The sequence below is a fragment of the Curtobacterium sp. PhB146 genome, assembly GCF_004342995.1.
Classification (GTDB): Bacteria; Actinomycetota; Actinomycetes; order Actinomycetales; family Microbacteriaceae; genus Curtobacterium.
This window is the reverse complement of the sequence record NZ_SMBN01000004.1, coordinates 227,672-285,342: the sequence shown is the minus strand read 5'-3', so window position 1 is coordinate 285,342 and position 57,671 is coordinate 227,672. Positions and strand designations below refer to the sequence as shown.

The 57,671-nt window shown below is 71.3% G+C and carries 49 protein-coding genes, 1 tRNA gene and 1 pseudogene (2 of these 51 running past the window's edge); 43 read left to right on the top strand and 8 right to left on the bottom strand.

What is annotated here, in order from left to right; translation table 11 throughout:
• The 8 genes and pseudogenes from EDF33_RS16175 to holA all read left to right on the top strand — a co-directional run.
• Positions 1-1,401 carry the 3' portion of a cytochrome ubiquinol oxidase subunit I gene (locus EDF33_RS16175; protein ID WP_123292497.1) on the top strand. It extends 12 nt beyond the left edge of the window, so only the last 1,401 of its 1,413 coding nucleotides appear in the window; its start codon lies off the left edge, out of view; its stop codon occupies positions 1,399-1,401.
• 1 nt (position 1,402) lies between these two features.
• Positions 1,403-2,407 carry a cytochrome d ubiquinol oxidase subunit II gene (gene cydB, locus EDF33_RS16170; RefSeq protein WP_123340389.1) on the top strand — a complete coding sequence of 335 codons (1,005 nt, stop codon included), beginning with the start codon at positions 1,403-1,405 and terminating at the stop codon, positions 2,405-2,407.
• A gap of 10 nt (positions 2,408-2,417) precedes the next feature.
• Positions 2,418-4,076, top strand: a complete 1,659-nt coding sequence (gene cydD / locus EDF33_RS16165) for a thiol reductant ABC exporter subunit CydD (protein WP_132100570.1) — start codon at positions 2,418-2,420, stop codon at positions 4,074-4,076.
• Positions 4,073-5,761, top strand: coding sequence for a thiol reductant ABC exporter subunit CydC (gene cydC / locus EDF33_RS16160; RefSeq protein WP_132100569.1), 1,689 nt, complete (start codon positions 4,073-4,075; stop codon positions 5,759-5,761). Before cydD ends, cydC begins: the two co-directional genes overlap by 4 nt.
• Positions 5,762-5,811: 50 nt before the next feature.
• Positions 5,812-8,352 (top strand): leucine--tRNA ligase, encoded by a 2,541-nt coding sequence (gene leuS, locus EDF33_RS16155; protein WP_123938283.1) that lies wholly within the window; start codon positions 5,812-5,814, stop codon positions 8,350-8,352.
• A 161-nt stretch (positions 8,353-8,513) separates the two neighbouring features.
• Positions 8,514-9,272: a helix-hairpin-helix domain-containing protein gene (locus tag EDF33_RS16150; protein ID WP_165918843.1), complete on the top strand. Its 759-nt coding sequence runs from the start codon at positions 8,514-8,516 to the stop codon at positions 9,270-9,272.
• A gap of 342 nt (positions 9,273-9,614) precedes the next feature.
• Positions 9,615-11,105 (top strand): annotated as a pseudogene (locus tag EDF33_RS20585) (ComEC/Rec2 family competence protein); the annotation flags it as partial.
• Between the two features lie 622 nt (positions 11,106-11,727).
• Positions 11,728-12,747, top strand: coding sequence for a DNA polymerase III subunit delta (holA, locus tag EDF33_RS20580; RefSeq protein ID WP_123292542.1), 1,020 nt, complete (start codon positions 11,728-11,730; stop codon positions 12,745-12,747).
• Between the two features lie 228 nt (positions 12,748-12,975).
• Here holA and rpsT read toward each other — a convergent pair whose 3' ends face one another.
• Complete coding sequence (gene rpsT, locus EDF33_RS16135; protein ID WP_111085752.1) at positions 12,976-13,236, bottom strand: 30S ribosomal protein S20; 261 nt, start codon at positions 13,234-13,236, stop codon at positions 12,976-12,978.
• 200 nt (positions 13,237-13,436) lie between these two features.
• Here rpsT and EDF33_RS16130 point away from each other — a divergent pair, with 200 nt between their 5' ends.
• Both EDF33_RS16130 and lepA read left to right on the top strand, forming a co-directional pair.
• On the top strand, positions 13,437-14,603 hold the full coding sequence (locus EDF33_RS16130) for an aminotransferase class I/II-fold pyridoxal phosphate-dependent enzyme (protein WP_132100566.1): 1,167 nt from the start codon (positions 13,437-13,439) through the stop codon (positions 14,601-14,603).
• Between the two features lie 267 nt (positions 14,604-14,870).
• Positions 14,871-16,718, top strand: coding sequence for a translation elongation factor 4 (gene lepA, locus EDF33_RS16125; protein ID WP_123292544.1), 1,848 nt, complete (start codon positions 14,871-14,873; stop codon positions 16,716-16,718).
• Between the two features lie 128 nt (positions 16,719-16,846).
• Here lepA and EDF33_RS16120 read toward each other — a convergent pair whose 3' ends face one another.
• Positions 16,847-17,338 carry a hypothetical protein gene (locus tag EDF33_RS16120; protein WP_132100565.1) on the bottom strand — a complete coding sequence of 164 codons (492 nt, stop codon included), beginning with the start codon at positions 17,336-17,338 and terminating at the stop codon, positions 16,847-16,849.
• 140 nt (positions 17,339-17,478) lie between these two features.
• Here EDF33_RS16120 and EDF33_RS16115 point away from each other — a divergent pair, with 140 nt between their 5' ends.
• A complete protein-coding gene (locus EDF33_RS16115; RefSeq protein WP_111085748.1) occupies positions 17,479-18,126 on the top strand; it encodes a DUF1990 domain-containing protein in 648 nt (215 codons plus the stop codon).
• Between the two features lie 85 nt (positions 18,127-18,211).
• Here EDF33_RS16115 and EDF33_RS16110 read toward each other — a convergent pair whose 3' ends face one another.
• Positions 18,212-18,904: an HAD family hydrolase gene (locus tag EDF33_RS16110; protein ID WP_159574057.1), complete on the bottom strand. Its 693-nt coding sequence runs from the start codon at positions 18,902-18,904 to the stop codon at positions 18,212-18,214.
• A 28-nt stretch (positions 18,905-18,932) separates the two neighbouring features.
• Here EDF33_RS16110 and hemW point away from each other — a divergent pair, with 28 nt between their 5' ends.
• Positions 18,933-20,174 (top strand): radical SAM family heme chaperone HemW, encoded by a 1,242-nt coding sequence (gene hemW, locus EDF33_RS16105; RefSeq protein ID WP_132100563.1) that lies wholly within the window; start codon positions 18,933-18,935, stop codon positions 20,172-20,174.
• Between the two features lie 28 nt (positions 20,175-20,202).
• On the opposite strand, the gene EDF33_RS16100 is transcribed toward hemW, so the two are convergent.
• Positions 20,203-20,610 (bottom strand): DUF4870 domain-containing protein, encoded by a 408-nt coding sequence (locus EDF33_RS16100; protein WP_243692472.1) that lies wholly within the window; start codon positions 20,608-20,610, stop codon positions 20,203-20,205.
• 88 nt (positions 20,611-20,698) lie between these two features.
• On the opposite strand from EDF33_RS16100, the gene hrcA reads away from it, so the two are divergent.
• The 15 genes from hrcA (at position 20,699) to EDF33_RS16025 (ending at position 36,293) form a co-directional block, all read left to right on the top strand.
• Entirely contained in the window at positions 20,699-21,721 is a 1,023-nt protein-coding gene (gene hrcA / locus EDF33_RS16095) for a heat-inducible transcriptional repressor HrcA (RefSeq protein ID WP_123340397.1), read from the top strand.
• 49 nt (positions 21,722-21,770) lie between these two features.
• The gene (gene dnaJ / locus EDF33_RS16090) at positions 21,771-22,883 is read left to right on the top strand and encodes a molecular chaperone DnaJ (protein WP_111085744.1); all 1,113 of its coding nucleotides are present in this window, start codon (positions 21,771-21,773) and stop codon (positions 22,881-22,883) included.
• Entirely contained in the window at positions 22,883-23,620 is a 738-nt protein-coding gene (locus EDF33_RS16085) for a 16S rRNA (uracil(1498)-N(3))-methyltransferase (protein WP_132100562.1), read from the top strand. Before dnaJ ends, EDF33_RS16085 begins: the two co-directional genes overlap by 1 nt.
• 40 nt (positions 23,621-23,660) lie before the next feature.
• Positions 23,661-24,014, top strand: coding sequence for a histidine triad nucleotide-binding protein (locus EDF33_RS16080; RefSeq protein ID WP_123292550.1), 354 nt, complete (start codon positions 23,661-23,663; stop codon positions 24,012-24,014).
• Positions 24,015-24,084: 70 nt separating this feature from the next.
• The gene (locus EDF33_RS16075) at positions 24,085-25,146 is read left to right on the top strand and encodes a PhoH family protein (RefSeq protein WP_228510585.1); all 1,062 of its coding nucleotides are present in this window, start codon (positions 24,085-24,087) and stop codon (positions 25,144-25,146) included.
• Positions 25,143-25,604 carry an rRNA maturation RNase YbeY gene (ybeY, locus tag EDF33_RS16070; protein ID WP_111085740.1) on the top strand — a complete coding sequence of 154 codons (462 nt, stop codon included), beginning with the start codon at positions 25,143-25,145 and terminating at the stop codon, positions 25,602-25,604. Before EDF33_RS16075 ends, ybeY begins: the two co-directional genes overlap by 4 nt.
• Before the next feature lie 3 nt (positions 25,605-25,607).
• Complete coding sequence (locus EDF33_RS16065; protein WP_123292553.1) at positions 25,608-26,927, top strand: hemolysin family protein; 1,320 nt, start codon at positions 25,608-25,610, stop codon at positions 26,925-26,927.
• Positions 26,924-27,862, top strand: coding sequence for a GTPase Era (era, locus tag EDF33_RS16060; protein ID WP_123292554.1), 939 nt, complete (start codon positions 26,924-26,926; stop codon positions 27,860-27,862). The genes EDF33_RS16065 and era overlap by 4 nt, the downstream gene beginning before the upstream one ends.
• A gap of 67 nt (positions 27,863-27,929) precedes the next feature.
• Positions 27,930-29,240 carry a histidine kinase gene (locus EDF33_RS16055; RefSeq protein ID WP_243692471.1) on the top strand — a complete coding sequence of 437 codons (1,311 nt, stop codon included), beginning with the start codon at positions 27,930-27,932 and terminating at the stop codon, positions 29,238-29,240.
• Positions 29,237-29,926 (top strand): response regulator transcription factor, encoded by a 690-nt coding sequence (locus EDF33_RS16050; protein WP_111085737.1) that lies wholly within the window; start codon positions 29,237-29,239, stop codon positions 29,924-29,926. Before EDF33_RS16055 ends, EDF33_RS16050 begins: the two co-directional genes overlap by 4 nt.
• A 111-nt stretch (positions 29,927-30,037) precedes the next feature.
• Positions 30,038-30,790, top strand: a complete 753-nt coding sequence (locus EDF33_RS16045; RefSeq protein WP_111085736.1) for an ABC transporter ATP-binding protein — start codon at positions 30,038-30,040, stop codon at positions 30,788-30,790.
• Complete coding sequence (locus EDF33_RS16040; RefSeq protein ID WP_132100561.1) at positions 30,787-32,187, top strand: ABC transporter permease; 1,401 nt, start codon at positions 30,787-30,789, stop codon at positions 32,185-32,187. Before EDF33_RS16045 ends, EDF33_RS16040 begins: the two co-directional genes overlap by 4 nt.
• 384 nt (positions 32,188-32,571) lie before the next feature.
• Positions 32,572-34,347: a 2-isopropylmalate synthase gene (gene leuA, locus EDF33_RS16035; protein WP_123292557.1), complete on the top strand. Its 1,776-nt coding sequence runs from the start codon at positions 32,572-32,574 to the stop codon at positions 34,345-34,347.
• A gap of 285 nt (positions 34,348-34,632) precedes the next feature.
• Complete coding sequence (gene recO, locus EDF33_RS16030; protein WP_131920522.1) at positions 34,633-35,499, top strand: DNA repair protein RecO; 867 nt, start codon at positions 34,633-34,635, stop codon at positions 35,497-35,499.
• The gene (locus tag EDF33_RS16025; RefSeq protein ID WP_123292559.1) at positions 35,496-36,293 is read left to right on the top strand and encodes an isoprenyl transferase; all 798 of its coding nucleotides are present in this window, start codon (positions 35,496-35,498) and stop codon (positions 36,291-36,293) included. Before recO ends, EDF33_RS16025 begins: the two co-directional genes overlap by 4 nt.
• Before the next feature lie 8 nt (positions 36,294-36,301).
• Here the strand turns inward: EDF33_RS16025 and EDF33_RS16020 are convergent, their stop codons facing one another.
• Positions 36,302-37,273 carry a LysR family transcriptional regulator gene (locus EDF33_RS16020; protein WP_132100560.1) on the bottom strand — a complete coding sequence of 324 codons (972 nt, stop codon included), beginning with the start codon at positions 37,271-37,273 and terminating at the stop codon, positions 36,302-36,304.
• A 70-nt stretch (positions 37,274-37,343) separates the two neighbouring features.
• Between EDF33_RS16020 and EDF33_RS16015 the strand changes: the two genes are divergently transcribed.
• The 4 genes from EDF33_RS16015 (at position 37,344) to EDF33_RS16000 (ending at position 40,961) form a co-directional block, all read left to right on the top strand.
• Complete coding sequence (locus EDF33_RS16015) at positions 37,344-38,399, top strand: aminotransferase class V-fold PLP-dependent enzyme (RefSeq protein ID WP_132100559.1); 1,056 nt, start codon at positions 37,344-37,346, stop codon at positions 38,397-38,399.
• A 107-nt stretch (positions 38,400-38,506) separates the two neighbouring features.
• A complete protein-coding gene (locus EDF33_RS16010) occupies positions 38,507-39,892 on the top strand; it encodes a glycine--tRNA ligase (RefSeq protein WP_132100558.1) in 1,386 nt (461 codons plus the stop codon).
• Between the two features lie 128 nt (positions 39,893-40,020).
• Positions 40,021-40,755 carry a DsbA family oxidoreductase gene (locus tag EDF33_RS16005; protein WP_132100557.1) on the top strand — a complete coding sequence of 245 codons (735 nt, stop codon included), beginning with the start codon at positions 40,021-40,023 and terminating at the stop codon, positions 40,753-40,755.
• Positions 40,752-40,961, top strand: coding sequence for a hypothetical protein (locus tag EDF33_RS16000; RefSeq protein ID WP_123340411.1), 210 nt, complete (start codon positions 40,752-40,754; stop codon positions 40,959-40,961). Before EDF33_RS16005 ends, EDF33_RS16000 begins: the two co-directional genes overlap by 4 nt.
• A gap of 161 nt (positions 40,962-41,122) precedes the next feature.
• On the opposite strand, the gene EDF33_RS15995 is transcribed toward EDF33_RS16000, so the two are convergent.
• A complete protein-coding gene (locus tag EDF33_RS15995) occupies positions 41,123-41,608 on the bottom strand; it encodes a YbaK/EbsC family protein (protein ID WP_132100556.1) in 486 nt (161 codons plus the stop codon).
• 47 nt (positions 41,609-41,655) lie between these two features.
• On the opposite strand from EDF33_RS15995, the gene dusB reads away from it, so the two are divergent.
• From dusB to EDF33_RS15945, 10 genes are all read left to right on the top strand, one after another.
• A complete protein-coding gene (gene dusB / locus EDF33_RS15990) occupies positions 41,656-42,810 on the top strand; it encodes a tRNA dihydrouridine synthase DusB (protein ID WP_123292566.1) in 1,155 nt (384 codons plus the stop codon).
• Positions 42,807-44,141 carry a deoxyguanosinetriphosphate triphosphohydrolase gene (locus tag EDF33_RS15985; protein WP_132100555.1) on the top strand — a complete coding sequence of 445 codons (1,335 nt, stop codon included), beginning with the start codon at positions 42,807-42,809 and terminating at the stop codon, positions 44,139-44,141. Before dusB ends, EDF33_RS15985 begins: the two co-directional genes overlap by 4 nt.
• Positions 44,142-44,227: 86 nt before the next feature.
• Positions 44,228-46,141 (top strand): DNA primase, encoded by a 1,914-nt coding sequence (dnaG, locus tag EDF33_RS15980; protein WP_123340415.1) that lies wholly within the window; start codon positions 44,228-44,230, stop codon positions 46,139-46,141.
• A 382-nt stretch (positions 46,142-46,523) separates the two neighbouring features.
• On the top strand, positions 46,524-48,155 hold the full coding sequence (locus tag EDF33_RS15975; protein WP_123292569.1) for an ABC transporter substrate-binding protein: 1,632 nt from the start codon (positions 46,524-46,526) through the stop codon (positions 48,153-48,155).
• A 117-nt stretch (positions 48,156-48,272) separates the two neighbouring features.
• The gene (locus EDF33_RS15970) at positions 48,273-49,349 is read left to right on the top strand and encodes an ABC transporter permease (RefSeq protein WP_123292841.1); all 1,077 of its coding nucleotides are present in this window, start codon (positions 48,273-48,275) and stop codon (positions 49,347-49,349) included.
• A 2-nt stretch (positions 49,350-49,351) separates the two neighbouring features.
• The gene (locus tag EDF33_RS15965) at positions 49,352-50,356 is read left to right on the top strand and encodes an ABC transporter permease (RefSeq protein WP_132100554.1); all 1,005 of its coding nucleotides are present in this window, start codon (positions 49,352-49,354) and stop codon (positions 50,354-50,356) included.
• Entirely contained in the window at positions 50,353-52,029 is a 1,677-nt protein-coding gene (locus EDF33_RS15960) for an ABC transporter ATP-binding protein (protein ID WP_123292571.1), read from the top strand. The genes EDF33_RS15965 and EDF33_RS15960 overlap by 4 nt, the downstream gene beginning before the upstream one ends.
• Before the next feature lie 175 nt (positions 52,030-52,204).
• Positions 52,205-53,134 (top strand): ATP-binding cassette domain-containing protein, encoded by a 930-nt coding sequence (locus tag EDF33_RS15955; RefSeq protein ID WP_123938262.1) that lies wholly within the window; start codon positions 52,205-52,207, stop codon positions 53,132-53,134.
• The gene (locus EDF33_RS15950; RefSeq protein WP_243692470.1) at positions 53,131-54,132 is read left to right on the top strand and encodes a D-isomer specific 2-hydroxyacid dehydrogenase family protein; all 1,002 of its coding nucleotides are present in this window, start codon (positions 53,131-53,133) and stop codon (positions 54,130-54,132) included. The genes EDF33_RS15955 and EDF33_RS15950 overlap by 4 nt, the downstream gene beginning before the upstream one ends.
• 126 nt (positions 54,133-54,258) lie before the next feature.
• Positions 54,259-54,331: transfer RNA gene (locus tag EDF33_RS15945), tRNA-Asn, on the top strand.
• Between the two features lie 158 nt (positions 54,332-54,489).
• Here the strand turns inward: EDF33_RS15945 and EDF33_RS15940 are convergent.
• Positions 54,490-55,908 carry a phospholipid carrier-dependent glycosyltransferase gene (locus tag EDF33_RS15940; protein WP_132100553.1) on the bottom strand — a complete coding sequence of 473 codons (1,419 nt, stop codon included), beginning with the start codon at positions 55,906-55,908 and terminating at the stop codon, positions 54,490-54,492.
• A gap of 141 nt (positions 55,909-56,049) precedes the next feature.
• Between EDF33_RS15940 and EDF33_RS15935 the strand changes: the two genes are divergently transcribed.
• Positions 56,050-56,538, top strand: a complete 489-nt coding sequence (locus EDF33_RS15935) for a hypothetical protein (protein ID WP_132100552.1) — start codon at positions 56,050-56,052, stop codon at positions 56,536-56,538.
• A gap of 59 nt (positions 56,539-56,597) precedes the next feature.
• On the opposite strand, the gene def is transcribed toward EDF33_RS15935, so the two are convergent.
• Positions 56,598-57,170: a peptide deformylase gene (def, locus tag EDF33_RS15930; RefSeq protein ID WP_132100551.1), complete on the bottom strand. Its 573-nt coding sequence runs from the start codon at positions 57,168-57,170 to the stop codon at positions 56,598-56,600.
• Between the two features lie 39 nt (positions 57,171-57,209).
• On the opposite strand from def, the gene EDF33_RS15925 reads away from it, so the two are divergent.
• Positions 57,210-57,671, top strand: partial view of a DMT family transporter gene (locus tag EDF33_RS15925; RefSeq protein WP_181437562.1) — the 5' portion only. The gene runs 450 nt beyond the window's last position; the window shows 462 of its 912 coding nt (coding positions 1-462); the start codon lies at positions 57,210-57,212; its stop codon lies off the right edge, out of view.

The following is a 57,671-nucleotide window of genomic DNA, read 5'->3' as shown; positions in this document are numbered from 1 at the left end:
CTCGACCCGCTCATCCTGTCGCGGTGGCAGTTCGGTCTGACGACCATCTACCACTTCCTCTTCGTCCCGCTGACGATCGGCATGGCCGCCGTGGTGGCCGTGTTCCAGACCGCCTGGTACCGGACCGGTCGCGCGCACTACCTGCAGCTGACCCGGTTCTTCGGACGCATCTTCCTGATCAACTTCGCGATGGGCGTCGTGACGGGCATCGTGCAGGAGTTCCAGTTCGGCATGAACTGGTCGAACTACTCGCGCTTCGTCGGTGACGTCTTCGGCGCCCCGCTCGCGCTCGAGGGGATCCTGGCCTTCTTCTTCGAAGCCGCGTTCATCGGCGTCTGGATCTTCGGCTGGGACCGCTTGCCGAAGGGACTGCACCTGGCGAGCATCTGGTGCGTCAGCGCCGGCACGATCATGTCGGCGTACTTCATCATCGCCGCGAACGCGTTCATGCAGCACCCGGTCGGCTTCTCGATGAACGAGGCCAAGGGCCGCGCGGAGCTCACCGACATCTGGGCGGTCCTCGGCAACAAGGTCGCCCTCGCCGCCTTCCCGCACACGTTGTTCGCCTGCTTCATGGTCGCCGCAGCAGTGATCATCTCGGTCGCCGCCTACCACCTGGCGCGGAACCAGAACCTCGAGACGATGATGCCGGCGCTCAAGTTCGGCATGTGGACCATGGTGGCTGCGGGGGCCCTGACGGTGCTCACCGGCGACCAGCTCGGCCTGACCATGGTCGACACCCAGCCGATGAAGATGGCCGCGGCCGAAGCGCTCTACAACACGGCGACCGGCAAGGACGCCTCGTTCTCGATCTTCACGCTCGGCACCCCCGACGGCGTGCACGAACTGTTCTCGATCCGGGTGCCCTACCTGCTGTCGTTCCTGTCCACGCACACCTTCAACGGCACGGTCGAGGGCATCAACGACCTGCAGGCGCAGTACACCCAGGTGTACGGGCCCGGCGACTACAAGCCGATCATCTGGGTCACCTACTGGTCGTTCCGCTGGATGATCGCGCTCGGCGTCGGTGCGGTCATGGTGTCGCTCGCCGGCCTCTGGCTGACCCGCAAGGGCCGGTTCCCGACGAAGCGCTGGATCTGGCGCGTCGCCACCTGGACCGTCCCGCTCCCGATGGCCGCGATGATCGTCGGCTGGATCTTCACCGAGATGGGTCGCCAGCCGTGGCTCGTGTTCGGGTTGCTCAAGACCAGCGACGGCGTCTCGCCGAACGTGACCGGGCTCGAGGTCCTCATCTCGCTCGTCGTGTTCACCGTGATCTACGGCTCGCTGGCGGTGGTCGAGTTCAAGCTCATCAAGAAGGTCGCGCAAGAGGGCCCTGCCGCTCCGGCAGAGGTCGACGAGGAGACCGGCGAGGTCAAGCACGAAGTGACGGTGTACTGAGATGGATCTGCCTGTCCTCTGGTTCGCGATCGTCGGCGTGTTCTTCGTCGGCTACTTCGTCCTCGACGGCTTCGACTTCGGGGTCGGCATGTCCCTGCCCTTCCTGGGCAAGGACGACACCGACCGTCGAGTGCTCATCAACACGATCGGCCCGGTCTGGGACCTCAACGAGACCTGGGTCATCGTCGCCGGTGCCTGCTTGTTCGCGGCGTTCCCCGAGTGGTACGCCACGATGTTCTCCGGGTTCTACCTGGCGCTGCTGCTCATCCTCGCGGCGCTGATCCTGCGCGGTGTCTCGTTCGAGTACCGCCACCAGAACAAGCACCTCGAGTGGAAGCGGCGCTTCGACCTGATGATCATCGTCGGGTCCGCCCTGCCGTCGTTCCTCTGGGGCGTCGCGTTCGGCAACGTCGTCCGCGGGATCCCGATGGACTCGGGGCACAACTACACGGGCACGCTCTTCGACCTGCTCAACCCGTTCGCGCTCCTGACCGGCGTGGCGACGCTGCTGGTGTTCTTCACGCACGGCGTCGTGTTCGTGGCGCTGAAGACCGAGGGCGAGATCCGCGAGCGGGCGAAGCGCCTGGCGACCCGGGCCGGCATCCTGACGATCGTCGTCGGCGCCGCGTTCCTGGTCTGGATGGCGTTCGTCCGGGCGACCCCTGCCTCGCTCGTGCTCTCGGTGGTCGCGGCACTCGCGCTCGTCCTGGCCGTGCTGTGCAACGCCTGGGGCAAGGAGGGCCGGGCGTTCACGCTCATGGCCGTCACCATCGCCGCGATCGTGCTCGCCATGTTCACGGCGATCTTCCCGGACGTCATGCCCGCCACCAACGACCCGGCGAACAGCCTGAACGTGTACAACGCCTCGAGCGGTTCGTACACGCTGACGGTGATGAGCTGGGTGGCGCTGATCTTCGTGCCCCTCGTGTTCGCTTACCAGGCCTGGACGTACTGGGTGTTCCGCAAGCGTGTCTCGCGGGCCCAGGTCACCCAGGCCGCGCACTAGGCAGGCGACGGTGAAGCCGCTCGACCCGCGACTCCTGCGCCTGTCGCGGACGGCGCGCGGCTTCATCGTCGCGGCCGCCGGCACCGGCGTCCTCCGTACGGTCGCGACCATCGCGATCGCGTGGGGGATCGCCGCCGCCGTGACCCTCGGCATCGACGCGGTCCAGGACGGCCGTGTCCCGAGCGCCTTCGGGCAGGCGCTCGCGCTGCTGGGCGGCGCGTTCGTGCTCCGTGCCGTGGCGGCCTGGGCGACCGACGACCTGGCGGCCCGCGCCGCGGCGAAGGTGAAGAGCGAGATGCGCACCACGGTGCTCGCCCGCGCCGCCGAGCGGGGTCCGTCCTGGCTGGCGGGCCGGTCGAGCGCGGGGTTCGCCACCACCCTCGGGCCGGGCCTCGACGCGCTCGACGCCTACTTCGGTCGCTACCTGCCGCAGCTCGCGCTCACCGCGATCGCCACACCGCTGCTGCTGGTCGCGATCGGCCTCGGTGACCTGACGAGCGGGTTGATCATCCTGTTCGCGCTGCCGGTGATCCCGGTGTTCATGATCCTGATCGGCCTCGCGACCCAGTCGTTGCAGCGGAAGCAGTCCGACGCCCTCGCCAAGCTCGGCGGCGCCTTCCTCGAGGCCGTCGAGGGCCTGGCCACCCTCAAGGTGTTCGGTCGCGCCCGGCGCCAGGTCGGCCGCATCGGCGCCGTCACGGACGAGTACCGTCGCGGCACGCTCGGGGTGCTCCGGCTGTCGTTCGTCAGCGGGTTCGCGCTCGAGCTCGCCGCGAGCCTGTCCGTCGCCCTCGTCGCGGTGTCGATCGGCATCCGGCTGGTCGACGGCTCGCTCGGGCTCGGCGCCGCGATGTTCGTCCTGGTCCTCGCCCCCGAGGCGTTCGCCCCCATCCGCCAGGTCGGCGCGGACTTCCACGCCGCCCAGGACGGCGTCGAGGCATCGGCAGCGGTCCTCGACGTCCTCGACGACGACACGGAGCCCGCGCCGCACCACGACACGGACCCCGCGGCGACCGCTCCGGCTGCCACGGCGCTGGCCGTGCACGGTCTGACCGTCCGCCGGCCCGACGTGGTGATCGGCCCGCTCGACCTGCACGCCGACCCCGGCACCGTCGTCGTGCTCGCCGGCCCGAGCGGCTCGGGCAAGTCGAGCGTCATCGCCGCACTCCGCGGCGTCCTGCCGCACGACGGCACCGTGGTCGTCCCGGGCGCCGCCGGTACGACCGCTGCCGAGCGCACGACCTGGGCCGACCAGCGACCCCGCCTCGTGCGCGGGACCGTCGCCGAGAACGTCGCGCTCAGCGCGACCCCCGACGCCGTGGACGTCCAGACCGCGTTGCGCGACGCGGGGCTGGGGGTCGACCCGGGCCTCCCGATCGGTGCCGGCGGCAGCGGACTGTCCGGCGGCCAGGCGCAGCGCGTCGCCGTCGCACGGGCGCTGTACCGCGCCCGCCGTGCCGGCACACCGTTGGTCGTGCTCGACGAACCGACGTCGGCGCTCGACGCCGAGGCCGAGGCCCACGTCGTCGCCGCGATCCGCGGCCTGGCGGCAGACGGCGCGGTCGTCGTGGTCGCCAGCCACCGACCGGCGGTCGTGGCCGCGGCCGACGTCCGGGTCGACATCGGCACCGGTGGGTCGGTCACCGTCCGGACGGGGGTGCGCGCATGAGCCGGGAGGCTCGTGGCGCGTCGGTCCTGCGCCTCGCGATGCCCCACGGGTCGGGTTGGGCGAAGGCGGTCGCCGCCGGCGCGCTCAGTGCGGTCTGCGCCGTGGCGCTCCTCGCCGCGAGCGGCTACCTCATCACCCGTGCCGCGGAGCACCCGCCGATCCTCTACCTGACCCTCGTGATGGTCGGCGTGCGGGCGTTCGCACTCGGGCGTGCGGCGCTGCGCTACGTCGACCGGCTCGCCGGGCACGACGCGTCCTTCCGGCAGCTCGCGGTGGTGCGCACCGAGATGTACCGGCGGCTCGCCTCGGTCGCACCGGCAGGGCTCGGCAGCACCGGCCGTGGCGACCTGATGACCCGCCTGGTCACCGACACCGACCGGCTGCAGGACCTGCCCATCCGCGTCGTCGGGCCGCTGGTGTCCGCCGGGGTCGTCGCCCTGCTGTCCGTCGTCGCGGTGGCGATCGTGTCGGTGCCGGCCGCCGTCGTGCTCGTGCTCGGCCTGGCGGTCGCGGCGCTGCTCGGGTCGGTCGTGACGCGGTCGATCGCCGAGCGCTCCGATCGTGAGACGGCGGCGGACCGTGGTCGGGTCGCCGACCTCGTGCTCGACACCGTGCGGACGCTCGACGTGTTCGCGGCCTACGGCACCCTCGACGAGCGGCTGGCGCACATCGCTCGTCTCGACGCCGGCGTCACCCGTGCGGTGCGCCGCCGTGGCACGGTCGAGGCGCTCGTCGGTGCCCTGGTCGGGCTGGTCGGCGGCGGGGCGGTCATCGGGATCCTGGCCGTCGGTGCACCCGCCGTGGTGTCCGGGGCGCTCGACGGACCGCTCTGGGCGCTGACCGTGTTCGTGCCGCTCGCGCTGTTCGAGGTCGTCGGCGGGGTGCCGCTCGCCGTCCTCACGCTGCGCCGGGTGCGCGCCGCCGCTGAGCGGGTCGAGCAGGTCGTCCCGGCACGGGTGCCCGCGGGCATCGTGCCCGAACCCGAGCAGGACGCCGACCCGGCCGAACTGACGGTGTCCGGTCCGGTCACCGTGGCGGTGCGCGACCTGACCGTGCAGTGGCCCGGAGCCACGACGCCGGCGGTCGACGGGGTCTCGCTCGACCTGCACCCCGGCGAGGTCGTCGTGCTCGAAGGACCGAGCGGCGCGGGGAAGTCCACCCTCGTCGACGCGCTCGTCCGGTTCGTCGACCACCAGGGCTCGTACACGCTCGACGGGGTCTCCGCGAAGGTCATGCACCCCGACGCCGTCCGTGCCCGCATCGGGCTCATCGAGCAGGACCCGTTCGTCTTCGACCAGTCCGTCCGACAGAACCTGCTGTTCGCCCGCGAGACCGCGACCGACGACGAGCTGCTCGCCGTGCTCGACCGGGTCGGCCTCGGCGAGTGGGTCGGACGTCGCGGCGGGCTCGATGCCTCGGTGGGGGAGCGCGGTGGCCTCGTCTCCGGCGGACAGGCGCACCGGCTCGCCCTGGCACGTGCGCTCCTGCACGCGTTCCCGGTGCTGGTGCTCGACGAACCCACGGCCGACATCGACCCGGACCTCGGCGACGCCGTCCTGCACGACCTCGTCACGACGGCCCGCGCAGCGGGCCGGACGGTCGTGATCGTGTCGCACGTGCCGGTCCGGGCGGACCTGGTCGACCGCACCCTGCGGATGGCCGCCGGCCGCCTGCTCGTCGGATGACCCGACAGGCGGACGCTGGACGGGCCTCCCGGCTTGTATCGTTGACGTCCGTGACCACCGAGCAGCACGCCGAGGACCCGAACGCCTACGACTTCCGTCGTATCCAGGAGAAGTGGCAGCCCCGCTGGGAAGAGCTCGGGCTCTTCACCACCGACCTGGACGACACGCGTCCGCGCAAGTACATCCTCGAGATGTTCCCGTACCCGTCCGGCGACCTCCACATGGGGCACGCCGAGAACTGGGCCCTCGGCGACTTCGTGGCGCGCTACTGGCGCCAGCAGGGCTTCAACGTCCTGCACCCCATCGGCTGGGACTCCTTCGGCCTGCCCGCCGAGAACGCCGCGATCAAGCGCGGGGTGGACCCGAAGGACTGGACCTACGCGAACATCGCGCAGCAGAAGGCGTCCTTCAAGCGCTACGCGCCGTCGTTCGACTGGAGCACCGAGATCCACACCTCGGACCCCGAGTACTACAAGTGGAACCAGTGGCTGTTCCTGAAGATGTACGAGAAGGGCCTGGCGTACCGCAAGGACAGCTGGGTCAACTGGGACCCGGTGGACCAGACCGTGCTCGCGAACGAGCAGGTCCTGCCCGACGGCACCTCGGACCGCTCCGGCGCCGTCGTCGTCAAGAAGAAGCTCACGCAGTGGTACTTCAAGATCACGGAGTACGCCGACCGCCTGCTCGACGACCTCAACCAGCTCGAGGGACGGTGGCCCGCCAAGGTCATCGCGCAGCAGCGCAACTGGATCGGCCGGTCGGTCGGCGCCGACGTCGACTTCGTCATCGAGGGCCGTGACGAGCCCGTCACGGTGTTCACGACGCGCCCCGACACGATCCACGGCGTGACGTTCCTGGTCGTTGCACCGGACTCGGACCTGGCGGCGTCGCTGGTCGCTTCTGCGTCGTCCTCCGTCCGTGCGGACTTCGATGCCTACCTCGTCGCCACGCAGAAGACGTCGGAGATCGACCGGCAGAACGCGGACCGCCCGAAGACCGGTGTGCCGCTCGGCCGTTTCGCGATCCACCCGCTGACGGGGGAGCGCCTGCCGATCTGGGCCGCCGACTACGTGCTCGCCGACTACGGCCACGGCGCGGTCATGGCCGTGCCGGCGCACGACCAGCGCGACCTCGACTTCGCCCGGGCGTTCGACCTGCCGGTGAAGGTCGTCGTCGACACCAACGCCGCGGTCACCGGAGCGATCCCGGTGATCACCGAGGACACCGAGCTGCCCGACCTCAACCCCGCCACCACGGGCGAGGCGCTGACGGGTCAGGGCCGGATGATGAACTCCGGCCCCCTCGACGGCATGTCGAAGCAGCACGCGATCACCGCCGCGATCTCCCTGCTCGAGGAGCGCGGGACCGGTCGCGCCGCCAAGACCTACCGCCTGCGCGACTGGCTCATCTCGCGCCAGCGCTTCTGGGGCACGCCGATCCCGATCATCCACGGCGCCGACGGCAGCGAGCACCCCGTGCCGCTCGACCAGCTGCCGGTGCGGCTGCCCGACACCGAGGGGCTCGACCTCAAGCCCAAGGGCACCTCGCCGCTCGGCGGAGCGACCGACTGGGTCAACGTCCCGAACCCCGTCGACGGCACGCCCGCGCTCCGTGACACCGACACGATGGACACCTTCGTCGACTCGTCGTGGTACTTCCTGCGCTTCCTGGCGGCGAACGACGACACCCAGGCGTTCGACCCCGCGGTCGCCCGCAAGTGGGCGCCGGTCGACCAGTACATCGGCGGGATCGAGCACGCGATCCTGCACCTGCTGTACGCGCGCTTCGTCACCAAGGTGCTCTTCGACCTCGGTTACCTCGACTTCACCGAGCCGTTCTCGGCACTGCTCAACCAGGGCATGGTGCTGTCCGGCGGCTCGAAGATGTCGAAGTCCAAGGGCGGCGTCTCGCTCGGCGACGAGCTCGACGCGAACGGCGTCGACGCGATCCGCCTGGTGATGGGCTTCGCCGGCCCGCCCGAGGACGACATCAACTGGGAGGACGTCTCGCCGTCCGCCTCGGCACGCTTCCTGGCCCGCGCCTACCGCCTGGCGACCGACGTCACGTCGACCCCCGACGTCGTCTGGGCCGAGGGCGACCGCGCCCTGCGCCAGGTGACGCACCGGTTCCTGGCCGATGCGCCGGGCCTGATGGAGTCGTTCAAGTTCAACGTCGTGATCGCGCGGCTCATGGACCTGGTCAACGTGACGCGCAAGGCGATCGACAGCGGCCCCGGTGCCGCCGACCCCGCCGTGCGCGAAGCCGTCGAGACCGTCACGCTCGGCCTCGCCGTGTTCGCGCCGTACACCGGCGAGGAGATGTGGGAGCAGCTCGGGTACGAGGCCACCGTCGCGCTGCACGGTTGGCGGAAGGCCGACCCGACGCTGCTGGTGCAGGAGACCCTCACCGCGGTCGTCCAGGTCAACGGCAAGGTCCGCGACTCGTTCGAGGTGTCGAAGTCGATCGAGCCGTCCGAGCTCGAGGCACTCGCGCGGGCTTCTGCGAACGTGCAGCGGTACATCGGTGACCGCGAGATCGTGAAGGTCATCGTGCGGGCGCCGAAGCTCGTGAACATCGCCATCAAGGGGTAGTCCTCGGGCGGCGCGGCCGTCCACGGGGTGGGCGTCTGGCTGTCCACAGGGCGGGCGTCCGACGCACCCGTCCACAGACCAGCACTCCGGAGCCCGGCCGATCGGCCGGGCTCCGTAGCGTTCGGGGCATGTCGTCGCCCTCGTCACCGGACCCTCGGTCAGTGGACGGCGCGCCCGCATCGGGACGCGTGCTCTGGTCGCGACTGGTGCTGTCGCCGCGGGCCGCGGTGCTGCTGGCCGGGGTCGTCGTGGCGGTCGCGCTCGTGGTGGTCCTGGTCGGGTCACTGACGGGCCGCGGTGGTGCAGGGGCGGGCGGGGTCGTCGTCAGTGGTGCGCCCACCGCCGGCGCGCCGACTGTCGGCCCTCCGGCTGCCGGCGTGCCGACCGCCGGTGCGCCCACCGCCGGGGTGCCGACCGCTGGGTCTGGTGCGGCGCGTGTGGTGGTGCACGTGCTCGGGGCGGTCAAGCGCGACGGCGTGGTGCGCCTGCCGCCGTCGAGCCGGGTCACCGACGCGATCGAGCGGGCCGGCGGCGCGACGGCGGACGCAGACCTGGACCGACTCAACCTGGCACGGGTCCTGACCGACGGCGAGCGGCTGTACGTGCCGCGCGTGGGCGAGGACGAGGTGCCAGCGGCGCTCGATCCGGTCGACGGCGGTGCGGCCGCGGCGGGCAGTAGCGGGGACGGCAGTACGGGTGCCGCGGGCGCCTCGGGAACCGGCGCCGACTCGGTCGTCGACCTGAACAGCGCCGACCAGGCTGCGCTCGAGACCCTGCCCGGCATCGGCCCGGGGTTGGCTGGCCGGATCCTCGCCTGGCGCGACGAACACGGCCGGTTCACCGCGGTCGAGGACCTGCTCGACGTCAGCGGCATCGGCGACGTCCGGTTCGCTGAGCTGCGTGACCGCGTGCGGGTCTGAGCCGTGCCCGTGCAGCTGCGACCCAGTGCGACGGACCTGCGGGTGGCGGTGCCGGTGGCGATCGCCTGGATCGTGACGACCGTGCTCGTCGGGGGACCGACGGCGGCGCCAGTGGTCGGGATCGTGGCCGCCGTGCTGGCCGCACTGGCCGTGCTCGCCGGAGGGAGCGCGATCGTCGCTGGTCGTCGTTGCTCGGGCCGCCGCTGCCGCACCGTGACCGCCGGTGCCGGCCCGGTGCTCGTCGCGGCGGCGCTGACCGCGTTGCTCGCGGTGTCGGTCACCGTGGGGGAGACCCGACGGACGCCGGAGGTGCTCGGCGCCCTCGCCTCCGGGTCGGGCACCATGTCGTTCGACGCAGTCCTGTCGCGCGACCTGGGCCCGGGCGACCGCTCCGTGCTCGCGACGCTCGAGCGTGCCGACACGGAGCGTGCGCTCCGGGTACCGGTCCGGCTCGTCCCGCCGGGCGACGGTGCGCTCATGCCGTCGGGTGACGATCACGACCGCGTGCTTGCCGCGGGAACGCGGGTGACCGGCTCCGGGACGCTCGAGGCCGACGTCCCCGGTTCCGCGACCGCGTTCGTGCTGTTCCTCCGGGGTGTGCCCGCCACCGAGCCACCCGGGGGACTGCTCGGAGCCACCGACACCGCGCGCCGGGCCTTCGTCCGTGCGACGGCAGACCTGCCCGAGCCCGGGGCTGCGCTCCTGCGCGGCCTGGCGATCGGCGACCGGTCCGGTCTCGACGCCGCGACCGAGGCAGCGATGGAGACCTCGGCGCTGACCCACCTGACCGCGGTGTCCGGGGCGAACTGCGCGGTGATCGTCGGCCTCGTCGTGGTGGTCGGGCGACTCTGCGGGGTGCCTCGGGGGCTCCGGGCGGCGTCTGCCGTCGCCGTGCTGCTCGCGTTCGTGGTGCTCGTACGGCCAGACCCGTCGATCGTCCGGGCCACGGTGATGGCGGTCGTCGTGCTGGTCGTGCACCTGTCCGGCCGCCCCGTGCGCGGCGTGCCCCTCATCGCCCTGGCCGCGATCGGCATGCTGGTGGTCGACCCCTGGTTCGCGCGGTCGTTCGGGTTCGCGCTGTCGGTGCTCGCCACGAGCGGCATCCTGGTGCTCGGGCCACCGCTCACCACGCTCCTCGCCCGACGGCTGTGGACCCCGGCGGCCGCCGCCCTCGCCGTGCCGGTGGCAGCACAGGTCGCCTGCTGGCCCGTGACGATCCCGCTGTCCGCGGCGCTGCCGACCTACGCGGTGCCGGCGAACCTGCTGGCCGAGCCCCTGGCACCGATCGTCACCGTCGTCGGCCTCGGTGCGTGTCTGCTCGCGCCGGTCTGGCCGTGGGGTGGGTCGGTGCTGGCCGCCGTCGCCTGGGCCCCCGCGTCGGCGGTCGGGGGCATCGCCCACGGCGCAGCGCTCCTGCCGTACGCGTCGGCGCCGTGGCCGGGTGGGACCGTCGGGGTGGTCGGTGCCGTGGTCGTCAGCACGTGCCTCGCGGTCGCCGTGCTGAGCACTCCGACGGTGCGGAGCCGTCTGCTGCTCGTCGCGGGAGTCGTCGTGGTGGTCGGTGTCGCCGCCGTCGCGGTTCCCGTGCTGGTCGTGCGCGGTACCGTCCCGCGCGACTGGGCGGTCGCGGCGTGCGACGTCGGACAGGGTGACGCCGTGCTGGTCCGTGGCGGCGACAGCACGGCTCTGATCGACACCGGTGACGACCCGGACCGCCTCCGGGCCTGCCTCGACCTGCTGGGGGTCCGCCGGATCGACCTGCTCGTCCTCACGCACTTCGACCGCGACCACGTCGGGGCGGTCGACGAGGTCGCGGGCATCGTCGACACGGCGCTCGTCGGACCCGTCGGCCGTGCGTCGGACAGCCGCGTCGTGCAGGACCTGCAGCGCGGCGGCGTCGACGTCCGGCAGGCCGACGACCGGGTGTCCGGTGTGCTCGGGCCGCTCGGTTGGCGCGTGGTGTGGCCGCGGGCGGGCAGCCCGGACGCCGGCAACGACGCGAGCATCGTGCTCGTGACCGAGCCGCCGACCGGCGACGACTGCCCCACGTGCCTGTCCGGGGTGTTCCTCGGCGACCTGGGGGAGACCGCCCAGCGCCGTGTCCGCTCCGGCAGTGCACTCCCCGACGGGCGCGTCGACGTCGTGAAGGTCTCGCACCACGGTTCGGCCGACCAGGACCCGCTGCTGTACCGGCAGCTCGCGTCCCGCGTCGGACTCATCGGCGTCGGCGCGGACAACACGTACGGCCACCCGACACGGTCGGCGCTGTCGATGCTCGCATCGTCGGGGACCGCCGCGTACCGGACCGACGAACTCGGCACCGTCGTGGTGGGTCGGGCGGCGGCCGACGACCTGCGGGTGTGGACGGAGCGCACGCCATCGGTGGCCGCCCGTAGGATCGTCGGAGCACTCGTCGCACCGGCACCGTCCGGGTCGGCACCACCGGAAGGACCGCATGCCCGCCAAGAAGCCCGCGCGCGCCGCAGCGAAGATCGACCAAGTCCCCTGGTCGGGGATCCGGCCGGCCCCGGTCGTGCTCGTCACCGGGCCCGAGGCGTTCCTGGCCGACCGGGCCAGCAGTGTGCTCAAGGACCTGCTCGTGGGCGAGGACCCGGCGCTCGAGGTGCACGACCTCGAGGCCGACCAGTACGCTCCCGGGCTGCTCGCGACCCTCGCCAGCCCGTCGTTGTTCGGCGAGCCGCGGCTCGTGCGGGTCACCAACGTCGAGAAGTGCACCGACGCCTTCATCACCGAGACCATCTCGTACCTGCAGGCCCCGGCCGACGACGTCACCCTGGTGCTCCGTCACGGCGGCGGGGTGCGTGGCAAGAAGCTGCTCGACACGATCCGCAGCGGGGTCGGCGGTGGGGTCGAGGTCCTGTGCGACGAGCTCAAGCGCGAGACCGACCGCATCGACTTCGTGAACGCCGAGTTCCGCGCCGCTCGACGAAAGATCGCGCCGTCGGCGGTCCGCACCCTCGTGGTCGCCTTCGCGGACGACCTGGCTGAGCTCGCCGCCGCGTGCCGCCAGCTCCTGGCGGACGAAGCGCAGGAGATCACCGACAAGGTCGTCGACAAGTACTACGGCGGTCGCGTCGAGACGAACGCGTTCAAGGTGGCCGACATCGCCCTGGCCGGACGGTCCGCTCCGGCGATCGTCGAGTTGCGGCACGCGCTGGCGACGGGCGAAGCACCGGTGCCGATCGTCGCGGCGTTCGCGAGCAAGATCCGCACGATGGCGAAGGTCAGCGCGTTCCGCGGGCCGAGCGGTCAGGCGGCGTCGGCGCTCGGCATGGCCCCGTGGCAGGTGCAGCGCGCGCAGCGTGACGTCGCCTCGTGGAGTGAGACGGGTCTCGCGAACGCGATCACGAGCATCGCTGAGGCGGACACCGCGGTGAAGGGCGGCTCGCGCGACGCGCACTACGCACTCGAGGTCATGGTCCGCACCATCGCCCGACGCGGCGAGGCGCGCTGAGGCGACCCGCGCCTCCCGGTCGTCGCGCGCTCGCGCGCCCACACCCGCGCACTTGGTGAGCAGAAATGGTCGAGTGCCGACCGGCGACCCGACCATTTCTGCTCACGAAGCGTGCGGCCCGCCGCCGCCACCACGCCGCCCCACGCCACCCCGACGCCCAACACACCCCCGCACACGACGAAGGCCCCACACCGTTCGGTGCGGGGCCTTCGTGCAGCGCTCAGGAGATCAGAGCGACGCAACCTTCTTCGCGATGGCCGACTTGCGGTTCGCGGCCTGGTTGCGGTGGATGACACCCTTGCTCACGGCCTTGTCGAGCTTCTTCGACGCGGTGGCCAGGGCAGCAACGGCCTTGTCCTTGTCGCCAGCGGCAACAGCGTCGTTGGTGTGACGGATGAACGTCTTCAGCTCCGACTTGTAGGCCTTGTTGCGCTCGGTGGCCTTGAGGTTGGTCTTGATGCGCTTGATCTGCGACTTGATGTTCGCCATGTGTAGCTCCTGCTTCGTCTCGTACGGGTGGGCGCGACCGCGGGGTAGAGGGGCCCTCGGTCGCATCGCGTTCCACCCGTGGGCGGGGAACGCGCAAGCCAGCCACCAACATTACCAGGCGAACGGCCCGCCACCAAAGCACGAAACACCGCCGGATCGGCGTGATCTCGCGGCAACACGCACCGGATACGGTGTCGGGCATGCCATCCCTCGCTCCTCGGATCGACACCGTGCCCGCCTCCGGCATCCGGAGGGTCTTCGAACAGGCAGCGCTGCTGCAGTCCGCCGGCACCCCGGTCACGATGCTCGTGATCGGCGAACCGGACGTGCCCGTGGCACCGCACATCGGTGACGCGGCCCGCCGCGCGTGGACCGAGGACCGCACCGACTACACGCCGAACGGCGGCATCGCACCCCTGCGCGAGGCGATCCGCGACAAGATCCGCCGCGAGAACCGCATCGAGGCCGACCTCGAACAGATCTGGATGACGATCGGTGCGACGCAGGCCCTGTTCCAGGCGATGACGCTGACGCTGAGCCCCGGCGACGAGGTCCTGGTGCCGGATCCTGGTTACACGACCTTCACGATGAACGCGCACATCCTCGGGGCCACGCCGGTGCCGTACCGGCTCGAACCGCAGCACGGGTTCGAACCCGACCTCGATGCACTCGAGGCGAGCGTCACCGAGCGCACGCGCGTGCTCGTGGTGAACTCGCCGTCGAACCCGCTCGGCTCGGTGTTCGGCGAGGACACCCTCCGCGCGCTGCTCTCCTTCGCGAAGCGGCACGACCTGTGGGTGATCAGCGACGAGGTCTACGAGTACTTCACCTACGGCACCCGCCACGTCAGCCTGGCTGCGCTCGACGAGGACGACCGGGTGTTCTCCGCGTTCTCGCTGAGCAAGACCTACGCGATGACGGGGGTCCGGGTGGGGTACCTCGTGACGCCGAAGGGCCTCGGGCCGACGATGCGCACCACGCAGGAGGCGATGATCAGCTGCGTCGCCGAGCCCGACCAGTACGCGGCGCTGGCGGCGATCGTGGGGGACCACTCCGCGGTCCGCGACGCCCGCGAGCACTACCGGGCGAACCTCGAGGTCGCGAAGGAGGTCCTCGACGCCGCCGGCATCCGGTACCTCGACCCGCGCGGCGCCTTCTACCTCTGGGTCGACGTGTCGCACGCCTCGGACGGCGACGTCGCGGCGTGGGCGCTCGGCCTCCTGCAGCGCGAGGCCGTCGCGGTCGCGCCCGGCAGCGCGTTCGGCCGCACCGGCGAGGGCTGGATCCGCGTCTGCCTCGCGGCGACGCCGGACGACCTCCGCCGTGGCCTGGGAGCCCTGCCGGCCCCGGTGCGCGCAGGCGTCTGACGCTCGGAGCGTGCGGACGGGAGGCCCGCCCCGCGTCCGCCACGCATCGCACCGTGCGAGGTCTGGTCGCGTTCCGTGCCCGGTTCCGGATTCCGTGCGAGGTCCCGCCCCTCGCACGGAATCGGGAACACCGCACGACCGAACGGCGTCGCACGGTGCGACGCACGCACGAACTCGCACCGACCTCGCACCGTGCGAGCCGCGCTGCGCGACGCCGGCACGCAAGCATGGGAGACTGGGCCGACCGTCCGACCCACCTGAGGAACCGTGAGCCCACAAGCATCCGCTCCGCTCGAGCCCGCCGCGACCCCGGCCGGCGCGATCCGCAACTTCTGCATCATCGCGCACATCGACCACGGCAAGTCCACGCTGGCCGACCGCATGCTGCAGATGACCGGCGTCGTCGAGGAGCGCGCGATGCGCGCGCAGTACCTCGACCGCATGGACATCGAGCGCGAGCGCGGCATCACGATCAAGTCGCAGGCCGTCCGCATGCCGTGGGAGCTCGACGGTGAGACCTTCGCGCTCAACATGATCGACACCCCCGGGCACGTCGACTTCTCGTACGAGGTCTCGCGTTCCCTGGCAGCGTGCGAGGGCGCGATCCTGCTCGTCGACGCCGCCCAGGGCATCGAGGCGCAGACGCTGGCGAACCTGTACCTGGCGCTCGAGAACGACCTCGAGATCATCCCGGTCCTCAACAAGATCGACCTGCCGGCAGCCGAACCCGAGAAGTACGCGGCCGAGCTCGCGCAGCTCATCGGCGGCAAGCCGGAGGACGTCCTGCGCGTCTCCGGCAAGACCGGCGTCGGTGTCCCCGAGCTCCTCGACCTGGTGGTCCGGCGTGTGCCGGCACCGGTCGGCGACGTCGAGGCCGCGCCCCGCGCGATGATCTTCGACTCGGTCTACGACAGCTACCGCGGCGTGGTCACGTACATCCGGATGATCGACGGCTCGATCAAGCCGCGCGAGAAGGTCCAGATGATGTCGACCAAGTCGACGCACGAGATCCTCGAGATCGGGGTGTCGAGCCCCGAGCCGATCCCGACGAAGGGGCTCTCCGTCGGCGAGGTCGGCTACCTCATCACCGGCGTGAAGGACGTCCGCCAGTCCAAGGTCGGCGACACCGTCACGAGCGCGCAGAAGCCCGCGACCGAGGCCCTGCCCGGCTACACCGACCCGAAGCCGATGGTGTTCTCGGGCCTGTACCCGATCGACGGGTCGGACTACCCGGACCTCCGCGACGCGCTCGACAAGCTCAAGCTCTCCGACGCGGCGCTGGTCTACGAGCCCGAGACCTCCGTGGCGCTCGGCTTCGGCTTCCGCTGCGGGTTCCTCGGCCTGCTGCACCTCGAGATCATCACCGAGCGGCTCTCGCGCGAGTTCGGCCTCGACCTCATCACGACCGCGCCCAGCGTGATCTACGAGGTCACGAACGAGGACAACTCCGTGACCGAGGTCACGAACCCGTCCGAGTTCCCCGGCGGCCGCATCGTCGAGGTCCGCGAGCCCATGGTCCGCGCGGCGATCCTCGCCCCGAAGGACTACGTCGGCGCGATCATGGAGCTGTGCCAGTCGCGCCGCGGCTCGCTGCTCGGCATGGAGTACCTCGGCGAGGACCGCGTCGAGATCCGCTACGAGATGCCCCTCGGCGAGATCGTGTTCGACTTCTTCGACCAGCTGAAGAGCAAGACGCAGGGCTACGCGTCGCTCGACTACGAGCCCATCGGCGACCAGGCGGCCGACCTCGTCAAGGTCGACATCCTGCTGCAGGGCGACCAGGTCGACGCGTTCAGCGCGATCGTGCACCGCGACAAGGCCTACGCCTACGGCACGCTGATGACCGAGCGGCTGCGCAAGCTCATCCCGCGCCAACAGTTCGAGGTCCCGATCCAGGCGGCCATCGGCGCGCGGATCATCGCCCGCGAGAGCATCCGCGCGATGCGCAAGGACGTCCTGGCGAAGTGCTACGGCGGTGACATCACCCGCAAGCGCAAGCTCCTCGAGAAGCAGAAGGAGGGCAAGAAGCGCATGAAGACCATCGGCCGGGTCGAGGTCCCGCAGGAAGCCTTCATCGCAGCGCTCTCCGGCGACGTGGAAGAGAAGAAGAAGTAGCGCGCGTCGCGCCGGGTTCCGACATTTCGCGCTGAGCGACACCGCACGCGCCGGGGCGGCCGTGAAGTGTCGCTGGGCGCGAGAGTTCGCCCGGGCCGGTCGGCGCCGGCGGCCGCGGTCGGGCGCCGTCAGCGGAGGCGCGCGGCGCGGGTCCGCAAGGCGGCCAGGCAGAGGGCCGGGAGGCTCGCGGCGGCCAGTCCCGCCAGCGCGGTCCGCAGGATGGTCCAGCCCGCAGCCGCGGCGAAGTCGTCCTGCGCCCCCGCGGCGATCCCGGCGAGCACGGCACCGACGACCATCGTGAGCGTCACGGCGGCGAGCAGGCGCGGCAGTCGCGCCGCGCGGTGCCGACGGACCGCCACGACCAGGGTGGCTCCGAACAGCAGCACACCCGCCCCCGCGCAGCACGCGCCGACGCAGGCGATCACGTTGGCGGTGTCGAAGGTGTCCCACTGCGCGGCCGGCACGGTGACGTACCGCGTCGACGAGCCGATGCTCGCCGTCGTCGCGTCGACGAGGACACGCGCGAGTGCGGCGGCGCCGAAGGCGACGAGCGTGAGCGCGGCGAGCGTCGCGGTCCGACGGTCGACGGACCGCCAGGGCGCGGGGGTGGAGCGGGGCACGCTGCAACGATAGGGGCGGGGCGGGCGGGTGTCGGGCCTCCAGTTCGGGGTGCACGCGAACCGGACGACGCGACCCGGACGACGCGACCTGAGCGGTGATCGGTTCGATCCGACGGGGCAGGCGCAAGTAGGCTGGCGGCATGAGCATCCGCGGGAGCTACCGGACCGCCCTGACCTACGGCGCGGTGGGGGCGACCCAGGCGTCGGACCTCATGACGTACCCGCCCGAGGGATTCACCCCCACCGAGTCGCGTGCCCGGATCGGGCACGGCGACCAGCGGTTCGAGACCGCGGTGACGCAGGCCCTGACGTGGCAGATCCAGGAGCGCAGCGGCATCCGCGTGCGCGTCGAGGAACAGCCCGACGACGACGAGGTCCGGTACAACCCGGTGACGTTCGACGACGACGGCGTCCCGATCGCCCCGGCCTCGATCGGCACGCCCCGGGTCGAGAAGTTCGCGCCGGACGGCACCCCGCTGGTGACCGCCGGCACGTCGGCGACGCTCACGATGCACGCCTTCGGGCGGACCGTGCAGGCGCCCGTGCGGGTCGTGTCGATCATCGACGAGCACGACCGCAAGGGCTTCGCGTACGGCACGCTCGAGGGGCACCCGCTCTCCGGCGAGGAGTCGTTCGTCGTCGAGCGCACGTCGGACGGTTCCGTGTGGCTGCAGATCCGGCAGTTCTCGCAGCCGTCGAGCCGGAAGTGGCAGTTCGTCGCGCCGCTGCTGCGTCGGCAGCAGAAGGTGATGGCGGAGCAGTACCTGGCGGCGCTGCGGGGCGACTAGCGGCGAGCGCGTGCTTGCGAGCGCCTGCGTGCTTGCGTGCGCGTGCGTGCGTGCGTGCGTGTGCTTCGTGCGCGTGCGCGCTGGGTCAGCGCAGCGGCGGCAGCGCCGCGATGGCGTCCTCGATCAGGGCGGCGTCGACCCGGCAGTCCCGCGCGACCGTGACCGCGTTGGTCACCCGCAGCGCCTCGACGTCGAACACCCCGGTGGCGACCGCCAGGAACGGGATGCCGGCGGCGTCCGCGGCCTCGCCGTCACGCGGGGTGTCGCCGACGATCACGGCACGGGTGCCAGCGAGCTCCGCCGCCGCGCGGGTGGTGACGTCCGCACGCTCCACCTCGGTGTCGCCGAAGTAGGAGTGGTCCCAGTCGAACAGGCCCTCGTCGAACCCGGCACCGGCCAGCTTGACGCGGGCGCGGTACTCGGAGTTGCCGGTGAGCAGGCCGTTCCGCCACCCGAGCTCCGCGAAGCGGGTGAGCAGCGCGGTGGCACCGGGGACGGGGGACCGGTGGTCGCCTGAGGCGTGCCGCTCGGCGGTGAGGTCGCGCAGGTGGCGGCTGACCGTCGGGATGATCGTGTCCTCGAACGCGTGCGCACGGACGTGCTCGGCGATGAGCCCGGCATCGGTCCGACCGTGCTGGTGCCCGACGCGCAGGGTGAGGTCGCGGCCGACCGCACGCTCGAGCGCGAGGTGGTAGAGGTTGCCCGGGGACGACGCGTTCATCACGAGGGTGCCGTCGATGTCCCACAGGACCGTGGTGGGGACGGGGTGGTGCTCCATGCGTCCATCATGACGGACAATGGACTCCATGCCGAGTGCTCTCCCGATCGCCGATCCGGCACCCGCTGACGGACTGATCGTGCCGCGAGCCGCGGCGGGCTCCGCCGCCGGTTCCGACCCGGCGGCCGTGCCGTTCGGGGTCTACGTCCACGTGCCGTTCTGCCGGGTGCGCTGCGGCTACTGCGACTTCAACACGTACACGGCGTCCGAGCTCCGCGGCGTGCGCCGCGACGACTACGCCGGCCACGCCGTGCGGGAGATCGAGTGGGCCGCGACCGTGCTCGACCGCTCCGGCGTCCCGCGTCGGCCGGTGTCGACCGTGTTCTTCGGTGGCGGGACCCCGACGATGCTGCCGGCGTCCGACCTGGCGATGATCCTGCGGGCCATCGACGACACGTGGGGGATCCTGCCCGGCGCCGAGGTCACGACCGAGGCGAACCCGGACTCGGTCGACGCGTCCTCGTTGCAGACACTGCGCGAGGGTGGCTTCAACCGGATCAGCTACGGCATGCAGTCGGCGGTTCCGCACGTCCTCGCGACCCTCGACCGCACACACGACCCATTGCGCGTGCCGGTCGTCGTCGACCTCGCGAAGCAGCAGGGCCTCGACGTCTCCCTCGACCTCATCTACTCGACACCGGGGGAGTCCCTCGACGACTGGCGCACCTCGCTCGACGCCGCGCTGGCCTGCGAGCCCGACCACGTGTCGGCGTACTCGCTCATCGTCGAGGACGGCACCGCGATGGGCCGCATGGTCTCGCGCGGGGAGCTCCCGGCCCCCGACGACGACCTGGCCGCCGACATGTACGAGCTCGCCGACCAGGTGCTCGGCGACGCCGGGTACTCCTGGTACGAGGTGTCGAACTGGGCGCGCGGCGACGCGCACGCGAGTCGCCACAACCTGTCGTACTGGAAGGGGCACGACTGGTGGGGTGTCGGCCCCGGTGCCCACTCCGCGGTCGCCGGCACGCGCTGGTGGAACGTGAAGCACCCGGCCGCGTACGCGAACCGGGTGCTGTCCGGCGAGTCGCCGGCCGCCGGGCGCGAGGTCATCGACGACGAGACCCGCTACGTCGAGCGCCTGCTCCTCGCCGCGCGGGTCCGCGGGGAGCTCGCGACGAGCGAGATCCGCCAGGAGGCCCGTGGCCGGGTCGCGGGACTCATCGCACGGGGTCTCGTGGACGGGTCGGCCGCGGTGCGGGGACGCATCGACCTGACCCTGCAGGGTCGCCTGCTCGCCGACGCGGTGGTGCGGGAGCTGCTGGACTGACGCTGTGCTTGCTACTGCACTGTGCTTGCTACTGCTTGATGAACTCGATCGACAGGGGGTAGCGGTAGAACTGGCCCCGGTTCGCCGCGACGGCCGCCAGGATGCCGAAGACGACGGTCAGGACGGCGACGATAGGGAACAGCACCAGTCCGATGACCACGACGCTCAGCACGCCGCACGCGACGTACGCGATCGCCACGGTGATGTGGAAGTTCAGTGCGACCCGGGTGTGCTCGCGGATGAAGCCGCCGCGGTCGCGCAGCACCAGGTACGCCACGAGCGGGGCGACGAAGTTGAAGAAGATCCCGCCGATGTGCGTCAGCGTGGCCCAGAGGCGCTGGTCCTCCGGGCTCATCGGCTGCGGCGGGGTGTACCCGCCCGGGTACTGGGGCCCGTTGGGGTTCTGCGGGCCACCGGGCTGCTGTCCGTAGGTCATGCCGGAAGCGTATCGGGGGTGCAGTCGTGCGGGCGTAGGATCAGCAGCCGACACGTCCGAGTGCCAGGTCGACCAGGAAGGAGCGCTCGTGGTCAGTGAACGCAGCCTCGAGGTCCTGAAGGCCATCGTGCGCGACTACGTGGCGTCCCGCGAACCGGTCGGCTCCAAGACGATCGTCGAGCGGCACGCCTTCGGCGTCAGTGCCGCCACGATCCGCAACGACATGGCCCTGCTCGAGGACGAGCAGCTCATCGTCGCGCCGCACACCTCGTCCGGCCGGGTGCCGACCGACAAGGGCTACCGGCTGTTCGTCGACCACCTCGCCGCAGCCCGGCCGCTGACGAGCGCCCAGCGGCACGCCATCGAGACCTTCCTCGGCGCCCCGAACGACCTCGACGAGGTCCTCGGCCGCACCGTCCGCCTGCTCAGCCAGCTCACGAACCAGGTCGCCCTGGTGCAGTACCCCTCGATGGTGCGCGCCCGGGTGCAGCACGTCGAGCTGGTGCGCCTCGGCGACGCCCGGCTCATGGTCGTGCTCATCACCGACACCGCCCGGGTCGAACAACGCGTCGTCGAGACCGACGTCGCGCTCGACGAGCCGCTGCTGACCGAACTCCGCACCGTGCTGAACGGCGCGGCCGTGGGGCTCCTGCTGCAGGACGTGCCCACCGCGCTCCGTGCGGTGCCGCAACAGCTCCGGCCCGACGCCCAGGCGCTCGGCGGGGTCGTCGTGGCGACCCTCATCGAGCAGGTCGCGGCGAACCGTCAGGACCGCCTGGTGATGGCCGGCGCCGCCAACCTGGCGAAGAGCGAGCAGGACTTCTCCGGCGGCCTCTTCCCGGTGCTCGAAGCGATCGAGGAACAAGTCACCCTGCTCCGGTTGTTCGGGGAGATGCAGGTGGACGACATCGCGGTGGCGGCCAGCATCGGCGTCGAGAACGCCGAGTACGGGCTCGACGCCACGAGCATCGTCGCCGGCGGGTACCTCGCCGGTGGCGGCGAGGTGGCACGCCTGGGTGTCCTGGGACCGACCCGGATGGACTACGGCACGAACATGGCTGCCGTCCGGGCCGTCGCACGGTACCTGTCCAAGCTCCTGGGCGAACACTGATCGACTGCAACACCGACCGACCGACCGAACACAACCGACTGAGGGATACGTGGCAGACCACTACGACGTCCTCGGCGTCCAGCGAGACGCCTCCGATGCCGACATCAAGAAGGCCTACCGCCGCCTGGCGCGTGAGCTCCACCCGGACGTGAACCCTGCCCCAGAGGCAGCCGAGCGGTTCAAGGACGTCACGCACGCGTACGACGTCCTGAGCGACCCTGAGCAGCGGCGCCGGTACGACGCCGGGCCCCAGGCCGACAGCCCCTTCGGTGGCGGCGCCGGCGGGTTCAGCGACATCTTCGACGCCTTCTTCGGCGGCGGTGGTGGTGGCGGCCGGGGCAGTGGTCCCCGCAGCCGTGCCGAGCGCGGGCAGGACGCCCTGCTCCGCATCGACGTCGACCTCGACGAGGTCGTCTTCGGCACCCACAAGGACGTCGAGGTCGACACCGCCGTCCTGTGCGAGACCTGTCACGGGTCGTGCTGCGCACCCGGCACCAGCCCGCGCACCTGCGACATCTGCGGCGGGTCCGGCAACATCCAGCGCCAGGTCCGCTCGCTGCTGGGCAACGTCGTGACGAGCGCCCCGTGCGGCACCTGCCGCGGCTACGGCACCGTCATCCCGAGCCCCTGCCCGACCTGCCAGGGTCAGGGCCGCGTCCGCGCCCGTCGCACCGTGCCGGTCGACGTCCCCGCCGGCGTCGACTCGGGCCTGCGTCTGCAGATGCCGGGCCAGGGTGAGGTCGGCCCCGCCGGTGGCCCCTCCGGCGACCTGTACCTGGAGATCCGGGTCCGGCACGACGACGTCTTCAGCCGCGACGGTGACGACCTGCTCGCCACCCTCGAGGTCGCGATGACCGATGCCGTGCTCGGCACGACCACGACGATCGACGGACTCGACGGGCCCGTCGAACTCGAGATCCGTCCGGGGGTGCAGAGCGCGGACGTCCTGGTGATCAAGGACCGCGGCATCACGAAGCTGCGCGGGAGCGGCCGCGGCGACCTCCGGGTCGGCGTGCAGGTCGTCACCCCGACGAAGCTGTCGCACAAGGAACGCCAGCTCGTCGAGCAGCTCGCGAAGTCGCACAAGGCGTCGGCGCCGCAGCTCGCCCGGTTCCAGCAGGGCATGTTCGGCAAGCTCCGCGACCGCTTCTTCAACTTCTGATGGCATCGCTCTACGTCGTGGAGTCGCTCGACGGGGTCGCCGTCGGTGGCTCCGTGACGCTCGACGGGGCAGAGGGGCGGCACGCCGTGACCGTCTCGCGCGTGCGGGTCGGTGAGACGCTGCGGCTCTCGGACGGACGGGGAACCGTCGTGTCCGGTGCGGTGGAATCCGTCGACCGCGACTCGCTGGTGCTGTCCGTGGCATCGCTGTCCGTCGACCCGCTGCCGGTCCCGTCGCTGACGCTCGTGCAGGCCCTCGCCAAGGGCGGTCGCGACGAGATGGCGGTGCAGGCGTCGACGGAGATCGGCGTCGACCGGATCGTGCCGTGGTCCGCCGCGCGCAGCGTCTCCCGGTGGGAGGGCCCGAAGGTCGAGAAGGGTCGATCGCGGTGGACGGCCATCGCGCACGAGGCCGCGAAGCAGGCGATCCGGTCGCGGGTGCCCGAGGTCGGGCCGCTCGTCACGACGGCGCAGCTCGTCCCCGCGCTCGGTGCCGGTGCTGCGGTGCTCGTGCTCGACCCCACCGCGACCGTGCGGCTCGCGACCTGGGAACCGACGGCGGACCTCGACGAGATCGCCCTCGTGGTGGGGCCGGAGGGCGGCATCGACGCCTCCGAGCTCGAGCGGCTCGAGGCCGCGGGAGCGATCAGGGTCCGGCTCGGCGACAGCGTGCTGCGGACCTCGACCGCCGGCCCCGCGGCACTCGCGATCCTGCAGGCCGGACTCGGGCGCTGGTGAGGGAAGGCCCGAGGTCGGTCCTGCGTTCTACGATGGAGTCATGAGCACCAGCACGCCCAGCGTCTTCAGCAAGATCATCGCGCGCGAGATCCCGGCGACCGTCGTCGCCGAGGACGACCGCGTGATCGCGATCGAGGACATCGCCCCGAAGGCACCCGTCCACGTGCTGGTCATCCCCAAGACCGAGCAGTACGCGAACGTCGCCGAACTCGCGGCCGGTGACCCCGACCTCCTCGCCCACCTGGTCGCCACCGCGCAGCGCATCGCCGACGAGCGCGCCGGCGGCCAGTTCCGTCTCGTCTTCAACACCGGCGAAGCCGCCGGTCAGACCGTGTTCCACGTGCACGCGCACGTACTCGCAGGTGAACTGCAGGAAGGCACCCTTGCCGGCTAACGAACCAGCACAGCCCACCACCGACGACGACCAGGTCGTCTCCGTCGCCCTCCAGGTCGACGGCATCGCCATGGTCCAGCTCCTCGGTCCCCAGGACCGCCTGCTGAAGACCGTCGAACGGCAGTACCCGGGCGTCAAGGTCGTCGTCCGTGGCAACGAGGTCACGCTCACCGGGCCCGAGCGCGAGGTCGCGCGGGCGAAGGCGCTCGTCGACGAACTCGTCGGCATGGTCAAGCGCGGGCAGGACATCGGCCCGTCGGACATCCCGATGTCGGCACGGATCCTCGACGACGACCGCAAGCCGTCCGACACCTTCGGCACGCCGATCGTGTCGAGCCGCGGCAAGTCCGTGCGGCCGAAGACCGACGGGCAGCGCGCCTACGTCGACGCCATCGACGAGCACACCATCACGTTCGGCATCGGCCCCGCCGGCACCGGCAAGACGTACCTGGCGATGGCGAAGGCCGTGCAGGCCCTGCAGCGGCGCGAGGTCACCCGGATCATCCTGACCCGTCCCGCGGTCGAGGCCGGCGAGCGGCTCGGGTTCCTGCCGGGCACGCTCACCGACAAGATCGACCCGTACCTGCGGCCGCTGTACGACGCCCTGAACGAGATGATGGACCCCGAGCTGGTCCCGAAGCTGCTGGCTGCGGGCACGGTCGAGGTCGCGCCGCTCGCGTACATGCGCGGCCGGACGCTCAACGACTCGTTCGTCGTCCTCGACGAGGCGCAGAACACGACGCCCGAGCAGATGAAGATGTTCCTGACCCGTCTCGGGTTCGGCTCGAAGATGGTCGTCACGGGTGACATCACCCAGGTCGACCTGCCGGGCAACGTGTCCGGACTCCGGCTCGTGACGCGGATCCTCGAGACGGTCGAGGACATCCACTTCGCCCGCCTCGGCAGCGAGGACGTCGTGCGGCACACGCTCGTCGGTCGCATCGTCGACGCCTACACCGTCTACGACGAGGAACGCCTCGCCGAGCAGGCCGGTCACCGTCCCGGTGGCCGGGGCACCGCGCCGGTCGGCAACCCCGACGGCGCCAACCGTGCCGAGCGCCGTGGTCGGCCGCCGCAGGACCGCCAGCGACCCCCGTACCCCCAGAACGACGCCCGAGGAGGCAACCGGTGAGCATCGAGCTCAACAACGAGTCCGGGGTCGAGGTGGACGAGGCAGCCATCCAGCGCCTCGCCGCGTTCGCCCTCGACGCGATGCACGTGCACGCGGACGCCGAACTCGCGATCGTCCTGGTCGACGAGGGCGCGATGGAGCAGCTGCACGTGCGGTGGATGGACGAGCCCGGCCCCACCGACGTCCTGAGCTTCCCGATGGACGAGCTCCGACCGGGCACCGAAGAGGACCCCACGCCCGCCGGCCTGCTCGGCGACATCGTGCTCTGCCCGCAGGTCGCCGAGGAACAAGCGAAGACCGCCGGACACTCCAGCACCGACGAGATGCTGCTGCTCACCTGCCACGGCATCCTGCACCTGCTCGGGTTCGACCACGCCGAGCCGGACGAGAAGGCCGAGATGTTCGGGCTGCAGGGCGAGATCCTGACGGCCTTCGCGGCCCAGCGCCGGGGTCGGTAGCCGATGCTCGTCGTCGTCGGTCTGCTCGCGGTCGCGCTCGGGCTCGTCGTGCTCGGCGGGCTCCTCGCCGCGAGCGACGCCGCGCTCTCCGTGGTGTCCCGTGCCGACCTCGACGAGATCGCCCGCGGCAACGAGCGTCGTCGTGCGCTCGAGGCGATCGCGGACGACGTCGGCGCGCACGTCAACGCCCTGAACTTCTTCCGCGTGCTCGCCGAGACCGCCGCAGCCGTGCTCGTCACGATCGCCCTGGTGCGGGCGTTCGACAGCTGGTGGGTGGCGCTCATCGTCTCCGCCGCGATCATGACGGCCGTGTCGTTCGTGCTCGTCGGGTCGAGTCCGCGCAGCGTCGGACGGGCGCACGCCGAACGGCTGCTGGCGTCCACCGGCGGCCTGGTCCGCGCCGTCCGGATCGTGCTCGGTCCGCTCGCCGGTCTGCTCGTCCGGATCGGTGACCGCGTGACCCCGGGCCGCGGCCGCAGCGCCTCGACGGTGTCGAGCGAAGAACAACTGCTGTCCCTCGTCGACGAGGCCACCGAGAGCAACGTGCTCGAGGACGAGGACCGCGAACTCATCCACTCGGTCTTCGAGTTCAGCGACACCCTCGTGCGCGAGGTGATGGTGCCGCGCACCGACATGCTCACGGTCGACGGCTCGGACACGCTCGCCGCGGGCATGGAGCAGTTCCTCGCCGCCGGGGTGTCCCGCATGCCCGTCACCGGCAAGGACAGCGACGACGTCCTCGGCGTCCTGTACCTGCGTGACGTGTCGCGGGCGCTGTACGAGCGACCGGGGTCCGGCAGTGAGCGGGTCACCCGGCTGCTGCGTCCGGCCGAGTTCGTGCCGGAGTCGAAGGCCGCCGACGACACCCTGCGGCACATGCAGGTCGCGAAGAACCACCTGGTCCTGGTCGTCGACGAGTACGGCGGCGTCGCCGGTCTCGTCACGATGGAGGACCTCATCGAAGAGCTCGTCGGGGACATCTCCGACGAGTACGACCGCGCCGTGGTCGACCGGGTCGAGGTCGAGCCCGGCCTCTGGCGCATCTCGGCCCGACTGCCCGTCGACGAGCTCGGCGACCTGTTCGGCATCGAGCTCGACGACGACGACGTCGACACCGCCGGCGGTCTGCTCACCAAGGAGCTCGGCCACCTGGCGGTCTCCGGCGACACGGTCACGGTGTCCGGCGTCGTCCTGACGGCCGACCGGGTCGAGGGCAAGCGCCGCCACCTCATCACCGTGCTCGCCGAACGCACTCACGCCCTCGCGGGTGTCGAGGACGCCTTCGACGACGCCACCACCACGACGGGAACCACGCACGCATGACCGACTCCGACTCCACCCCCACCGCCTCGGGCAAGCCCTACCGCGCGGGCTTCGTCTCGTTCGTCGGGCGTCCGAACGTGGGCAAGTCCACGCTGACGAACGCGCTGGTGGGCCAGAAGGTCGCGATCACCTCGTCGAAGCCGCAGACCACCCGTCGCGCGATCCGCGGCATCGTGCACCGGCCCGACGGCCAGGTCATCATCGTCGACACCCCGGGTGTGCACCGTCCCCGCACCCTGCTCGGCGAGCGGCTCAACGACCTGGTGCAGTCCACGCTCGGTGACGTCGACGTCATCGGGTTCTGCGTCCCCGCCAACGAGCCGATCGGCCCGGGCGACCGCTTCATCAACGACACCCTCGACCAGTACCCGCGGGCCAAGAAGGTCGCGATCGTCACCAAGATCGACCGCACCTCGAAGGACAAGGTCGGCGAGCAGCTGCTGGCCGTCTCCCGGCTCCGCGACTGGGACTCGATCATCCCGACGTCGGGCACGAAGGGCCTGCAGCTCGAGGACCTCCTCGGCGAGATCACCTCGTTGCTGCCGGAGTCGCCCCAGCTGTACGACTCGTCGGCCGTGACCGAGGAGACCGACGAGGAGCGCATCAGCGAACTCATCCGCGAAGCCGCGCTCGAGGGCGTCCGCGACGAACTGCCGCACTCGCTCGCCGTCGTGATCGAGGACATCGTCGAGCCGGACGAGGACGACGACGCCGACGGGCCCCTGCGCATCTTCGCGAACCTGTTCGTCGAACGCGACAGCCAGAAGGCGATCGTCATCGGCCACAAGGGGGAGCGCCTGAAGGACGTCGGCTCCCGCGCCCGCGTCGAGATCGAGTCGCTGCTCGGCGGTCGGCACGTGTACCTCAACATCCGTGTGAAGGTCGCCAAGGAGTGGCAGCGTGACCCCAAGCAGCTCGGACGCCTCGGCTTCTGAGCGTCCGGCGCCAGGAGTCATCCACACGAGGGACGCGCCCGTGAGCCGAGCGCCGTACCGTGGACGCGTGTTCCGTCCCATGCTGCGCGCGCAGGTCATCACCGACGTGGTCATCGCCGTGGTGCTCGGCTCGCTCGTGCTGATCACCTCGGCGCGGGGCATGGAATCCCCGCTCGCGATCGTCACGGTCGTCGGCATGACCGCTGCCCTCGCGCTCCGACGGCTGTCGCCCGGCCTCGCACTGGCCGTCGCCTGGGTGTTCGCGGTCTTCGAGATGGTCACGGGTCAGATGCCCGACCTGTCGAACGCCTTCATCGCCGCGGTGCTCTACACGACGAGCGCCTACGGCAGTCGGCGGGTGCGGCTGGCCGGACTCGTCTCGGCCATCGTCGGGTCCGTCACCGCGGCGCTCTACATCGGCGTCGACGACTACCGGAACCGGTTGACGATCGAGACCGCGTCGACGCCGTTCCAGGAGTCGGTGCAGGTCACGGTCTCGTACTTCGCCGTCGTCCTGCTCCTGCTGCTGCTGCCGTGGTTGGCCGGCCTCGTGGTCCGTACCCGCCGGTCGGCGAGCATGAGCCGTGAGGCCCAGCTGCTCGCCGAACGCGACGCCGCCCGTGCCGACCGAGCGGTCGCGGTCGAACAGGAACGCGTGCGCATCGCCCGCGACATGCACGACATCGTCGCGCACTCGCTCGCGGTCGTCATCGCCCAGGCGGACGGAGCCCGCTACGCGCTGAAGGCGGACCCCGCCGTCGCCGATCAGGCCCTCGGCACCATCTCGACCACCGCCCGCCGGGCCCTCGGCGACGTCCGCGAGCTCCTCGGTGCGCTCCGACACGAGCAGGGGACCGTCCCGACGCCGGAGATCGACGACATCGACCGGCTCGTCGGCGAGATGCGCCAGGTCGGCCTCGACGTCCGGGTCGAGCGCGAGGGCGATCCGACCGGCCTCCCCACCACGACGCAGCTCGCGGTGTACCGGATCGTGCAGGAGAGCCTGACGAACGCCTACAAGCACGGTGAGCCCGGCACGCCGGTGCACGCATCACTGACCTACCGCCCGGACACCGTCGAGATCGCGGTGGTGAACCGCCGCGCCGACGACGGCACCCGGGGTCCCGGCACCGGGCACGGCCTGGTCGGCATGCGCGAGCGTGCCACCATGACCGGCGGCACGATGACCGCCGGGGTCCGTGGCCCCGACTTCGAGGTCGCCGTCCGCATGCCCGCCGTTCCCGCGAGCGGGCAGATGCCCCGCGGGCGCATCACCCCGACCGCGAGCCGGGCCGCGAGCCCGGCTGCGGGCCCGACCGCCGAGTCGGCCCCCGCCCCGACCATCAGTCCGACCGAGCAGGAGCGCACCGCCCGATGACCACCACCCCGCCGGCCGACGGCCGCATCCGCGTCGCCCTCGTCGACGACCAGGCACTCTTCCGCACCGGCATCCGGATGCTCATCGGCTCCCAACCCGACCTGCACTTCGTGGGCGAGGCGGGCGACGGTGCCGAGGGCGTCGAACTCGTCCGGCGCACCCGACCGGACGTCGTGCTCATGGACGTCCGGATGCCCGTGATGGACGGCATCACGGCGACCGCGCACATCGTCGAACAGGCCGGCACCGACGGCGCGAAGGTGCTCGTCCTGACCACGTTCGACTTCGACGAGGCCGCGGCGAAGGCCATCCGGGCCGGGGCGAGCGGCTTCGTGCTGAAGGACGCCGATCCCGAGTTCCTGCTCGCCGCCGTGCGGACCGTCCACGCCGGCACCGCGGTGTTCGCGGCCTCCGCGACGCGGGAACTCCTGCGGCGCTACGACGACTCCGTCGAGCAGGCCGCCACCGTGCCGGCGACGTTCGACGACCTCACCCCGCGCGAGCGCGAGATCTTCGACCTGGCGGCCCGCGGCTTCAGCAACAGCGAGATCGCGCAGCACGAGTACGTCAGCGAGGCGACCGTGAAGACCCACATCTCGCGGGTCCTGACGAAGCTCGGACTCCGCGACCGCGTGCGCCTCGTCGTGTTCGCGCACGAGCACGGGCTGGTGAGCAAGGCCGACTGACGGACGTCATCCGATCGGATGACCCGTCCACAGGAAGTCGAGCCGAGCGGCTCATCCACAGGAGCCGCCCGACGGACGCGGGGCGGGCCTCCCGGACGCCATCGTTGGTGCATGACCACCAGCCACGCTCCGATCATCCGACTCGACCACGTGTCCAAGCACTACGGCGACGCCGCGCGCCGGGTGACGGCGCTCGACGACGTCAGCGTCGACATCGGCGCGGGGGAGTTCACCGCCGTGATGGGGCCGTCGGGGTCCGGCAAGTCGACGCTCATGCACGTCGCCGCGGGCCTCGACGCGGTGTCCGCGGGCCGCATCGAGATCGACGGGGTCGACATCACGGGGCTCGGTGACAAGGACCTGACCGAGCTCCGTCGCCGCCGGCTCGGGTTCGTGTTCCAGTCGTTCAACCTGGTGCCGACGCTCGACGTCAGCGAGAACATCCGGTTGCCGTTCCTGCTCGGCGGGCACAAGCCGTCGAAGGACGAGAGCGCGTGGATCGACCGTCTGGTCGACCAGCTCGGACTCGGCAACCGGCTCTCGCACCGGCCGCACCAGCTGTCGGGTGGGCAGCAGCAGCGCGTCGCCATCGCCCGGGCACTCGCCTCGCGTCCGGCAGTCGTCGTCGCCGACGAGCCGACCGGTGCCCTCGACTCGCGCACCGGCCGTGACGTGCTCGCGATCCTGCGCGGGGCCGTGCAGGAGTGGGGCCAGAGCGTCGTCATGGTGACGCACGACCCCGTCGCCGCCGCCAACGCCGACCGGATCCTGTTCCTCGCCGACGGCCGGGTCGTCGCCGACCGCCCGGCGATGGACGCCGGCGCGATCTCCACCACGATGCTGGGGATGGAGGCGGCAGCGTGAACGGCGTCCGCTCCTTCGCCCCGACCGTGCTGGTCGCGGCGCTCGGCACCACGTTCGGCTCGGCACTCGTCATCGCCCCGGGCATCGTGACCGAGGCGCTCGGCGCCGCCGGGCTCGCCGACCTCGGCCCGGTCAGGGCGATCCTGTCCGTCGTCGGGTGGCTGTTCCTCGGCATCGCGCTGTACGTCGGCGCGATCGTCACCGCCAACACCTGCGCGACCCTCATCGCCGGGCAGACCCGCATCATCGCCTTGCAGCGGCTCGTCGGTGCCACCGGCGCCACGCTCCGGGCCCGGATCACCCGGACCGGACTGGCCGTCGGGGTGCTCGGCGGACTGATCGGCGCCGTCGTGGGAACCGGGCTGTCCGCGGTGTTCGTGGTCGTCCTGCGCGGCAACGGGTTCCTGCCCGACGCCGACTACACGCTCCTGCCGTGGGAACTCGTGTTGCCGGTCGTCGCCGTGGTCCTGGCGACCTGGGGAGCGTTCGCCGCGGGTTCCCGCCGGGTGCTGACCGTCACCCCGCTCGAGGCGCTGTCCTCGAGCGTCGAACCGAGCCACGACGACGTCCGCTCGGGCACCGCCCGCAAGGTCTGGGCCATCGTGCTCATGGCCGGCGGCGCGGCGCTCATGCTCATCGGGCTCGCGGTCAGCGGGAGCTCGCCGATCGCGGTGCTGCCGGCTGCCCTCGGCGGGTTCGTGTCGTTCGCCGGCGTCGCCGTCGGAGCGACCATCGTGATGCCGCCGGTGCTGCAGCTCATCGGTCGGATCGGCTCGCACGACCCCGTCGTCCTGCTCGCCGGCCGCAACGCCATGCGTGCGCCGGGTCGGTCCTCGAGGGCGACGATCGGGCTCGTCATCGGCGTCACCCTGCTCGTCACCTTCGCCGTCGCACTGGGGATCATGCAGCACGTGCTCGAGGCCCAGCTCGAGCAGATGGGACAGGGCCAGATGACGACCGAGATGGTGCAGGCGCAGCGCGACTTCTTCGTCCAGCTGAACGCCGTCGTCAGCGTCATCGTCGGGTTCTCGGCCGTGATCGCCGCCGTCGGGGTCGTCAACGCGCTGGCACTCGGGGTCCTGCAGCGCCGACGCGAGCTCGGGTTGCTGCGGGTGCTCGGACTCACCGGGGCACAGGTCCGCCGGATGATCGTGACCGAGGCCGTGCAGATGGTCGTCGCGGCCGTAGTCTCGGGGCTCGTGCTCGGCACCTTCTACGGATGGGTCGGCGGGCAGACGCTGCTCGGGTCGCTCGGGCACCCGGTCACGCCCGTGCTGCCGCCGCTCACCATCGGGATCGTCGTCGTCGGGGCGCTCGTGCTGGCGGTCGTCGCGACGATCGCGCCGGTGCGGCGCGCGATGCGCGTGCCCCCGACCGAGGCGCTCGCGGTCGACTGACGCCGCGCTCTGGTCGCACCACGCGGCGGACGGGAGGCACGGTGTCAGCTGGCACCGTGCCTCCCGTCCGCCGTTCCGTGCGTCCACCGCGGCGCCCGCGCCCGCCACGCCGCTCGCGTTCGCCGAAGTTCCACGATCCGCAGTTCTCGGCGGCGCTGGCGACGCTTCGTGGAACCTCGGCGAGCGACCGGCGGCATGTCGTGACCACTCGGGCGCCGACCACCGACGCGCTTGTCACACAGCAGCCCGCCGGTGCTACCGTGGACTCGATGTACTCGGCACTCCTCCTCCTTCGCTGCCGCGACGAGGCCTGACACACCGGCCCACCTCGTCGCGGAGTCCGTCGTGGCCGCCCTCATCCAGAGCACACGAAAGCGACGAACGATGCAGAACACGCAGCAGCCCTCCGGGATGCCGATCCACAAGTACGTCCCCTTCCACGAACAGATCTCGGTCGAACTGCCCGACCGCACCTGGCCGACGAAACGCATCGAGCGGGCCCCGCGCTGGTGTGCGGTCGACCTGCGGGACGGCAACCAGGCCCTCATCGACCCGATGGACGCCGAGCGCAAGCGCGCCATGTTCGACCTGCTCGTCGGCATGGGCTACAAGGAGATCGAGGTCGGGTTCCCGAGCGCCTCGCAGACCGACTTCGACTTCGTCCGCAGCCTGATCGACGAGGGCGCGATCCCCGACGACGTCACCATCCAGGTGCTGACCCAGGCGCGCGAGCACCTCATCCAGCGCACGTACGAGGCGATCGACGGCGCGAAGCAGGCCATCGTCCACCTGTACAACTCGACGTCGATCGTGCAGCGCGAGGTCGTCTTCCGCACCGACGTGCAGGGTGTCGTCGACATCGCGGTGGCCGGCGCGAAGCTGTGCAAGGCGGCCGAGGCGACGCTGCAGCACGACACGACGGTCTACTACGAGTACTCGCCGGAGTCCTACACGGGCACCGAGCTCGAGGTCGCGCTGCAGATCTGCAACGCCGTGCTCGAGGTCTTCGAGCCCACCCCCGACCGCAAGGTCATCATCAACCTGCCGGCCACCGTCGAGATGGCGACGCCGAACGTCTACGCCGACTCGATCGAGTGGATGTCGCGCAACCTCGCGCACCGCCAGGACGTCATCCTCTCGCTGCACCCGCACAACGACCGCGGCACCGCCGTCGCCGCCGCCGAGCTGGGCTACATGGCCGGCGCGGACCGCATCGAGGGCTGCCTGTTCGGCAACGGTGAGCGCACCGGCAACGTCGATCTCGTCGCGCTGGGCATGAACCTGTTCACGCAGGGCATCGACCCGGAGATCTCGTTCGCGGACATCGACCAGGTGAAGCGCACCGTCGAGTACTGCAACCAGCTGCCGGTGCCGGAGCGTCAGCCGTGGGCGGGCGACCTCGTCTACACGGCGTTCAGTGGCTCGCACCAGGACGCCATCAACAAGGGCTTCGAGGCGATGAAGGCCAAGGCCGCCGCCGCGGGCAAGGACATCGACGAGATCGAGTGGGCTGTGCCGTACCTGCCCGTCGACCCGAAGGACATCGGCCGGTCGTACGAGGCCGTCATCCGCGTGAACTCGCAGTCCGGCAAGGGCGGCGTCGCGTACCTGCTCAAGACCGACCACGCTCTCGACCTGCCCCGCAAGCTGCAGATCGAGTTCTCCGGCGTCGTCCAGCGGCACACCGACACCGAGGGCGGCGAGTTCTCGTCGCAGCGCATCTGGGACGTGTTCCAGGACGAGTACCTGCCCGCCTCGACCGACGACGACAAGTGGGGCCGGTACGAGCTCACCAAGACGGCGACCTCGAGCGACTTCGACGGCACGACCTCGCTCTCGGTCGCACTCCGCGTCGACGAGGGCTCCGTCACCGCCGACGCCGTGGGCACCGGTCCGATCGACGCGTTCCTCAAGGTCCTCGCCGAGCAGGGCGTCCAGGTCACGCTGTACGACTACTCGGAGCACACGATGAGCGCCTCCGGTGACGCCAAGGCGGCGTCGTACGTCGAGCTCGACGTCGACGGCGTGCGCCTGTGGGGCGTCGGCATCGACGCCGACATCTCGACTGCCTCGCTCAAGGCGATCGTGTCCGCGGTGAACCGCGCGGTGCGCGCCGGTGCTGCAGCCGGCGCCGACTCGCCGGAGCTCGTCTCCGCCTGAGACGCGACCAGACCGGGAGGCGCGGTGCAGGTCCGTCCTGCACCTGGGCCCACGCCGGCCGGTTCCGGGCCGACGCGCCAGCGGCGGACCGGCCGTGCCCGGTGGGGAGCCTCCCGTCTGTGCCCGGTCTTTCCCCCGTCACGCGCGATGGCAAGTCGAATCGGGCGTACCTGATCGTTTCTTTCGACCAGGTACGCCCGATTCCGCTCGGTACACGCGCGCCGCGCGCGCGGCTGCGCGCTGCGCGCCGCACGCGGTGTCGGCGGGGCGGGGGATACTGGGGGCATGCCGCTGTACCGGGACGAGTGCGTCGTGTTGCGCACCCACAAGCTCGGGGAAGCCGACCGCATCGTCACCATGCTCAGCCGGCAGCACGGCAAGATCCGCGCGGTGGCCAAGGGCGTGCGGCGGACGGCGTCGAAGTTCGGCAGCCGGCTCGAGCCGTTCATGGTCGTCGACGCCCAGTTCTACGAGGGCCGCTCGCTCGACATCGTCACGCAGGCCGAGTCGCTCGGGGCCTACGGGGCGCAGATCGTCGCCGACTACGGCGCGTACACGGCAGCCAGTGCGATGGTCGAGACCGCCGACCGCCTGAGCGAGGCCGACGCCGGGCTGCAGCAGTACCTGTTGCTCGTCGGCGCGCTGCGGTCGCTGTCGCGCGGTGAGCACCACTCCAGCGCGACGCTCGACTCCTACCTGCTCCGTGCGATGAGCATCGCGGGGTGGGCGCCCTCGTTCAGCGACTGCGCGGTGACGGGGGAGCCCGGGCCGCACTCCGCGTTCGTGGTGCAGCTCGGCGGGGTCGTCGCCGACCGGGCTGCGCCTCCCGGCACACCGCGGCTCGACCCGGCGACCCTCGGCGTGCTCGGCTCGCTGCTCGCCGGCGACTGGGCGAGCGTCGACGCCACCGACGAACGGACGCGGTCGCGGGCCTCCGGCGTGGTCGCGGCCTACGCCCAGTGGCACCTGGAACGATCGCTCCGGTCCCTGCCGCACGTCGACCGCTCGGAGCACCCGCTGCCCGTGCCGCTGACCCACGACGGACCCGAGGCGACCGCACGCGCGGTGGCCTCCACCCCGGCACCCGCACTCCCTGACCCCGATCCCGCCGCGGAAGGAACCCGCACCGTGGAAGGAACCCCCACCGCATGAGCCCCCGCCGCCCCGACGACGCCGAGCCGTTCCGCCCGATCGACTGGACCGGTGAGACGCCTCCGGCGATCCCGGCCCGGTTCGTGCCGGACCACGTCGCGATCGTGATGGACGGCAACGGCCGGTGGGCCAACGGCCGCGGGCTCACCCGGATCGAGGGGCACAAGGCCGGCGAGGCCTCGCTGCTCGACGTCGTCGCCGGTGGGATCCAGATCGGCGTCAAGCACATCTCGGCGTACGCGTTCTCGACCGAGAACTGGAAGCGTTCGCCGGAAGAGGTCCGGTTCCTGATGGGCTTCAACCGCGACGTGATCCGTCGTCGGCGCGACCAACTGAACGAGTGGGGCGTCAAGGTGCGGTGGGCCGGACGCCGTCCGCGGCTGTGGCGGAGCGTCATCGACGAGCTCGACCGTGCCGAGCAGATGACCGCGGGCAACGACGTGCTGACCCTGACGATGTGCGTCAACTACGGCGGCCGGAACGAGATCGTCGACGCCGTGCGGGGGATGGCCGAAGAGGTCGCCGCCGGACGCCTCAAGCCGAGCCAGGTCACCGAGAAGGCACTGGCGAAGCGGCTCTACGTGCCCGAGATGCCCGACGTCGACCTGTTCCTGCGCAGTTCGGGGGAACAGCGCACGAGCAACTTCCTGCTGTGGCAGTCGGCGTACGCCGAGATGGTGTTCCTGGACCGCCTGTGGCCGGACTTCCGGCGCACGGACCTGTGGGGTGCGATCGAGGAGTACGCACGCCGCGACCGGCGCTACGGCGGTGCGGTCGACGCCCCGACCGCCTGACGCACCCGTCAGCCGGGCAGCGGCCCGTCGAGCAGGTGTGCCGCCGACCGCACCGCATCCAGGGCGGCACGGACGCTCGGGACACGCTCGGCCCCTCGGGCGATGACGACCTCGACCCGGCGGGCCAGGTCGTCGTCCACGGGGTCGACCCGGACGTCGGCGGGGATCACCGTCGTCGCGAGCGCCAACCGGGGGAGCAGCGCCACGCCGAGTCCGGCGGCGACGAGCCCCACCACCGCTGCCGCGTTGTCGGTCTCGAGCACGATGTCCGGGGTGAACCCGGCGGTCGCACACGAGGCGAGCAGGTGGCCGCGGCACCGGGGGCAGCCGCCGATCCAGCGGGCGTCGCGGTGCGACGCGAGGTCGACAGCACCGGAATCCGCGGCACCAGAGTCCGCAGCATCGGACCCCACGGACACGGAGGGCGTCACCAGCGCGAGCGGATCACGCCCGAGCGCCCGGGTGACGAGCCCGGGGTCCGGGGCGGACCCGACTTCGTCGCCGACGTAGGTGAAGGTCAGGGCGACGTCGACCTCCCCGCTCCGCAGCAGGTCGAGCGCCTCGGGCGGTTCGACCTCGACGTACGAGGTCGTCACGCCCGGAGCCGTCGACGCCAGCCGGGCGAGCACCGCGGGCACGAGGGCCGAGGACGCGCTCGGGAACCCGGCGAGGCGAACGCGGCCGCGGGTCAGCCCCCCGACGGCGTCGAGGTCCTCTCGCGCCGCGGTGAGTGCGGCCTGCACGTGCAGGGCGTGGTCGGCGAGCACCCGACCGGCGTCCGTCAGGGTGGCACCGCGCCCGCCGCGACCGTCCTGCCCGGACCGCAGCACCAGGGTGTGCCCGAGCCGCCGTTCGGCCCGGGCGAGCAACTGGCTGACCGCGGGTTGGCTCGACCCGAGTGCTGCGGCGGCGCGGGTGATCGACCCACCGTCGGCCACAGCGCGGAGGATCCGGAGCAGCTGGGGATCGATGTCGTCCATCACGCGATGTTATCGGCTGCACAACAGAACAGGCCTGGTGTGATGGGGCACGAGCCGGGACGCTGTCCGCATGGACTCCTTCCCCGCCGGTCGTGGCTACCTCGCGGCGTGCACCGCCGGTCTGCCGACCCGTGCCACGATCGCCGCCCAGCGGGCCGACCTCGACGCGTGGTCCCGCGCCGAGACCTCGCCGGCCCACTACGGGGCGTTGGTCGAGGAGGGCCGCGCGCTGTTCGCCGCCCTCGTCGGGGTGCCGGTGTCCCACGTGGCGACCGGCTCGCAGACCTCGGTGATGGCTGCGGTCGTCGCCGATGCGTTACCGGACGGTGCTGAGGTGGTCGTGCCCGACGGCGACTTCAGCTCGGTCGTGTTCCCGTTCCTCGCCCAGGCGCACCGTGGCGTCCGCGTCCGGCACGTGCCGCTCGACCGGCTCGCCGCGTCCGTCGGGCCCGACACCGCCCTCGTCGCGTGGTCCGCAGTGCAGTCCGCCACCGGCGCGGTCACGGATCCGTACCCGGTCGTCGCCGCGGCCCGGAAGGTCGGCGCCCTGACCCTCTGCGACCTCACGCAGGCAGCCGGTGTCCTGCCCGTCGACGCGGCACTGTTCGACGTGACGCTCACGCACGCCTACAAGTGGCTCTGCGCACCGCGCGGCGTCGCCTTCATGACACTCTCCGACACCGCCCTCGGTCGGCTCCGCCCGGTCCAGGCCGGCTGGTACGCCGGCGCGGACGTGTGGTCGTCCTGCTACGGCCCCGACATGCGCCTGGCCGACGACGCCCGTCGCTTCGACGTCTCGCCGGCCTGGCAGGCGTGGCCCGGTGCCGTGGCCGCGCTCGAACACGCGGTCGCGCTCGACCAGCAGGCGGTCTGGAGGCACGCCACCGGTCTCGCAGATCGGCTGTGCGACGCCCTCGGGTCGCCTCGGCAGTGCGACGGGCAGGCGATCGTGACGTTCGCGGACGCCGACGGGTCGGCCCTCCGGGCCCTCACCGCCGCCGGGCTCACCGCGTCGGGGCGTGCCGGGCGACTCCGGATCGCGTTCCACCTGTGGAACGACGAGTCCGACGTGACCGACGTGGCGGCCGCACTGTGCGGGGTGGGGGCGACCACGGCGAGGACGTGAGCGCTGCGGGCGGACGCGGGGCGGGCCTCCCGGCCGACGATCGCCGGTAGTCTTGCCCGGACCGTTTCCGCACCGAGCACCCAGCTCGGCGACCTCTGGAGCACTCTTTGGCACAGCCCACCCGTCTCGACAGCGTCATCGCCCTGGCCAAGCGCCGCGGCTTCGTCTTCCAGTCGGGTGAGATCTACGGAGGCTCCCGCTCCGCGTGGGACTACGGGCCCCTCGGTGTGGAGCTCAAGGAGAACATCAAGCGTCAGTGGTGGCAGCGGTTCGTCCGCGGCCGTGGCGACATGGTCGGCCTCGACTCCGCCGTCATCCTGCCCCGCAAGGTGTGGGAGGCCTCCGGCCACGTCGCGACCTTCACCGACCCGCTCGTGGAGTGCCTGCACTGCCACCACCGGTTCCGCGAGGACCACCTGATCGAGGCGTTCGTCGCCAAGAAGGGCCGCGAGCCCGAGGGCCGCATGGCCGAGATCGCCTGCCCGAACTGCGGCACCCGCGGCGAGTGGACCGAGCCCCGCGAGTTCTCCGGGATGCTCAAGACCTACCTCGGCCCGGTCGAGTCGGAGGAGGGCCTGAACTTCCTGCGCCCCGAGACCGCCCAGGGCATCTTCGTCGACTTCGCGCAGGTCGTGACGACCAGCCGGATGAAGCCCCCGTTCGGCATCGGCCAGGTCGGCAAGGCGTTCCGCAACGAGATCACGCCCGGCAACTTCATCTTCCGCACGCGTGAGTTCGAGCAGATGGAGATCGAGTACTTCGTGCCGCCGGCCGAGGCGGGCGAGCACTACGAGCAGTGGATCGCCGACTCCGTCGCGTTCTACACCGACCTCGGCATCGACCCGGAGAACCTGCGTCGCTTCGACGTGCCGGACGGCGAGCGGGCGCACTACTCCGACGCCACCGCCGACATCGAGTACCGCTTCGGGTTCACCGGCTCGGAGTGGGGCGAGCTGATGGGCGTCGCGAACCGCACCGACTTCGACCTCAACAACCACATCGAGTCGTCCGGCCAGGACCTGCGCTTCTTCGACCAGGCGGCGAACGAGAAGTACGTGCCGTACGTCATCGAGCCGTCCTTCGGCCTGACCCGTGCGCTCATGGCGTTCCTGCTCGACTCGTACCACGAGGACGAGGCACCGAACGCGAAGGGCGGCGTCGACAAGCGCACCGTGCTGCGACTCGACCCGCGCCTGGCTCCCGTCAAGGCCGCGGTGCTGCCGCTGTCGCGCAACGAGCAGCTGTCGCCGGTCGCCCGCGGCCTGGCCGACGACCTGCGCAAGAACTGGAACGTGGACTTCGACGACGCCGGTGCGATCGGCCGTCGCTACCGTCGCCACGACGAGATCGGCACGCCGTTCTGCATCACGGTCGACTTCGACACGCTCGAGGACAAGGCCGTGACCGTGCGCGAGCGCGACACCATGGCGCAGGAGCGGGTCGCCCTCGACCAGCTGCAGGGCTACCTGGCGCAGCGCCTGCTCGGCGCGTAGGGGTTTCGGCTCCGCAGAACACCGGTGTTCGTGCGTTGCACACCCGCAGTCGGGTGTTCGACCTGCGAACACCGGTGTTCTGCTGCCAGCGGCGGGAATGCGCGCGCAGCGTCCGCGTTGGGATCAGCATGAACGACTCCGTGAAGGTCGATGTCTGGTCGGACATCGCCTGCCCCTGGTGCTACATCGGCAAGCGCAAGTTCGAGGCCGGCGTCGCCGCGTTCGGCGCCTCGGCGGACGGCCGCCCGGTCGAGGTCGAGTACCACTCCTTCGAGCTCAGCCCGGACACCCCCGTCGACTTCGAGGGCACCGAGGCTGAGTTCCTGTCGAGCCACAAGGGCATGCCCGTCGAGCAGGCGCAGCAGATGCTCGACCAGGTCACCGGCATCGCGGCCTCGGTCGGGCTGGACTACGACTTCGAGGCCATGCACCACACGAACACCGTGAAGGCGCACCAGGTCATCCACCTCGCCAAGCAGCACGGCAAGCAGCTCGACATGGTCGAGCGCCTGTTCACCGCCTACTTCGAGCGCGGCGAGCACGTCGGCGACGACGCGACGCTGGCCGACCTGGCCGCCGAGATCGGGCTCGACCGCGACGAGGTCCTCGCCACGCTCCGCGACGACTCCCAGCTCGCAGCCGTCCGCGCCGACCAGGCCCAGGCGCAGGCCTTCGGCATCAACGGCGTCCCCTTCTTCGTCATCGACGGCAAGTACGGCGTCTCGGGCGCGCAGGATCCGGCAGCGTTCGAGCAGGTGCTGACGCAGGTCGTCGCGCTGCGCGAGATGACTCCGGACGAGGTCGCCTCGGCGACCGAACGCGCTGCGGACGACGCGAGCGCCGACGTGGCGGCGACCCGATGACGGGCGCGACGGTCACCGTCGGGGGTGGGGCGGGCCTCCCGTCCGCCCCGTCGGTCCCGGATGCGATCTCCGGTCTGGAGGCGCGCCCCGGCCTGCTCACGCTGGTCACGCCCGGCGGTGCGCCGGTCTGCGACGGTGATTCGTGCCTGATCGACGCCGGATCGTTCGCCGGCGCCGAGGGCGACTGGACCGAGGTGCCGGACTGACGGATCCGTCGGTCGCGCTTCGCGCGCTGCTGGTCCCGCGCCGCGCGCTGCTGGTCCCGCGCCGCGCGCTGCTGGTCTCGCGCCCCCGTGCGGTCGTCGCGCCCCGACTCTGCAGGGCGCGACGGCTGCGCGGGGGCGCGATCCGTCGGTCGCCGGACCGATCAGGCGCGCTGCGGTTCCTCGTCGGTGATGTCGGCGACCGTCGCGCCGTACGCGGCGACGAGGGCGTCGGCGTCGACGAAGGCGCTCGCGCCGTGCCGGCCCGCGCCGAGGGCGACCCGTCGACCGGCGATCCGCTCGTCGGCGTAGACGGGCAGGTTGCCGGTCGCTCCGATGGGCGTGATCGTGCCGCGCTCGTAGCCCGACGCCTGGAGCGCGGTCGCCGCGTCGGGCATCGAGAGCTTGTTCACGCCGACGACGGTGCGGAGCTTCTTCCACGCGATGCTCCGGCCGCCCGGCACGAGCGCGAGCAGGAAGCCGCCGTCGTGGCGCTTCACGACGAGCGTCTTGACGATGTCGCCGGGGTCGATGCCGAGCAGTCCGGCGGCGTGCTGCAGGGAGTCCGCGGCGGGGCGTTCGACGACCTCGACCGTCAGGCCGCGGGCTGCTGCGTCGGTGTCGAACCGGGTGCTGGCGTCGATCGTCATGTGGAGAACGCTACCGGCGAGCACCGACGTGGGAAGATGGGACAGGTATGACGATCACACAAGCCCCAGCACGGCCTCTGCGCATCGGCCCGATCGAGGTCGACGTGCCGGTCGTGCTCGCGCCCATGGCGGGCATCACGAACATGGCGTACCGCCGGCTCTGCCGCGAGTACGGCGCCGGTCTCTACGTCTGCGAGATGATCACGTCGCGCGCACTGGTCGAACGCACCCCCGTGTCGATGCAGCTCATCCAGCACCACGAGTCCGAGACCCCGCGGTCGATCCAGCTGTACGGCGTCGAGCCGAACACCGTGGCCGAGGCCGCGTCGATCCTGGTGGGCGAGGACCGTGCCGACCACATCGACCTGAACTTCGGCTGCCCGGTGCCCAAGGTCACCCGCAAGGGCGGCGGCGCGGCACTGCCCTGGAAGCTCGAGCTGTTCCGCGAACTCGTCACGAAGACCGTCCGCGCCGCAGGGAACGTGCCGGTCACCGTGAAGATGCGCAAGGGCATCGACGAAGACCACCTGACCTACCTCGACGCCGCCCGCATCGCGCGGGACGCCGGCGTCGCCGCGGTGTCGCTGCACGCCCGCACGGCGAACGAGCACTACTCCGGTCACGCCGACTGGTCGGCGATCGCGACGCTGAAGGAGACCGTCACCGACATCCCGATCCTCGGCAACGGGGACATCTGGTCGGCGGCCGACGCCCTGCGCATGGTCGACGAGACCGGCGTCGACGGCGTCGTCGTCGGACGCGGGTGCCTCGGGCGCCCGTGGCTGTTCGGCGACCTGGCGGCGGCGTTCCGCGGCGAAGGGCTGCGGTACATGCCGACCCTGGGCGAGGTCGCCGACGGGTTCCGTCGGCACGCCGAACTGCTCGTCGAGTTCTTCGGGTCCGAAGACCACGGTTGCCGCGACGCCCGCAAGCACGTGGCCTGGTACTTCAAGGGGTACCCGATCGGCAGCGACGTGCGGTCCGGTCTCGCGCTGTCGTCGAGCCTGCAGGAGATCGACGACCTGCTCGGCCAGCTCGACCGCGACGCACCGTACCCGGGCGAGGGCGCCGAGGGCCCCCGTGGTCGCTCCGGCAACCCGAAGCGCACCGCCCTGCCCGACCGCTGGCTCGAGTCCCGCGACGTCGACAGCGAGTTCCGCAAGGTCCTCGCCGCCGCCGAGCTGCACCACAGCGGCGGATGAGCGCCACCGCTTCGTACGGCCCGGCCGACGCCGAGCGCTGGCTCCCCGAGGAGCACGGGAACCGCCGATCGGACTTCGCCCGTGACCGCGCACGGCTGCTGCACTCCAGCGCGCTGCGACGCCTCGCCGCCAAGACCCAGGTGCTCAGCCCGACGACCGGGCTCGACTTCGCCCGCAACCGCCTGACCCACTCGCTCGAGGTGGCGCAGGTCGGTCGCGAGCTCGCGGACTCGTTGGGCCTCGACCCCGACGTGGTGGACACCGCGTGTCTGGCGCACGACATCGGCCACCCGCCCTTCGGCCACAACGGTGAGACCGCCGTCAACGCCTGGGCCGCCGGCATCGGCGGGTTCGAGGGCAACGCGCAGACGCTGCGGCTGCTCACCCGGCTCGAGCCGAAGGTGTACGGACTCCGTCCGGGGTCGGGCGCCGCTGGCGCGGGGGCCGGGGCTGGCGCTGGCGCTGGCGTCGAGCGTCCCTTCGGGCTGAACCTGACCCGCGCGTCGCTCGACGCCAGCTGCAAGTACCCGTGGCCGGCCGCGCAAGGTGTCTCCGAGTCGTCATCGGGTCGGACCAAGTTCGGCTTCTACGACGACGACCACGACGCCTTCGAGTGGCTCCGCGCCGGGGCGCCCCGGCGGCAGCGGTGCATCGAAGCGCAGGTCATGGACCTGTCCGACGACATCGCGTACTCGGTGCACGACTTCGAGGACGCCGTCGTCGCCGGGTTCATCGACGTCGCGGCGCTCGGCGACCGGGTCGGCGAGAACGACATCGTCACCGCGATGCACGCGTGGGTGGGTGACGACCTGAGTCGTGAGGAACTGCTCGAGGCGTTCGACCGCCTCCGGGCACTGCCGCTCTGGATGACCTCGTACGACGGGTCCCGGCGCGACGCAGCGCACCTGAAGAACCTGACCTCGCAGCTGATCGGACGCTTCGCGCGGACGGCGACGGCCGCGACCCGCGAGTCCTACGCCTCCGGGTCCCTGGTCCGGTTCGCGGCGTCGGTGGTGACACCGCCGGAGATCATCGGCGAGATCGCGGTCCTCAAGGGCATCGTGGCAGCGTTCGTGATGACGCAGGGCGACCGGCAGCCCGTGTACGAAGACCAGCGTCGGATCCTGACGGAGCTGCTCGACGCCCTGGCAGCATCGGGTGCGTCGGACCTCGAGCCCGGCTTCGCCGCCGACTGGCGTGCGGCGTCCGACGACGACGGCCGACTCCGCGCCGTGGTCGACCAGGTCGCGAGCCTGACGGACCAAGGGGCGATCGCCTGGCACCGGCGGTTGGTCGTCGGCGAGCGGGAAGCGGTCCACATCCCGGCGTGAGCGGGGTGCTCCGTCGGCCTCGGTGGTTCGTCCACATCTCGGGGCCGCGGTCGGCCGAGGTCGGTCCCACGAACTAGGATCAGAGAGTGGCTGGCAGGATCGCGCGGAACGACATCGACGAGGTCCGCTCGCGTGTCAACATCGCCGACGTCGTCGGCGACTACGTCACGCTGAAGAACGCGGGCGTCGGCTCGATGAAGGGGCTCTGCCCCTTCCACGACGAACGTTCCCCGTCGTTCCACGTCCGGCCCCAGGTCGGCCGGTACCACTGCTTCGGCTGCGGCGAGGACGGCGACGTCTTCAGCTTCATCATGGCGCAGGACCACACCACCTTCGCCGAAGCCGTCGAGCGCATGGCCGCGAAGATCGGCTTCACCCTGCACTACGAAGAGGGCGACGGGCCGCGCACCGACTACAACACCCGCGCCCGGCTGATCGCCGCCAACGAAGCCGCGCTCGAGTTCTACACGGCGCAGCTCACCACCGCCGCGGCCGACCCCGCACGGCGGTTCCTGGGGGAGCGCGGGTTCGATCCCTCGGCGGCGCAGCACTTCGGTGTCGGCTTCGCCCCGAAGTCGTTCGACATGCTCAAGGACCACCTGCGCGGTCGGGGCTTCACGCTCGAGGAACTCACCTCGGCCGGGCTCGTCAGTCAGGGCGACCGGTCGCCGTACGACCGGTTCCGTGGTCGCCTGATGTGGCCGATCCGCGACGTCACCGGTGCGACGATCGGGTTCGGTGCCCGTCGCCTGCTCGACGACGACAAGGGCCCGAAGTACCTCAACACGCCCGAGACCCCGATCTACCACAAGAGCCAGGTGCTCTACGGGCTCGACCTGGCCCGCCGCGACATCTCGAAGCAGAAGCAGGTCGTGATCGTCGAGGGCTACACCGACGTCATGGCCTGCCACGTCGCCGGCATCACCACCGCGGTCGCCACGTGCGGCACCTCGTTCGGCGTCGACCACATCAAGGTGCTCCGCCCGATGCTCGGCGACCTGGCCGGCGCCGACCCGAACGCCAACGGCGAGGTCGTCTTCACCTTCGACCCGGACGAGGCCGGGCAGCGTGCCGCATCTCGCGCCTTCGCCGAGGAACAGCGGTTCGCGGCGCAGACCTTCGTCGCCGTGGCACCCGGTGGCCTCGACCCGTGCGACCTCCGGCTCGCCCGCGGCGACGACGCCATCCGCCGCCTGATCACGAACAAGCGCCCGATGTTCGAGTTCATGATCCGCCGCACGTTGGAGGGCCACGACCTCGAGACGGTCGAGGGCCGCGTCAGTGCCCTCCGCGCCGCCGCGCCCGTGCTCGCCGGCATCCGCGACCGCTCGCTCACGCAGGGGTACGTCCGCGAGCTCGCCGGCTGGCTCGGCATGGACATGCCCGAGGTCCGTCGATCGGTCGAGACCGCGCGTCGGCGTGCGGGGTCGACGGACGATCGGTCAGGAGGCCCGGGGCGCGACGGCCGCGCCGGTCACGCCACCGACGGGGCCGGTGTGGTCGAGGAGCCCGTCGCCGGGATCCGCTCGCTGCCGAACGACCCGATCAGCCGCATGGAGCGCGACGCCGTCATGGCGATGGTGCAGCAGCCGACCTCGGTCGGAGCGCCGCTGCTCGGGCTCGCCGCATCGGCCACGTTCTCGGCGCCGATGCTCGCCGTCGTGCGGGACGCCGTGGTCGCCAACGTCGACGTCATCGGGGCGGGGGACTGGCTCGACCGGTTGCTCGCCGACGTGCCGACCCCCTTGCGCACCCTGACGCACGAGCTCGCCCTCGCGCCGATCCCCGCCCGCAACGCCGAGGACCTCGCCGCGTACTGCCGGAGCATCGTCGTCGCCCTGGTCGAGCGGGACCTGCTCGCCCGCAAGGCCTCGTTGCTCGGACAACTGCAGCGTGCGGACCCGCACGAGCAGGCCGAGCGGCGCGCTGAGATCCAGCGGCAGCTCGTGGACATCGACGCGCAGCGCATGCGGCTCCGCGCCGACGCCGAGGCGTCCTAGCCCCTCGCTCTCGCCGCCCGAGTGCCGGGTGCCGGGCGCGCGGCCGTGTCGGGCGTGGAGTGGTCGTAAGGCGTCGGCTGGCCGGGGTCCGGCCGACGGGACGTGACCGCTCGGGGTGGGACGGGCGGTGTGTCGTGACCGGTCGGCGAACCCCGGACCAATCAGGTTGCAGCGCGCAACTTTCGTGTGCGGCGCGCCGGGCCGATGCGCACGAATGATGCATCACGCGACGGGTGCTTGCATTACAGCGGTGTAAACAAATCGCTCCCGGTTCGATCTGTTCCGTGACAGGGTGATACCAATGAGCGTTCCTGGCCGGGCACACAGACGTACCACCCGCCGGTCCGGACACTTGCACCCAACTTCAAGAGAGGCATCGAACATGGCATCCGTGTTCAAGAAGCACACAGCCACGTGGGGCAGGCGCGGCATCGCGCTCGGCGCCGGAGCAGCAGCGACGGCGCTGGTGCTGACCGGCTGCGCGAGCAGCAGCGTGAGCGACACCGAGTTGAACGGCCTGAGCATCGGGACGACGGACAAGATCACGTCCCTCGACCCGGCCGGCTCCTACGACAACGGCTCGTTCGCCGTGCAGAACCAGGTCTTCCCGTTCCTGATGAACACGCCCGTGGGCAGCCCGGACGTCGAGCCGGACATCGCCACGAAGGCGGAGTTCACGAGCCCGACCACGTACGAGGTCACCCTCAAGGACGGCCTCGAGTTCGCGAACGGCAACAAGCTCACCTCGAGCGACGTGAAGTTCTCGTTCGACCGTGAACTCAAGATCAACAACGAGAACGGCCCGCAGTCGCTGCTCGCCAACCTCAAGAGCATCGACACCCCGGACGACACGACCGTGGTGTTCAATCTCGACCACGCCGACCAGACCTGGCCGCAGGTGCTCTCGAGCCCCGCCGGCCCGATCGTCGACGAGGACGTCTTCAGCGCGACGAAGCTCACCAGCGCCGACGACATCGTCAAGGGCAAGGCGTTCGCCGGGCAGTACCAGATCAGCTCCTACAAGGAGAACCAGCTGATCCAGTACAAGACGAACCCGAAGTACGACGGCCTGCTCGGCAAGGCGAAGACCTCCGAGGTGACGGCCAACTACTACACCAAGGAGACCGACCTCAAGCTCGCCGTGCAGCAGGGCGACGTCGACGTTGCGTACCGCTCCCTGACGCCGACCGACATCTCGGACCTGCGCAAGGACGACAAGCTCAAGGTCACCGACGGCCCCGGCGGCGAGATCCGCTACGTGGTCTTCAACTTCAAGACGCAGCCGTTCGGCACCGGTCAGGACGACGCCGACGAGGCGAAGGCCCTCGCCGTGCGACAGGCCGCCGCCGACGTGGTCGACCGCGCCGCCCTGGCGAAGGAGGTCTACAACGACACCTTCACGCCGCTGTACTCGATGGTGCCGGACGGCCTCACCGGTGCGGTCCAGCCGTTCAAGGACATGTACGGCGACGGCGACGGTGGCCCCGACGTCGACAAGGCGAAGAAGACCCTCGCCGACGCCGGTGTCTCCGGCAAGGTGCAGCTCGACATCCAGTACGCGCCCGACCACTACGGTTCGGCCTCGGACGACGAGTACGCGCTGCTGAAGACGCAGCTCGAGGACTCGGGCCTGTTCACCGTCAACATCCAGTCGACGGTCTACACGACCTACGCCCAGGAGCGCACGAAGGACGCGTACCCGGAGTACCAGCTCGGCTGGTTCCCGGACTTCTCCGACGCCGACAACTACCTGTCGCCGTTCTTCACCAAGGAGAACTTCGTCCAGAACCACTACGACGACTCGGTCATCCAGGACCTCATCGCGAAGGAGCAGGCGGAGTCCGACCCGGACAAGCGTGCCGACCTGATCGAGCAGGCCCAGGAGCGCGAGGCATCGCAGATCTCGACGCTGCCCCTGCTGCAGGGCAAGTCCGTCGCCGTCGCCGGCAAGGACGTCAAGGGCCTGACCCTCGACGCCTCCTTCAAGTTCCGGTACGCCACCCTCAGCAAGTAGCACCACGCCCCTCGCGCAGGCCGCGGGCGTTCCCACGAGGAACGCCCGCGTGCCTGCGCACCGGCATGAAAGGCACCCCTCCCCGTGACCCTGAGCACCCCAGAGGCGACCCAGGACGTGAACGGCACCGATCCGACCAAGCCACAGGCACAACGTCGTGCCAAGAGCAGTGGCGGCGGACTCGGCCGGTACGTCCTCGTCAGGTTCCTCCTCATCATCCCGACCGTCTTCATCCTGGTGACGCTCGTGTTCTTCCTGATGCGCGTCATCGGGAACCCGATCACCGCGTCGGTCGGCGGCCGACTCACCCCGACGCAGCTGCAGGAACGCCTGCACGCCGCCGGGTACGACCGTCCCGTGCTCGTGCAGTACTTCGAGTACCTCGGCGGCATCCTGCGCGGTGACTTCGGCAACGCGTCGACCGACAACCGGCCGATCACCGAGATCATCCTGCAGTACGGCGGCGCGACCGCCGAGCTCGTCTTCTACGCCCTCGTCGTCGCGCTCGTGCTCGGCATCCCGCTCGGCATGCTGGCCGCGTACACGCGCGACAAGTGGCCCGACGTGCTGCTCCGTGCCCTCGCGATCCTGACGTACGCGACCCCGGTGTTCTTCGGCGGCCTGCTGCTCAAGCTCGTCTTCTCGGTGTGGCTCGGTTGGCTGCCGCTCGGCGACCGCGCGTCGACCAGGGTGGAGCTCATCCTCGACGGCATCCCCGGCGCGAGCGGCATCTACATCATCGATGCACTGCGGACCGGCAACGCGGCGGTCATCGGCGACGTGCTGCAGCACGCCGTCCTGCCGGCGCTGACCCTCGGACTGCTGACCGCCGGCATCTTCCTGCGCCTGGTGCGCGCGAACATGATCGGGTCGCTCGGCTCCGAGTACGTCGACGCGGCCCGCTCGCGCGGTGTCCGCGAGTCGCGGTTGGTGCGGACGCACGCGTTCCGCCCCGCTCTCGTGCCGATCATCACCGTGATGGGCCTGCAGATCGCGATGCTGCTGGGCGGTTCGGTCCTGACCGAGACCACCTTCGGGTGGCGCGGCCTGGGCTTCGAGCTCAACCAGTACCTGTCGGCTCGTGACTTCGTCGCGGTCCAGGGCATCGTCGCGATGCTGGCGGTGATCGTCGCGGTGACCAACTTCATCGTCGACGTCGTCGCCGCCCTGATCGACCCGAGAGTGAGGTTCTGACGATGGCCGACACCACCCTCGTCGACCGCCACGAGCCGCTCTGGAAGCGGCTGCCCGTGGTGGTCCAGCTCCGCAAGAGCACCGGCTGGCAGCGCGCCATGCTCATCGTCGGCGTGGTCATCTGCGCCCTGTACCTGCTCGTCGCGGTCTTCGCGCCGCTGCTGGCCCCGTACGGCTTCGGCCAGCTGCAGGGCGCGGACGGCGAGAGCTTCCCGCGCACGGGCGCACCGAGCGCCGAGCACATCTGGGGCACCACCGTCGGCGGGTTCGACGTGTTCAGCCGGGTGGTCTACGGCGCCCGGACCGCGGTCCTCGTCGTGATCGTCGCGGTCGTCGTGTCGATCATCGTCGGCGTGCTGCTCGGGCTGGTCTCCGGCTACCTGGGCGGTTGGCTCGACCGGGTCCTCGTCGTGGTCGCCGACGCGATCTACGCGTTCCCCTCGCTGCTGCTCGCGATCGTCGTGTCGATCGTGATCTCCGGCGGCAACTCGAGCTACTCGGGCGGCATCATCGCGGCGGCGATCTCGATCACCGTCGTCTACGTGCCGCAGTACTTCCGGGTGGTCCGTGCCGAGGCCGTGCGTCTGAAGAACGACGCGTTCGTCGAGTCGGCGCGCGTGATGGGCACGAACCCGTGGCGCATCATGACCCGCCACGTGCTGCGCAACTCGACCAGGTCCCTGCCGCTCATCCTGACGCTCAACGCCAGCGACGCGATCCTGACCCTGGCCGGCCTCGGCTTCCTCGGGTTCGGCATCGGTCCGACGTCCGGCGCCGAGTGGGGCTACGACCTCAGCCGTGCGCTGTCCGACGTCGCGAGCGGCGTCTGGTGGACCGGTGTCTACCCGGGTGTCGCGATCGTGGTGCTGGTGCTCGGTGTGACGTTCATCGGCGAGAGCCTCAACGACATCTCCGACCCCCGTCTGCGTGCGCGCCGACGGCTGAAGCAGCTGGTGTCCACGCACGACGCGCGCAACACGGCCACCGCGGAAGGATCGGGCGCATGACGACCGACACCGAGAACGCACCCGTGGTCGTCGTCGACGACCTCACGGTCACCTTCGCCACCGACGGCGGCGCCGTCGACGCGGTCAAGGGCGTCAGCCTCGACGTCCGCCCTGGCGAGGTCCTCGCCCTGGTGGGCGAGTCCGGCTCCGGCAAGTCCGTCACGGCTCGCGCCATGCTCCGGCTCATGCCCGAGACGGCGACGCTCGGCGGCGCGGTGCTGCTCGACGGCACCGACGTCGTCACCGTCGGCGCGCAGAAGCTCCGCAGCCTGCGGGGGACCGCCGGTGCGATGGTCTTCCAGGAGCCGTCGACCGCCCTCAACCCGGTCTTCACGGTCGGGTGGCAGATCGCCGAGGGGCTCCGCGCCCACGGCGGCATGTCCAAGAAGGAGGCGCGGGCGAAGGCCATCGACTACCTCGGCCGCGTCGGCATCCCCGACCCCGAGACCCGCGTCGACCACTACCCACACCAGTTCTCCGGCGGCCAGAAGCAGCGTGTCGTCATCGCGAGTGCCCTGGCCCTCGAGCCGTCGGTGATCATCGCCGACGAGCCGACCACGGCGCTCGACGTCACGGTGCAGGCCGAGATCCTCGACCTGCTCCGCCGCTGCCGCGACGAGTTCGGCACGGCGATCGTGATCATCACGCACAACATGGGTGTGGTGGCCGACCTGGCCGACCGCGTCGCCGTGATGTACCAGGGCGAGATCGTCGAAGAGGCATCGGCGACGGACCTGTTCGCGCGTCCGCAGGCCGACTACACGAAGCGGCTGCTCGCCGCCGTGCCCCGGCTCGAGGCGTCGACGGGCACCGCCCGCCGTGCCGCGATCACCGAGGACGTCACCCCGCTGGTCGAGGCGAAGGGGCTCGAGATCGAGTACCCCGGCCGCCTCGGTTCGCCCGCGTTCCGTGCCGTGAAGGGCGTCGACCTGGCGATCCGTCCCGGCGAGGTCCTCGGCTTGGTGGGGGAGTCCGGCTCCGGCAAGACCACGATCGGTCGCGCCATGGCCGGGCTGACGAAGGTCACCGGCGGCTCGCTGAAGGTCCTCGGCGCCGAGATGCTCGGCTACCGGGAGCGCGACTTCAAGCACCTGCGCAAGGACATCGGGTTCGTGTTCCAGGACCCGGCGACGTCGTTCAACCCGCTGCTCACGATCGCCGAGTGCGTCGCCGAGCCGCTGGTCGTCCACAAGGAGGTGTCGAGCCCGCGTGCGGCCCGTAAGCGCGTCGACGAACTCCTCGAGGCGGTCCAGCTGCCGAAGGCGTACGGGGACCGCTACCCGCACGAGCTCTCCGGTGGGCAGCGCCAGCGCGCCTCGCTCGCCCGGTCGCTCGCGCTCCGGCCGAAGCTGCTCATCGCCGACGAGCCGACGAGTGCGCTCGACGTGTCGGTGCAGGCCCGCGTGCTCGAGCTCTTCCTCGAGCTCCAGCAGGACCTGGGCTTCGCGTCGCTGTTCATCAGCCACGACCTGGCGGTCGTGGGCGCGCTGTCCGACCGGATCGCGGTGCTGTACCGCGGCGACCTGGTCGAGGTGGGCACGACGGCGCAGGTCCTCGGCGCCCCGCAGCACCCGTACACGCAGCGCCTGCTGGCGTCGCTCCCGGTGCCGGACCCTGCGGAGCAGGCCGAGCGACGGCGTACGCTGGAGCAACTGGAGAACGTCGGGTCCTGACCCGATGCGACCCGCGTCTGGTCTCGACCCGGCGCGACCCGTCCAGGAGGCCCGTCCAGCGTCGTCGACGCACGCCGGGCCTCCTGGACGGTCGCCTCCACAGCTGTACGCACGACGGTCCTGCCAGCGCGGTCCGTCGCGAACCGCCGCCAGGGGGCGGCGTGGAAGGGGACCCATGATCGCGGTCAACGGACCGGCGGTCGTCGCGGACGACGTGTCGATCGAGTACCGGGGCGGACGGGGGTCCGAGTCGATCCGAGCGGTCGACGGGGTCAGCCTGACGGTGCGGCAGGGCGAGATCCTCGCACTGCTCGGTGAGTCGGGGTCGGGCAAGTCGACCTTCGCCGCCGCGATCGCGGGGCAGCTCGGGTCGCACGGCGAGGGTGACGGTGCGCTGCGCCGGCACATCGTCGGAGGCGAACTGACCGTCCTCGGCCAGAAGACCCGCGGGCTGCGCGGTTCGTCCCGCAAGCTCGAGCGGCTGAGCGGCCGGATCGGCTACCTGCCGCAGGACGGCGCCGATCGGCTCAGTCCGGACCTCACCGTCGGCGAGGCCATCGCCGAACCGATCTACCAGCGCGACCGCCGCTTCGACCGCAAGGAAGCGGGCATGATCGTCGCGCGCCTGGTCGACGCCGTGCACCTGCCGCTCGGCGTGATGCGGCTGAACACCTGGGAGCTCTCCAGCGGGCAGCGGCAGCGTGTCGCCCTGGCGCGGGCCCTCGTGCTCGAACCCCAGCTCCTGGTCGCCGACGAACCCGCCCGCGGCGTCGACGTGCTCGTGCGCCAGTCGGTGCTCGAGGCCCTGGCGACCCTGCAGCGCAACCGGCAGTTCTCCGCCGTCGTGGTGTCCAGCGACCTGCGCGAAGCCGGCGCCCTGGCCGACCGCGTCGCCGTGATGGCCGATGCCCGGTTGGTCGGCCTCGGCACCTTCGACGAGGTCCTCGACAACCCCGTCGACCCCTACGTCAAGACCCTGGCCGCGACCGCGGCCCGCGGCGTGAAGCGTCGCCCGGCACCCACCGCCCCGCGCCGCTCGACGGCGCCACGCCGACCGGTCGCCGCCGGCACCGGCCCCCGCACGGACCGACAGGAGAACCCGTGAGCACCGCCACCCGAGGCCACCGCGCCGTCGTCCCCACCTCCGGTGCCCCGCTGCCGATTGACGCACCGCAGTCCGGCCCCGTCGCCGTGCTGCCGGAGCCGACCGACCTGCACGTCACCGCCGTGACCGAGGCCGGCGGGACCGTCGCGCCGCTCGACGCGGACACCCGCGGGCTCGTCTGGCTCGACCCCCGCGACCCGTCCGGCCTGGCGGACGCGCTCGACGCGGCACCGGGGATCGGCTGGGTGCAGCTGCCGTTCGCCGGGGTCGACGCCTTCGCGCACCTCATCCAGGAGCACGGGGACCGCGTGCTCTTCACCTCGGCGAAGGGCGCGTACGCGGAGCCCGTCGCCGAGCACGCCCTGGCGCTGACGCTCGGGACGCTGCGGGTCCTGCAGAAGCGTGCCCGTGCACACTCGTGGGCCACCGAGCCCGAGGGTGTGTCGCTCTACGGCCGGAACGTCGTCGTCATCGGCGCCGGCGGGATCGCGCTCGAGTACATCCGCCTGCTCGCCCCGTTCGACGTCGACGTCACCGTGGTGCGTCGCTCCGCCGACCCGGTGGCCGGCGCATCGCGCACCGTCACCACCGACCAGCTCGACGAGGTCCTGCCCGACGCCGACGTCGTGATGATCGCAGCAGCCATGACCTCGGGCACCGCGAAGCTCTTCGGCGAGCGGCAGTTCGCGATCATGAAGCCGTCCGCCCGGCTCGTCAACATCGCCCGCGGGGGACTCGTCGACACCGACGCCCTGGTCGAGGCCCTGCGCACCGGTGCGATCGCCGCCGCAGGGCTCGACGTCACCGACCCCGAGCCGTTGCCGGACGGCCACCCGCTGTGGTCCGAGCCCGGCGCGGTCATCACGCCGCACCAGGCCGACACCCCGGAGATGGTCGCGCCGCTGCTCGCCGAGCGGGTCCGGCTCAACACCACGGCGTTCCTCGACGGCAGCGGCGAGGGCTTCGTCGGCGTCGTCGACCCGGTCGCCGGGTACTGAGGAGCAGCGCTGCACCGGGGCCCACAGCGCGGCGCGCCCGGGCGGCGTGTCCGATGCGGTGAGGGGCCCTGCGGTGCTGCTATGCTGTTACCCGTTGTTCGCACGACATTCGCCAGCGGACAGTGATCCTCGATAGCTCAATTGGCAGAGCAGCCGGCTGTTAACCGGCAGGTTGTTGGTTCGAGTCCAACTCGGGGAGCGTCTGGCCCGGATCCTCACGGATCCGGGCCTTTTGCGTTCCCGGGGCGATGCCCACGGCCGCGCGCCGCACGGCCGCGCGCCGCACGGCCGCGCGCCGCACGGCCGCGCGCCGCACAGCCGCGCGCCGCACAGCCGCGCGCCGCACAGGCGCGCCGGTCAGGACGCGGGGCTGCTCGGCTCGATGTGCAGCGTGCCGTCGCGGTTGTTGTCGTCGATCGTGCCGGTCTTCGGCACGTAGACGTCGAGGTAGTCGAGCCGGAAATGGTCGAGCTGATCGGCGTACGCGGAAAGGAACTCCGTGACCTGGTGGGGCATGGCCCGACGGTCGTCGTGGCCGACCACGATCGCGTCGAACGGTCCGTACTGCGGCTTCTGCGTGCCCCGGTCGGGCAGGTAGATGCGCCAGGTGTTCGCACTGAAGCGGGCGAACAGCACGCCCTCGGAGTCCTTGCCGCGCACGTGCAGGGCGTCGGAGAGCAGGGCGATGCCGCTCGGGCGGGACTGTGCCACCGCGACCCCGAGCCGCACCGCCGGCACGAGCAGGCAGGCGACGAGGACGGCCGCCGCGATGCGTCCGACGGGTGGCCGCACCGATGCCAGCCGGCCGTACCCGATGGCGGCCAGGGCGATGATCAGCGGCATCCAGGCGTCGTAGTAGTACGGGAGCGAGACGTTCGCGACGATGACGTAGAACACGAGGGAGACACCGAGCGCGATGCCGAGGAACGCGACGAGCCGGTCCGGCCGGATCGCCAGAGCGCAGGCGGCGCCGATGACCAGCACCGTGAGCAGCAACCAGCCGGTGCCCGCCGCCAGGAACGCGAAGTTGGCCCACCACGGTGCCTGGGGGTAGATCGTGCCGAGGATCGTCGTCGGGTGTCCGTGCGCGTTCTGCTGTGCCTGGAACTTCAGCATGTGCCCGATGGCGGTGAAGAGCCCCACCGGCAGGTACAGGAGCACGAAGACCACCACGAACGCGACGCCGCCGTACACTGCGCCCACGCCCAGGTCACGCCAGCGGCGGAACAGCAGCGGCAGGGCGCCGATCGCGAGCACGAGCACGGCGGTCGAGACCTTGGACGTGACGGACATCGCGAGCAGCGCCCCTGCTGCGGCGATCCACCACCGGTTGCCGGTCCGCATCCAGGTCCAGGCGGCGGCGAGCGAGGCGACCGCGAAGAAGACCATGAGGGGCTCGAGCATCGCGAAGCGGTCGATCCGCGCACCGATCACCGAACCGGCCTCGGCCCAGGAGGCGCCGGAACCGCGCGGCGTCAGCCACCACGCACCGGCGGCGAGGAGTCCCGTCCAGAAGCCGACCTCGCGGCGCAACCAGACGAACAGGACCACGCCGGTGCCGAGCATCGCGGTCGCGGCGACCAGGCGGGGCCCGAGTGGCCCCTGTCCGACGACGAGCTGCGCGATGCCGTACAGGTACTTCGCCGTCGGCGGGTGCTCGAGGTTGAGCGAGAAGTTGCCGTGCACGTACGCCCAGCTCGCCCGGAGGTAGACGAACTCGTCGTTGACGATGGTCGGGCGGCCGAGGTGCCAGAAGGCGACGAACAGGGCAGCCACGGCGACGACCACGAGGGCGGCGACGCGGACGGGGCGGGAGTGCAGGCGGGGGATGAGGACCTCCAGGGCGGGGCGTGCCCGACCATCATCGCAGGAGCGACCGTGCGGGTCCTGCCGGGCAGTTGCTGTTAGCGTTCACAGGTGCACCGATCCCGTCCGCCCCGCGCCGTGCTCCTCGGCGTGCTGCTCGCGGCGGTCATCGCGCCCGTGCTGGTCGGGTGCAGCGGTGCCGGACCCGACACCGACTCGTCAGAGGAGCCCACGAGCTCGGAGACCGGGCTCGGGTCGGGTGCCTCGCCGGTGGTGTTCGCCTTCGTGTGCGACGACGGCGACCGCGAGACCTACACGACCTACTCGGCGGTGTGGGAGGACGAGCGGACCTCGTGCACCGCGAAGCGGCTCACGGGCTCGGTGCCGTCGACGCAGCAGCAGGCCGCTGTCGACGCGACCCGGGGCGAGGCCACCCTCGTCGAGCTCGCGAGCACCTGCGCCGTGACCGGCACGGACCCGTGGACGTCGGCCGTGGCCGACGACGGCGCAGCGCACCTCGCCGCCGGCCTCCTGCAGTACTGCCCGGGGCACCCGGAGACCGACCACCTGCGCGACGCGCTGACGACGTACCGGAGCTGAGCCGGGCCTCCCGGCCGTCAGCCGACCACGGCAGGCGACGCGCGGGCCGGACCGACCCGTCAGCCCTCGGGGTGGTCGCGACCCGGTAGCCACGACTGGCCGGGGCCGCCCCAGCTGTTCTTGCGGATGGCCTTGGCGACCTGCTTGGCGTAGGGGTGCGCCAGGCGGTCGGCGTAGAGCCAGCCGTCCAGGTGGTCGTACTCGTGCTGGAAGATGCGCGCGAGCCAACCGTCGGCCCGGACCTCGAACGGTTCGCCGTGCTCGTCGAACGCCCGGAGCAGCGCGCTGCCGGAGCGTCGGAGCGGGAAGCGCTCGCCCGGCACGGACAGGCAGCCCTCGGACTCGTCGTCCTCGTCGAGCTCGTCGACCGACTCGGGGACCGGCGGGCTGATCCAGAGGACCGGGTTCACGGCCGCGGCGCGGTGCAGTACGTCGTCGTCGGTGTACGAGTACACGAACAGGCGCTTGCCGACGCCGACCTGGGGTCCGGCCAGCCCGACGCCGGGGGCGAGGTCCATGGTCTCGAACATGTCGGCGACGAGGGAACGGAGGTCGTCATCGAACTCGGTGACCTCGGCTGCACGCTCGTGCAGGACGGGTTCGCCGGTGATGCGGATCGGGAGAACGGCCATTCACCCAGGTTATCCGGCGGTGGACGGTAGCCTCGACGCGTGACGACGGACCTCCAGCTGCCCGACGCAGTGAACCTGACGCCGTTCCAGGCCCTCATGATCCCCGTCGCGCTCATCGGTGCGGTGTTCCTGTCGCTGGGAGCGCAGTTCCAGAGCCGGGGTGTGCAGCGGGTCGAGGCACGGCTGGGGCGGCAGTCGAAGGGGCTGAGCGTCCGGCACGTCGTCGGGCTGGTCTCGAGCGGCTACTGGGTGCTCGGCACGCTCATGCTCGGCATCGCCGTCGTGCTGCAGCTCATCAGCATCACGTACGCGCCGCTGATCGTCGTGCAGCCGCTCGGGGCGGTCGCGCTCGTGATCACCACGTGGTTCTCCTCTCGGTCGTCGGGCGTGCCGCTGGGCCGTCGGGCGAAGCGTGCGGTGTGGACCTGCATCATCGGTGTCGCGATCTTCGTCGGCATCGCGGCGTTCGTCGGCCACGAGAGCGCGATCACCCGGCAGCAG

What these genes read in the sequence shown, in the direction of transcription:
- recO (WP_131920522.1), top strand. Translation starts at nt 34,633, where the DNA reads ATGCCGCTGTACCGGGACGAGTGCGTCGTGTTGCGCACCCACAAGCTC.
- EDF33_RS16065 (WP_123292553.1), top strand. Translation starts at nt 25,608, where the DNA reads ATGCTCGTCGTCGTCGGTCTGCTCGCGGTCGCGCTCGGGCTCGTCGTG.
- leuA (WP_123292557.1), top strand. Translation starts at nt 32,572, where the DNA reads ATGCAGAACACGCAGCAGCCCTCCGGGATGCCGATCCACAAGTACGTC.
- rpsT (WP_111085752.1), bottom strand. Translation starts at nt 13,236, where the DNA reads ATGGCGAACATCAAGTCGCAGATCAAGCGCATCAAGACCAACCTCAAG.
- def (WP_132100551.1), bottom strand. Translation starts at nt 57,170, where the DNA reads ATGGCCGTTCTCCCGATCCGCATCACCGGCGAACCCGTCCTGCACGAG.
- EDF33_RS16085 (WP_132100562.1), top strand. Translation starts at nt 22,883, where the DNA reads ATGGCATCGCTCTACGTCGTGGAGTCGCTCGACGGGGTCGCCGTCGGT.
- EDF33_RS16130 (WP_132100566.1), top strand. Translation starts at nt 13,437, where the DNA reads ATGCCATCCCTCGCTCCTCGGATCGACACCGTGCCCGCCTCCGGCATC.
- cydC (WP_132100569.1), top strand. Translation starts at nt 4,073, where the DNA reads ATGAGCCGGGAGGCTCGTGGCGCGTCGGTCCTGCGCCTCGCGATGCCC.
- EDF33_RS16025 (WP_123292559.1), top strand. Translation starts at nt 35,496, where the DNA reads ATGAGCCCCCGCCGCCCCGACGACGCCGAGCCGTTCCGCCCGATCGAC.
- hemW (WP_132100563.1), top strand. Translation starts at nt 18,933, where the DNA reads ATGCCGAGTGCTCTCCCGATCGCCGATCCGGCACCCGCTGACGGACTG.
- EDF33_RS16110 (WP_159574057.1), bottom strand. Translation starts at nt 18,904, where the DNA reads ATGGAGCACCACCCCGTCCCCACCACGGTCCTGTGGGACATCGACGGC.
- EDF33_RS16020 (WP_132100560.1), bottom strand. Translation starts at nt 37,273, where the DNA reads ATGGACGACATCGATCCCCAGCTGCTCCGGATCCTCCGCGCTGTGGCC.
- holA (WP_123292542.1), top strand. Translation starts at nt 11,728, where the DNA reads ATGCCCGCCAAGAAGCCCGCGCGCGCCGCAGCGAAGATCGACCAAGTC.
- EDF33_RS16080 (WP_123292550.1), top strand. Translation starts at nt 23,661, where the DNA reads ATGAGCACCAGCACGCCCAGCGTCTTCAGCAAGATCATCGCGCGCGAG.
- EDF33_RS16115 (WP_111085748.1), top strand. Translation starts at nt 17,479, where the DNA reads ATGAGCATCCGCGGGAGCTACCGGACCGCCCTGACCTACGGCGCGGTG.
- EDF33_RS15955 (WP_123938262.1), top strand. Translation starts at nt 52,205, where the DNA reads ATGATCGCGGTCAACGGACCGGCGGTCGTCGCGGACGACGTGTCGATC.
- EDF33_RS15985 (WP_132100555.1), top strand. Translation starts at nt 42,807, where the DNA reads ATGAGCGCCACCGCTTCGTACGGCCCGGCCGACGCCGAGCGCTGGCTC.
- EDF33_RS16000 (WP_123340411.1), top strand. Translation starts at nt 40,752, where the DNA reads ATGACGGGCGCGACGGTCACCGTCGGGGGTGGGGCGGGCCTCCCGTCC.
- dusB (WP_123292566.1), top strand. Translation starts at nt 41,656, where the DNA reads ATGACGATCACACAAGCCCCAGCACGGCCTCTGCGCATCGGCCCGATC.
- EDF33_RS15965 (WP_132100554.1), top strand. Translation starts at nt 49,352, where the DNA reads ATGGCCGACACCACCCTCGTCGACCGCCACGAGCCGCTCTGGAAGCGG.
- EDF33_RS16045 (WP_111085736.1), top strand. Translation starts at nt 30,038, where the DNA reads ATGACCACCAGCCACGCTCCGATCATCCGACTCGACCACGTGTCCAAG.
- EDF33_RS15960 (WP_123292571.1), top strand. Translation starts at nt 50,353, where the DNA reads ATGACGACCGACACCGAGAACGCACCCGTGGTCGTCGTCGACGACCTC.
- era (WP_123292554.1), top strand. Translation starts at nt 26,924, where the DNA reads ATGACCGACTCCGACTCCACCCCCACCGCCTCGGGCAAGCCCTACCGC.
- EDF33_RS16050 (WP_111085737.1), top strand. Translation starts at nt 29,237, where the DNA reads ATGACCACCACCCCGCCGGCCGACGGCCGCATCCGCGTCGCCCTCGTC.
- EDF33_RS15975 (WP_123292569.1), top strand. Translation starts at nt 46,524, where the DNA reads ATGGCATCCGTGTTCAAGAAGCACACAGCCACGTGGGGCAGGCGCGGC.
- EDF33_RS16075 (WP_228510585.1), top strand. Translation starts at nt 24,085, where the DNA reads ATGGTCCAGCTCCTCGGTCCCCAGGACCGCCTGCTGAAGACCGTCGAA.
- EDF33_RS16015 (WP_132100559.1), top strand. Translation starts at nt 37,344, where the DNA reads ATGGACTCCTTCCCCGCCGGTCGTGGCTACCTCGCGGCGTGCACCGCC.
- EDF33_RS16100 (WP_243692472.1), bottom strand. Translation starts at nt 20,610, where the DNA reads ATGACCTACGGACAGCAGCCCGGTGGCCCGCAGAACCCCAACGGGCCC.
- EDF33_RS16005 (WP_132100557.1), top strand. Translation starts at nt 40,021, where the DNA reads ATGAACGACTCCGTGAAGGTCGATGTCTGGTCGGACATCGCCTGCCCC.
- EDF33_RS15995 (WP_132100556.1), bottom strand. Translation starts at nt 41,608, where the DNA reads ATGACGATCGACGCCAGCACCCGGTTCGACACCGACGCAGCAGCCCGC.
- cydB (WP_123340389.1), top strand. Translation starts at nt 1,403, where the DNA reads ATGGATCTGCCTGTCCTCTGGTTCGCGATCGTCGGCGTGTTCTTCGTC.